42 protein-coding genes and 2 pseudogenes (1 of these 44 cut by a window edge) are annotated in these 57671 nt (G+C 70.7%); 21 read left to right on the top strand and 23 right to left on the bottom strand.

Annotated features, from left to right (window positions below; translation table 11 throughout):
- Positions 1–244: 244 nt before the first annotated feature.
- Positions 245–670 carry a DUF6003 family protein gene (locus IE248_RS31955; protein WP_008734749.1) on the top strand — a complete coding sequence of 142 codons (426 nt, stop codon included), beginning with the start codon at positions 245–247 and terminating at the stop codon, positions 668–670.
- A 74-nt stretch (positions 671–744) separates the two neighbouring features.
- Here the strand turns inward: IE248_RS31955 and IE248_RS31950 are convergent, their stop codons facing one another.
- A complete protein-coding gene (locus IE248_RS31950) occupies positions 745–1932 on the bottom strand; it encodes a glycoside hydrolase family 64 protein (protein ID WP_190032495.1) in 1188 nt (395 codons plus the stop codon).
- A 632-nt stretch (positions 1933–2564) separates the two neighbouring features.
- Here IE248_RS31950 and trxA point away from each other — a divergent pair.
- Both trxA and IE248_RS31940 read left to right on the top strand, forming a co-directional pair.
- Positions 2565–2888, top strand: a complete 324-nt coding sequence (trxA, locus tag IE248_RS31945) for a thioredoxin (RefSeq protein WP_190032523.1) — start codon at positions 2565–2567, stop codon at positions 2886–2888.
- A gap of 228 nt (positions 2889–3116) precedes the next feature.
- A complete protein-coding gene (locus IE248_RS31940) occupies positions 3117–3710 on the top strand; it encodes a DinB family protein (protein ID WP_190032494.1) in 594 nt (197 codons plus the stop codon).
- Positions 3711–3908: 198 nt separating this feature from the next.
- Here IE248_RS31940 and IE248_RS31935 read toward each other — a convergent pair whose 3' ends face one another.
- Complete coding sequence (locus IE248_RS31935) at positions 3909–4787, bottom strand: helix-turn-helix transcriptional regulator (protein ID WP_373301678.1); 879 nt, start codon at positions 4785–4787, stop codon at positions 3909–3911.
- Here IE248_RS31935 and IE248_RS31930 point away from each other — a divergent pair.
- On the top strand, positions 4786–5259 hold the full coding sequence (locus tag IE248_RS31930) for a DUF2000 domain-containing protein (RefSeq protein WP_190032492.1): 474 nt from the start codon (positions 4786–4788) through the stop codon (positions 5257–5259). The two genes, IE248_RS31935 and IE248_RS31930, sit on opposite strands and share 2 nt — an antisense overlap.
- A 176-nt stretch (positions 5260–5435) precedes the next feature.
- Here IE248_RS31930 and IE248_RS31925 read toward each other — a convergent pair whose 3' ends face one another.
- A complete protein-coding gene (locus tag IE248_RS31925; RefSeq protein ID WP_190032491.1) occupies positions 5436–6074 on the bottom strand; it encodes a hypothetical protein in 639 nt (212 codons plus the stop codon).
- A 483-nt stretch (positions 6075–6557) separates the two neighbouring features.
- On the bottom strand, positions 6558–7952 hold the full coding sequence (locus tag IE248_RS31920; RefSeq protein WP_190032490.1) for a S53 family peptidase: 1395 nt from the start codon (positions 7950–7952) through the stop codon (positions 6558–6560).
- A gap of 396 nt (positions 7953–8348) precedes the next feature.
- Here IE248_RS31920 and IE248_RS31915 point away from each other — a divergent pair, with 396 nt between their 5' ends.
- The gene (locus IE248_RS31915; RefSeq protein ID WP_008734766.1) at positions 8349–10385 is read left to right on the top strand and encodes a M4 family metallopeptidase; all 2037 of its coding nucleotides are present in this window, start codon (positions 8349–8351) and stop codon (positions 10383–10385) included.
- A gap of 79 nt (positions 10386–10464) precedes the next feature.
- On the opposite strand, the gene IE248_RS31910 is transcribed toward IE248_RS31915, so the two are convergent.
- Together IE248_RS31910 and IE248_RS31905 are read right to left on the bottom strand one after the other, a co-directional pair.
- Entirely contained in the window at positions 10465–12036 is a 1572-nt protein-coding gene (locus IE248_RS31910; RefSeq protein WP_190032489.1) for an FAD-dependent monooxygenase, read from the bottom strand.
- A 168-nt stretch (positions 12037–12204) separates the two neighbouring features.
- The gene (locus IE248_RS31905; protein ID WP_190032488.1) at positions 12205–12675 is read right to left on the bottom strand and encodes a MarR family winged helix-turn-helix transcriptional regulator; all 471 of its coding nucleotides are present in this window, start codon (positions 12673–12675) and stop codon (positions 12205–12207) included.
- Between the two features lie 111 nt (positions 12676–12786).
- On the opposite strand from IE248_RS31905, the gene IE248_RS31900 reads away from it, so the two are divergent.
- From IE248_RS31900 to IE248_RS38720, 5 genes and pseudogenes are all read left to right on the top strand, one after another.
- On the top strand, positions 12787–13209 hold the full coding sequence (locus tag IE248_RS31900) for a DUF1398 family protein (RefSeq protein ID WP_073795752.1): 423 nt from the start codon (positions 12787–12789) through the stop codon (positions 13207–13209).
- Between the two features lie 689 nt (positions 13210–13898).
- Complete coding sequence (locus tag IE248_RS31895) at positions 13899–14861, top strand: cyclase family protein (protein WP_190032487.1); 963 nt, start codon at positions 13899–13901, stop codon at positions 14859–14861.
- A gap of 365 nt (positions 14862–15226) precedes the next feature.
- Positions 15227–17968 (top strand): SpoIIE family protein phosphatase, encoded by a 2742-nt coding sequence (locus IE248_RS31890; RefSeq protein WP_190032522.1) that lies wholly within the window; start codon positions 15227–15229, stop codon positions 17966–17968.
- 446 nt (positions 17969–18414) lie between these two features.
- Entirely contained in the window at positions 18415–19548 is a 1134-nt protein-coding gene (locus IE248_RS31885) for a substrate-binding domain-containing protein (RefSeq protein WP_190032486.1), read from the top strand.
- 1 nt (position 19549) lies between these two features.
- Positions 19550–19818, top strand: a pseudogene (locus IE248_RS38720) (transposase); the annotation flags it as partial.
- Positions 19819–19977: 159 nt separating this feature from the next.
- Here the strand turns inward: IE248_RS38720 and IE248_RS31880 are convergent.
- Entirely contained in the window at positions 19978–20370 is a 393-nt protein-coding gene (locus IE248_RS31880; protein WP_037789594.1) for a nuclear transport factor 2 family protein, read from the bottom strand.
- A 52-nt stretch (positions 20371–20422) separates the two neighbouring features.
- A complete protein-coding gene (locus IE248_RS31875; RefSeq protein WP_190032485.1) occupies positions 20423–21649 on the bottom strand; it encodes an alpha/beta hydrolase family protein in 1227 nt (408 codons plus the stop codon).
- Between the two features lie 103 nt (positions 21650–21752).
- Here IE248_RS31875 and IE248_RS31870 point away from each other — a divergent pair, with 103 nt between their 5' ends.
- Complete coding sequence (locus IE248_RS31870; protein WP_079195997.1) at positions 21753–22358, top strand: TetR-like C-terminal domain-containing protein; 606 nt, start codon at positions 21753–21755, stop codon at positions 22356–22358.
- Between the two features lie 654 nt (positions 22359–23012).
- On the opposite strand, the gene IE248_RS31865 is transcribed toward IE248_RS31870, so the two are convergent.
- Positions 23013–23603, bottom strand: a complete 591-nt coding sequence (locus tag IE248_RS31865) for a TetR/AcrR family transcriptional regulator (RefSeq protein WP_190032484.1) — start codon at positions 23601–23603, stop codon at positions 23013–23015.
- 89 nt (positions 23604–23692) lie between these two features.
- Between IE248_RS31865 and IE248_RS31860 the strand changes: the two genes are divergently transcribed.
- Together IE248_RS31860 and IE248_RS31855 are read left to right on the top strand one after the other, a co-directional pair.
- The gene (locus tag IE248_RS31860) at positions 23693–24637 is read left to right on the top strand and encodes an alpha/beta fold hydrolase (protein ID WP_190032483.1); all 945 of its coding nucleotides are present in this window, start codon (positions 23693–23695) and stop codon (positions 24635–24637) included.
- A gap of 634 nt (positions 24638–25271) precedes the next feature.
- A complete protein-coding gene (locus IE248_RS31855) occupies positions 25272–25829 on the top strand; it encodes a hypothetical protein (protein WP_229895673.1) in 558 nt (185 codons plus the stop codon).
- A gap of 132 nt (positions 25830–25961) precedes the next feature.
- Here IE248_RS31855 and IE248_RS31850 read toward each other — a convergent pair whose 3' ends face one another.
- The 3 genes from IE248_RS31850 to IE248_RS31840 all read right to left on the bottom strand — a co-directional run bounded on the left by IE248_RS31850 (position 25962) and on the right by IE248_RS31840 (position 28535).
- The gene (locus IE248_RS31850) at positions 25962–26333 is read right to left on the bottom strand and encodes an IPT/TIG domain-containing protein (protein ID WP_190032482.1); all 372 of its coding nucleotides are present in this window, start codon (positions 26331–26333) and stop codon (positions 25962–25964) included.
- A gap of 224 nt (positions 26334–26557) precedes the next feature.
- Positions 26558–27808 (bottom strand): DUF6357 family protein, encoded by a 1251-nt coding sequence (locus IE248_RS31845; protein WP_190032481.1) that lies wholly within the window; start codon positions 27806–27808, stop codon positions 26558–26560.
- A gap of 73 nt (positions 27809–27881) precedes the next feature.
- Positions 27882–28535, bottom strand: coding sequence for a hypothetical protein (locus tag IE248_RS31840; protein ID WP_190032480.1), 654 nt, complete (start codon positions 28533–28535; stop codon positions 27882–27884).
- 651 nt (positions 28536–29186) lie between these two features.
- On the opposite strand from IE248_RS31840, the gene IE248_RS31835 reads away from it, so the two are divergent.
- Both IE248_RS31835 and IE248_RS31830 read left to right on the top strand, forming a co-directional pair.
- Positions 29187–30128 carry a DUF4344 domain-containing metallopeptidase gene (locus IE248_RS31835; protein ID WP_229895672.1) on the top strand — a complete coding sequence of 314 codons (942 nt, stop codon included), beginning with the start codon at positions 29187–29189 and terminating at the stop codon, positions 30126–30128.
- 455 nt (positions 30129–30583) lie between these two features.
- Positions 30584–31582 carry an AraC family transcriptional regulator gene (locus IE248_RS31830; RefSeq protein WP_190032478.1) on the top strand — a complete coding sequence of 333 codons (999 nt, stop codon included), beginning with the start codon at positions 30584–30586 and terminating at the stop codon, positions 31580–31582.
- Positions 31583–31610: 28 nt separating this feature from the next.
- On the opposite strand, the gene IE248_RS31825 is transcribed toward IE248_RS31830, so the two are convergent.
- A complete protein-coding gene (locus IE248_RS31825) occupies positions 31611–32501 on the bottom strand; it encodes an NmrA/HSCARG family protein (RefSeq protein WP_190032477.1) in 891 nt (296 codons plus the stop codon).
- Positions 32502–32648: 147 nt separating this feature from the next.
- Positions 32649–33116, bottom strand: coding sequence for a DUF2199 domain-containing protein (locus tag IE248_RS31820; protein ID WP_229895680.1), 468 nt, complete (start codon positions 33114–33116; stop codon positions 32649–32651).
- 524 nt (positions 33117–33640) lie between these two features.
- On the opposite strand from IE248_RS31820, the gene IE248_RS31815 reads away from it, so the two are divergent.
- Positions 33641–34084, top strand: coding sequence for a nuclear transport factor 2 family protein (locus tag IE248_RS31815; protein WP_190032475.1), 444 nt, complete (start codon positions 33641–33643; stop codon positions 34082–34084).
- A 90-nt stretch (positions 34085–34174) separates the two neighbouring features.
- Here the strand turns inward: IE248_RS31815 and IE248_RS31810 are convergent, their stop codons facing one another.
- Together IE248_RS31810 and IE248_RS31805 are read right to left on the bottom strand one after the other, a co-directional pair.
- Positions 34175–34447 (bottom strand): hypothetical protein, encoded by a 273-nt coding sequence (locus IE248_RS31810; protein ID WP_190032474.1) that lies wholly within the window; start codon positions 34445–34447, stop codon positions 34175–34177.
- Positions 34448–35004: 557 nt separating this feature from the next.
- A complete protein-coding gene (locus IE248_RS31805; protein ID WP_190032473.1) occupies positions 35005–36429 on the bottom strand; it encodes an FAD-binding oxidoreductase in 1425 nt (474 codons plus the stop codon).
- Between the two features lie 343 nt (positions 36430–36772).
- On the opposite strand from IE248_RS31805, the gene IE248_RS31800 reads away from it, so the two are divergent.
- Together IE248_RS31800 and IE248_RS31795 are read left to right on the top strand one after the other, a co-directional pair.
- On the top strand, positions 36773–37699 hold the full coding sequence (locus tag IE248_RS31800) for a hypothetical protein (protein WP_190032472.1): 927 nt from the start codon (positions 36773–36775) through the stop codon (positions 37697–37699).
- A 182-nt stretch (positions 37700–37881) separates the two neighbouring features.
- Positions 37882–41007, top strand: a complete 3126-nt coding sequence (locus tag IE248_RS31795; protein ID WP_190032471.1) for an AfsR/SARP family transcriptional regulator — start codon at positions 37882–37884, stop codon at positions 41005–41007.
- An 84-nt stretch (positions 41008–41091) separates the two neighbouring features.
- On the opposite strand, the pseudogene IE248_RS37835 reads toward IE248_RS31795, so the two are convergent.
- Positions 41092–41502, bottom strand: a pseudogene (locus IE248_RS37835) (sigma-70 family RNA polymerase sigma factor); the annotation flags it as partial.
- Positions 41503–41743: 241 nt separating this feature from the next.
- Positions 41744–42439 (bottom strand): SDR family oxidoreductase, encoded by a 696-nt coding sequence (locus IE248_RS31785; RefSeq protein WP_190032470.1) that lies wholly within the window; start codon positions 42437–42439, stop codon positions 41744–41746.
- A 206-nt stretch (positions 42440–42645) separates the two neighbouring features.
- Between IE248_RS31785 and IE248_RS31780 the strand changes: the two genes are divergently transcribed.
- Entirely contained in the window at positions 42646–44085 is a 1440-nt protein-coding gene (locus tag IE248_RS31780) for an amidohydrolase family protein (protein ID WP_190032469.1), read from the top strand.
- A gap of 191 nt (positions 44086–44276) precedes the next feature.
- Here the strand turns inward: IE248_RS31780 and IE248_RS31775 are convergent, their stop codons facing one another.
- The 4 genes from IE248_RS31775 to IE248_RS31760 form a co-directional block, all read right to left on the bottom strand.
- Positions 44277–44609: a ribosomal protein L7/L12 gene (locus tag IE248_RS31775; protein ID WP_268254112.1), complete on the bottom strand. Its 333-nt coding sequence runs from the start codon at positions 44607–44609 to the stop codon at positions 44277–44279.
- Between the two features lie 282 nt (positions 44610–44891).
- Entirely contained in the window at positions 44892–45440 is a 549-nt protein-coding gene (locus IE248_RS31770; protein WP_190032468.1) for a hypothetical protein, read from the bottom strand.
- Between the two features lie 2 nt (positions 45441–45442).
- Complete coding sequence (locus IE248_RS31765; protein ID WP_190032467.1) at positions 45443–45997, bottom strand: matrixin family metalloprotease; 555 nt, start codon at positions 45995–45997, stop codon at positions 45443–45445.
- A gap of 207 nt (positions 45998–46204) precedes the next feature.
- The gene (locus IE248_RS31760; RefSeq protein ID WP_229895671.1) at positions 46205–54643 is read right to left on the bottom strand and encodes a type I polyketide synthase; all 8439 of its coding nucleotides are present in this window, start codon (positions 54641–54643) and stop codon (positions 46205–46207) included.
- Positions 54644–54902: 259 nt separating this feature from the next.
- Here IE248_RS31760 and IE248_RS31755 point away from each other — a divergent pair, with 259 nt between their 5' ends.
- Positions 54903–55916 (top strand): SPFH domain-containing protein, encoded by a 1014-nt coding sequence (locus IE248_RS31755; protein WP_190032465.1) that lies wholly within the window; start codon positions 54903–54905, stop codon positions 55914–55916.
- Positions 55913–56812, top strand: a complete 900-nt coding sequence (locus IE248_RS31750; protein WP_190032464.1) for a hypothetical protein — start codon at positions 55913–55915, stop codon at positions 56810–56812. The genes IE248_RS31755 and IE248_RS31750 overlap by 4 nt, the downstream gene beginning before the upstream one ends.
- Positions 56813–57036: 224 nt before the next feature.
- Here IE248_RS31750 and IE248_RS31745 read toward each other — a convergent pair whose 3' ends face one another.
- Positions 57037–57671, bottom strand: the 3' portion of a protein-coding gene (locus IE248_RS31745) for an SDR family NAD(P)-dependent oxidoreductase (protein WP_008735025.1). It continues 361 nt past the right edge of the window; the window shows 635 of its 996 coding nt (coding positions 362–996); its start codon lies beyond the right edge, outside the window; it ends in the stop codon at positions 57037–57039.

The following is a 57671-nucleotide window of genomic DNA, read 5'->3' as shown; positions in this document are numbered from 1 at the left end:
GGCCGCATCGGCGCACCGCTGCACCTTCCCGGCCCACTGCCGAAGGCCACCCCGCACATATTTTCCCGCCGGAGGGCGGGTGCGAGGGCGGGCTCCAGGCCCTGTGGGCGGCCGTGCCGGTGGTCAGCGGCTCTCCCACGTCTCCCACCCGCACCGTCTGACCCGGTCATTGATCGGCTTGGGCCCGAAAAGAGGGGGTAAGAGTCCGGCGATCAACCACGGCGTACCAGGAGAGTGACCCACGATGACGGATGACGCGTACTTGTTCCTCGTGATGACCGAGGCCGGCTGGCAGGGGACCCCGCTGGCCCTCGTCGGAGAGCTGGAGTGCCTGGACACCCCCGCCGTACAGGCCTGGTTCACGGCCCACGGCGTGAACCCCGCGTCCCCGGCCGTCCGCGTGGCTCCTCCGGAGCAGACCGGAATGATTCCCAAGGAGGCCGAGCGGCTCCCGGTCCCTCTGAGCGAGGAGGAACTGGAAAGGATCCGCCGCGCCACGGCCACGGACAGCGTAGCGAGCGTCGAGGAGGATCTGCTCGCGTTCCGCGACAGCGAGGACAACCGTGACGACCTGCTGCGTCGAGCACTCGCCGCCGGTGTACCGGCACACCGGATCGTCGCGCTCTCCGGGGTCGACCCCACCACGTTGTCGTCGGCCTCCCAGGACTGAGCGCGACGGCTGCTCCGTTCGCCGGTGGTACGCAGACGCCCCGCGCCGCGCCGGACGGGTGACGCGGGCAAGACCTAGTTGAACGGTTCCAGCGTCATGTACGCCTCTTGCGGGTTGCCGTCGTGCACCAACGACTCGTGGGCACCGACGTCGTCGAAGGCGAAGCCGTACGCCTTACCGTCGGCCATCTGTTCGTGGATGATCCGCGAGTAGTGATTCGTGACGGAGTCACGGTAGAAGTTGGCGCCGTTCGCATCGGGCTGGTTCGGGTTGGTCAGGAGGGTCGATCTGTTGAAGCCGGCGCACAGGGTGCGGGAAATCGGGCCCCGGACCGCGTCGTTGGGTGCGTCCAGGAGCTTGTAGCAGCCGAAGACGCTGTCGGAATCCGGCTTCTGGAAGCTGGTGACCACCGCTCCCGAGCCGTTGGTGAAGTTCATGACGCTGCCCGAGACCCGGCCGTAGTACTTGGTGTTGGGCTGGTTCGCGAACGGTGTCACGGTGAGCGTGGAGGAGCTGTACTTGCTCCAGACCCGTTGGATGTAGTCGTTCATGACGCCGGACGGGATTCCGCCCGCTTCGATGCCGTGACCGGGCGAGAGCGCTCGCAGCGGCGTGCCGTCGGAGCGGTTCTGGATCAACCCGCCCCAGCCGGCCGAGCGCAGCCGGCTGAAGACGGCGCCGTAACCGCCGGGCCGCAGCCGACCGGTGTTCCTGACCGTGCCGTCCGCCGCCTTCACACCCACCGCATAGGGAGCCGAGAACATGTCGACCTGGGTGCTGTTGATCCACAGACCGGCGTCGTTGAGCGTGTACTCGGACCAGTTGAACAGGATGTTCCGGTTGGGGTCGGAGGGGTTCTGCACGGCGGGCTGCACCAAGCCGCCCGGGGTGAGCTTGAAGGTGATCTTCTGACCGATGGAGAAGTAGACGCGTCCGGAGAACTTGGGCATCCGGATCGTCTTGGTCTGCCCGGTGGCCGGACCCGCGATCGACGCGTCGGGGGCGGGAACGGGAGGATTGCCTCCCACCGGCCAGGGGTGGAAGCCGCCGTTGGCGTCGGCCCAGCCCTGCTGGCCCGTGGCGAGCAGGGTGCCCAAGTTGTAGACGTAGACCGGCTCGGCGCGTCCCGAGCTGTTCTTGATCGTGAGCGGGATGGTCGCCGGTACGGCCTCGGCGGATGGTGTCGGACCGAGGGCGATCAGGCAGGCGGCGACAGCCGACGCCGAGAGTCCGAACGCAAGCGCATTCGATAATCGAGACACACTCTTCCTCCTTGTGGGGGCCGGGCGGTGGGGGTGCGGCGGCGTTCCCACGCCCGGGGGCGAAGAAGGGGCGGACGCCCCGGGTTGCATGCATGCATGGGCGAATGAGAGCGCTCTCAGCGTTGCGCCGCGTTCAGTTCCTGTCAATGAATCTGACGCGGCCAAGGGCAGGGGGAAGGACTCGGAACGCTCGCGGAGGCGTTCGGGCACGAGGCGCGCAACTGCAGCGCACGGAGGCTGGATCGGCACGAGCGGCGCACCACCGTCCGCGAACCCCTGCGGCCTTCCGTCGCCCGGCTCGCGGAACGTGGACGCCCTGGCATACGTCCGTCGGGGGCTCCCCTTGGCGTCGCGCGCGGCGTCCCCGGCTTCTGCGCGCCGAGGCCGCGGTCGACGGCTCGCCGGGGCTCTGGCGCATGCCCGGTCGGGTCGAGGACGTGAACCGTCGGAAGTATGCTCGAAAGGCGACGGGAAAAGAGCGTCCAGGCGGAAGGGCGATCATCATGGGCCGACGCGTTGCCAAAGCCCTGGCCGTGGTCGCCGTAGTGGCAGCGACGGCACTGCCCACGACGCCGGCGGGCGCGGCAACGGTCTCCGCCCGCGTCCCGGCCACGGCTCATCACGCGGTCGGCCTGAGTTCCGTGACCGACGCGAACTTCCAACGGGCCGTTCTGAAGAGCAAGAAGCCGGTAGTGGTGCTCTTCACCGCGGACTGGTGTGGACCGTGCCGGCAGGTGGCGCCCCGTCTCGAAGGCATTGCGCAGCAGCATCCTGAGCTGCTCGGCGCGAAGCTCAACGTCGACGAGAACCCTGCGACCGCCGCCAAGTACGGCATCCGGTCCCTTCCGACGATGGTGGTCTTCCAGAACGGCAAGGTCGCGAAGACGATCACCGGCGTGAAATCGACGACCGCGCTGGAGAAGGAACTGGTCAAGTTCATGACGCAGGCGTGGTAGCCGGGGCGACCGTGTCCCCCGTGGTGGCCCCGGCCGAAGTCGCCGGGGAGCACTGCGGCGACGGTACGGTCAGGCTCCGGCTGGAGTACGCGTAGCCGGCCGGTCGCCTTCGGGAAGGTGCAGGCCCTCCGTGCGGATGGGGCAGGTCACCGAACGCCGCACGCTCCGAAGGGCGACGGGGGTCAAATCCGCGCGACGGCTGTCGGCTGGTGATGCGAGACTCGGCTCATGAAGCCCAATGACCCCAAAGACGACCTGCACCGTTACCTCAAAGCAGCGCGCGCAGCCGTCGTCTGGAAGCTGGACGGATTGTCCGAGTACGACATCCGCCGCCCCCTGACGCGGACCGGAACCAACCTGCTCGGCCTCGTCAAGCACCTCGCCGGCGTCGAGCTCGGGTACTTCGGACCGACCTTCGGCCGTCCGCACGGCGAATCGCTGCCCTGGGAGGAGGAGGGCGCCGAACCCAACGCGGACATGTGGGCACCCACCGACGAGTCGCGCGAGGACATTCTCAACCTCTATCGCCGCGCCTGGGCGCACACGGACGCGACGATCGAGGCGCTGCCGCTCGACGCGATGGGCCACGTCCCGTGGTGGGGCGACATCGGGGAGGTGACGCTTCAGCGGATCATGCTGCACATGACGGCCGAGACGCACCGGCACGCCGGCCACGCCGACATCGTCCGCGAGCTGATCGACGGCGCGGTCGGCATGCGGGAGGACAACAGCAACATGGAGGGCGGTGACGAGGCTTGGTATGGGGAGTACTGGAGCCGGCTGGAGGCGTCCGCGAAGAAGGCTCAGGCCGGGCAGAGCTGATGAGGTTCGGGGAGGCATTCACCCTGGTGGCTCGTTGATGCCGGCGTCCCCGCTCCCCCGCGCAAGGGCCGTCGGTTCCGGACACATCCCCATGAGCGGGCCGCCGCCGCCGCGTGTCAGCCGAGGGAGGGCGCGAGCACCATCGTGGCGCCCATGCCCGCCCCGCAGACGGCGAGCGCGAGGCCGGCGGTTGCCTCCTCAGCAGCAGGGTCTCCCGGAACGGGCGTAGCGCGCGGGGGTGGTGCCGACAACTCGCTTGAAGTGCCGTGTGAAATGGGGCTGGTCGTGGAATCCCGCCTCGACCGCAACCTCGGCGGCCGGGCGGCCATCGAGGAGCAGCCGGCGGGCCAGGGCGACCCGGCGCGAGATGAGGTACTGGTGCGGGGCGATGCCGAAGGCGGCGCTGAACGTGCGCACCAGATGGGCCGGGTGGGCTTGGAGCAGACCGGCCGCTTCCGACAGGGAGAGGCCTGCGGCCACCCGCTCGTCGAGGAGTTCCCGCAGGCTTCCCGCGGTGCCGTGGGGGACGCTGACACGGTGCGACGCGGTGTGGTCGCCGGGGAGTTCGAGGCGCGGCTGGAGCAGCGCGTGCAGCCGTTCGCCGATCAGTGCGAGCCGGCTCTCCGCCTCGAATTCGTCACCGGGAGAGGTCAGGGCCCTGTGGAGCTGCCCGACGCGCCGCCGTAGGACCGGGTCGGCGAGGTCCGGACCGTCTACGGCGGCGCCGATGAAGCGCTCGTCCAGCAGGGTCGTGTCGAGGTAGACGACGCGCTTGCGGAACCCGTGCGAGGTGGCGGCGGAGCCGTTGTGCGGGACCTGGGGCGGGAGCAGGCTCACGGTGCCGTCCGGCGTGCCGCGCCGGTGGCGGTCCAGGTCGTAGCGGACCGCGCCGTCGTCGACGATCAGCAGGGTCCACTCGTCGTGGACGTGCATGGGGTACGCGTGAGCGGTGAAGCGGGCGTGGAAGACCTCGACGACCCCCGCGACCCGCGGGCGCCAGGCCGAGACTTCTTGCTGGAGGTGCACGCAAAGAACGTACAAGACCGCGCGTGGGCGTGCCCGGCAGTCTCGGTCCATGAGCGACGAGACGAAGAACGAGAACGACGAGCAGGTCGAAGCGGGTGGCGCGGACGTGCCCGTGCGCTTCGACACCAAGATCGCGGTGCTGCTGCGCGACGACCTGGAGACGTGGCAGCGGCTGAATGTCACCGCGTTCCTCGTCAGCGGGCTCGGAACGGTCCTCCCCGAGCTGGTCGGCGAGCCGTACGAGGACGCGGACGGCACGCCCTACCTGCCGATGTTCCGCCAGCCCGTCCTGGTGTTCGAGGGCGGGAAAGAAGCGGTGACGGCGGCGCACGAGCGGGCGTCGCGCCGCGGACTGCCGACCGCGGTGTTCACGTCGGACCTGTTCGACACCGGCCACGACCGGGCGAACCGGGCAGCGGTGGCGGCGGTGGGCAAGGACCAGCTCGACCTGGTTGGGATCGCCGTTCACGGACCTCGCAACTCCGTGGACAAGGTCCTCAAGGGCGCCCGCATGCACAGGTGAGCCGCGCACCGCTCCACGACGTCGGAGTCGCATCACTCCTGGTGCGCGACGAACCGTACTCGACCACGTGCACGGGCCGTCCCACCGTACGGGTCGCGGGTCTACCCGGGGCCGCCGACCGCTGCAAGAGATTCCGGCCCAGGGGGAGCATGGTCCGCGCTGCCCGTGTGCCGGTGCTACTCGCCGGGTGCTTCCGCGACCAGTGCGGCGTCGATCGCGGCGAGCGCCCGGGCCTGGAGATCACCGGCCAGGAGGTCGGTGACGGCCGTGCGGACGTGGTCGGCGGTGATGGTGGTGGCGTCGCTCTTCGCAGCCGCCTCGCCCGCCGTGTCGGCGACCTGGTTGACGGCCTCAAGGACGAAAGCCGACAGGGCAACGACCAAGGGCGCGGTGAGCGCCACGTTGCCGTGGGCGCGGGCGGTGCGCTTCACCAGCGACCTGAACGGGTTGACCTTCACATGGCCGTCCAGGCGTGCGGCCCGGGCCGCACGCCGTGCCTCCTTGGCCGTACCGCCCGAACTTCCGTCCGCCGCCCTGGCCGTGGTCTTCGTGAAGAAGGGGGAAGAACGGAACTCGGCGGACTGGACGGCCCGGCCGATGTGCCACGGCAGGATCCGCGCCGCGCCACCGCGCCGCGCTTCCTCCGCCGCGCGGCTGACCAGGGCCACCAACAGCGTCTGTGCCGCCTCGGCGATCGCGATGCACGCAGCCTTGTCCGCCCTGCGCCGTGTGCGCTCTTGCACCACCTGCTTGACCTGGGACACCGCGGGCCGGACCCGTGCTTGCGAGGTTGATGCGAGCGCACTGTTTGCCACCGGAATTCCTCATCCCCTCAGCGGCGCCCCGGTACAACCACGACACCAAGACCAACAGCAGGGAGAGGACCTACCCCACCCACGACCGGTCCATGCCCCACCACCCCACCCCCGCAGGAGAAGCGGAGCACAGGTTCAGGCGCCGACAGCGCCCAGGGCAGCAGCGGCCCCGAGGAACCCATGGGCCGGGGACGCCTCTTCGCCCCCTGGGCCGAAGCGTGGTGGGAGGGCCGCCGGGAGCCCGCCGGGGGTGCGCGGGGTGTCGACGACGCGCCGGCGCGTACCGTGCCGTCCGGCCCGGCGGTGATCAGGCCGCCGGGCCGGACGGCACTCGTACATACGCGCTGCCGGTCAGGTCGCCCCGCCGGTCCGCGGACCGTTCTCGTGGCCGCGGCCGCGCCGGCCCTCGGAGGTGGTGGTGACGGTGTCGGCCGGGCCGAGGCTGTCAGCGGCGGGCGCGTTGGCCTTCACCCGGTGGGCGAGTCAGCCGCGGCGGCCTTCGCGGGCGAGGGCGGTCACGAAGCGGGTCGCGTCGAGGGTGCCGACGCCGGTGGCCATGTCGTAGCCGTTCACCGCGGTGTAGCCGGTGACCCCCTGGTAGCTGTTGTTCGTGCCGTCCTTGACGTCGACGATGCCGGTGGAGCGGTCGTACGCGGAACGCCCGTACAGGCGGTACAGCGCCTCGTGGATGTCGCCCAGGCGCTTGCCCGCGGCCTGGTCGGCCAGCGCCACGATGCCGGAGAACAGCGGGCTGGACTCGCTGGTGCCGCCCGAGACCTCCCAGCCCGTGGCCGCCGGGTCGTAGCTGGAGTACAGCCACGCGCCGCCGTCGACCGCCGCGGCCATCGAGATGTCCGGGGTGCCTCGCCGCCCGCCGACGACGTTCTTGACGCCGTCCTGGAAGGCCGGGCGGGCGAAGACGTGGGACTGGCCCCCGCCGCCCGCGCCGTTGTCGTTGTAGACGCTCTCGGGGGCGGTCCGCCTGCCCGCTTCGTCCAGGTGGAGCTGGGTGCCGCCGACGGAGGTCACCAGCGGATCGGAGGAGGGCCAGGAGTTGACGCGCTCGTGGTAGTAGCCCGTGCCGTCGGCCGTGTTGTCGGTGGCGCCGCCGTCGCCGGACGAGGCGAGCACGGTGACGTGGTTGCGGGCGGCGGCCTCGAAGGCGTAGCGCAGTTTCCGGATGCTGGAGAAGTCGCCCTTGTCGAAGCCGGGGAAGGTGTTCTCGGTCGCGCCGAAGCTCTGCGTGATCACATCGCCGATGCCCCGGTCGATCAGGGCCTTCTCTGCGTCCATCATCTCCGGCAGCCCGGTGGTGCCTTCGGTCTCCGCGACCCCGGTCTCCACGAGGACGATCTTCGCGTCCGGTGCCACCGCGTGTGCCATCTCCACGTCAAGGGTGGTCTCGCCGGCCCAGCCCAGCATGTCGTCGTTCTTCGGGTCCCACTTCGGGACGTTCCCCCACTTGACCACCTGCACCTTGGTGCTGGGTATCCCGAACTGCCTGCTGTAGACGTCCAGGTCGTGCTGGACGGTCGGCGAGCCGAAGGAGTCCACGATGACGATCGTGCGGCCCTTGCCGGTGATGCCCGCCTTGTACAGCGGGTTGAGGTCGTACGCCTGGCGGTACTGCAGCGGGGTGTAGCACGCGATCTTCCACTTGGTCCGGCATTCCTCGGTGGAGAGCGGGCTTCCCACGGCGCGGATCAGCTGGTGCCCGGCGATGGCCGGACGGGCCGCGGTGCGCGGGAGCGCGGAGGTGTGCGCGGAGGCGCTCACGGTCGCGGTCACCGGCGCGGCCGCCACCGCGGTGAGCGCGAGGCCTGCGGCGGCGGCCGAAGTGGCCGCGGCGCGCGGCCACGTACGACGAACTGAATGCATTGCGGACTCCCTTGGGGGGTGGCGCCGCTCGAAGCGGCTTCCGTGATCTCACCCGCCAAGGCATGTGCAGGACAAGGCTGTTTGACGCTTGATGCCGAACGCTTTACCTGAATGCGCAAGACGCCCGGAAGCATCGCGTCCGGAGCAAGTTACATCCTAAATCAGCTGTGTTGGGTGCATGTGAACCGATCGGCTCCACCCCGGACGTCCGCTGACCGGACGCCATGCGGTGAAAACCGGACACCTTTTGGCCAATTGTTGGCGTGTCCATGGCGATCATGGAGATCGCTGGCAACCTCTCCCCCATCCCCACTGGCACCACCCGCACCACACGCTCCACCCGGCCGCCCCCATCACGGCTGCCGGTTCCATCCCCCACACCCAGATGGAGTCCGCGTGAAGTCCACGCACCGGCGGAACGCCACCGCCACGAGCGCCCTGCTGACCGCAGCCGCCCTGCTCACCGTAGGAGTCCAGGCCGGCAGCGCCAGCGCGCAGCCCGAGGAGTCGAACACGACCGCCTCCCAGGGCCGGTCCGTCCCCAACCCGGGCGCGCTGCCCGCCCAGCTCTCCCCCTCCCAGCGCGCCGAGCTCATAGCCAAGGCGCAGGGCACCACGGCCGCCACGGCCCAGGAGCTCGGCCTCAGCCCCCAGGAGAAGCTCCTCGTCCACGACGTGGTCAAGGACCAGGACGGTACCACCCACACCCGGTACGAGCGTACGTACGAGGGACTCCCCGTCCTCGGCGGCGACCTGGTCGTCAACCGCACGGCCGCCGACCGGACGCAGAGCGTCGCCAAGGCATCCGCCGCCGAGCTGCAGGGCGTCTCCGTCTCCGCCCCGGCCGACGCTCCGGCGGCCGCCTCCGCGAAGGCCCTCGACGCCGCGAAGGCGATCGGCTCCAAGGCCGACAAGGCCGAGGCCGCGCCCCGCAAGATCGTGTGGATGGCGAAGGGCGTGCCGACCCTGGCCTACGAGACCGTCATCGGCGGTCTCCAGGACGACGGCACCCCCAACCAGCTCCACGTGATCACCGACGCCAAGACGGGCGCCAAGCTCCACCAGTGGCAGGGCATCGAGACCGGTGTCGGCAACACCCACTACAGCGGCCAGGTCACCCTCGGCACGTCGACGTCCGGTTCGAACTTCACGCTAAACGACGCGGGCCGCGGCGGGCACAAGACGTACAACCTGAACCGCGGTACGTCCGGCACGGGTTCGCTCTTCAGCCAGTCCAACGACACCTGGGGCAACGGCGCCAACTCCAACGCCGCCACCGCGGGCGCCGACGCCGCCTACGGCGCCGGGGTCACCTGGGACTTCTACAAGAACGTCCTCGGCCGCTCCGGGATCCGCGGCGACGGCGTCGCCGCCTACTCCCGGGTCCACTACGGCAACGCGTACGTCAACGCGTTCTGGGACGACGGCTGCTTCTGCATGACCTACGGCGACGGAACGGGCAACAACGACCCGCTGACCTCGCTGGACGTCGCCGGTCACGAGATGACCCACGGCGTCACCGCCGCCACCGCCGGGCTTGAGTACAGCGACGAGTCGGGCGGCCTGAACGAGGCGACCTCGGACATCATGGGCACGTCCGTCGAGTTCTACGCGAACAACCCCAGCGCGCGCGGCAACTACCTCATCGGCGAGCAGATCGACATCAACGGCGACGGCACCCCGCTGCGCTACATGGACAAGCCGAGCAAGGACGGCGGCTCCAAGGACGCGTGGTACGCCGGGATCGGCAACCTCGACGTCCACTACTCCTCGGGCCCGGCCAACCACTGGTTCTACCTGGCCTCCGAGGGCTCGGGCGCCAAGACGGTGAACGGGGTCAGCTACGACTCGCCGACCTCCGACGGCCTGCCCGTCACCGGTATCGGCCGGGACAAGGCGCAGCTCATCTGGTACAAGGCGCTCACGACCAAGTTCAACTCCAGCACGGACTACGCGGGTGCGCGTGCCGGCACGATCGCCGCGGCGACCGAGCTGTACGGGGCCGGCAGCGCCGAGGTCAAGACCGTCACCGACGCCTGGGCCGCCGTGAACGTGGGCACCCGCTCGACCGGCACCACCACCCCGGGGAAGGTCTTCGAGAGCACGTCCCGGGTGGCCATCCCGGACTCCCCGGGCCCCGCGGTCACTTCGTCGGTCACCGTCAGCGGTGTCACCGGTAACGCGCCGAGCGCCCTCAAGGTCGGTGTGAAGATCACCCACACCTACATCGGCGACCTCCAGATCGACCTCGTGGCCCCCAACGGGACCTCGTTCCGCCTGCAGAACTCCTCGTCCGACTCCAAGGCGAACCTGGACAAGACGTACACGGTGAACGCCGCGGCCGCCGCGGCCAACGGCACCTGGAAGCTGAAGGTCCAGGACAAGGGAGCCGGCGACGTCGGCACGATCACCGACTTCAAGCTCACGTTCTGACCGGCCGACCGGCCGATCGGCCATGACCTGAAGCGCGGTGCCCGGAGCCTCGAAGGCTCCGGGCACCGCCCGCTCACCGTCAGGGATGCGGCAAGCACACGGGTTCGGGCCGGGCAGAGTCCGTGGATCCGGATGCGGCCGGAGCGCCGAACCAACGGCTCGCGGCCCGCGCGAACTCCTCCCGGTCAGGGTGCTGGTCCCCCGCCCAGGCGACCACCCCGTCGGGCCGCACCAGCACGGCACCCGACCCGAGGTCATCCCTCGCCGCGCCGGCCGCGTAGCGTATCCGGCCCTCCCAGCCCGCCGCCGAAGCGTGCAGGCGTCGGTCGATGCTGAAATCGAGCAGCACCCCCCGTCCGTCCTCCATGAGTTCACCGAGGCGGGCGCCGTCCTCCAGACAGAAGTCGGGGGCGCTGCGGCCCACCAGTGGATGCTCGCTGCCGAGGTCGTACCGGATCCACGATCCCGACAGCTTCCCGACCACGTAGGTCGCTCCGTCACGGGTCCCGATGAGATCGCGGACCACTGCCTGGATCGCCTGGGCGTACGGGTCCGGCCGCATGGTCGCCACCTGGGCGCGCGACCAGTCCAGCACCGCCGCACCGATCGGATGGCGCTCGCCGGCATAGGTGTCGAGGAGCCCGTCCGGCGCGTGCCCGCGCACGGTCGCCGCGAGCTTCCACCCCAGGTTCACCGCGTCGCCGAGGCCGGTGTTCAGCCCCTGGCCCCCCAGGGGGGAGTGGATGTGGGCGGCGTCGCCCGCGAGCAGGACGCGCCCGCGCCGGTAGGCCGTCGTCTGCATCGCCCGATCGGTGAAACTGGAGACGATGTGGACCTCGCGGATGGTCACGTCGGTGCCGGACACGCGGCGCAGCACCGCCTGGAGGTGGTCGCGGGTCGGCGGCCGCGAGCGATCGAACGCGCCGCCGTCGAAGTCCATCATGGCGACGTGCCCGTCGGCGGGCATCCTGATGTACATGCCCGTCGGCGTCAGGTTGAACCCGAGGCTCAGCTTCTCGGGATCCGCGAGGGTGACTCGCATGGTGTAGCCGGTGAACTGCGGCTCAGTGCCTGTGAATTCGAAGCCCGCGAGCCTTCGCACCGTACTGCGGCCGCCGTCGCAGCCGACGAGCCAGCGCGCCTCGTACGCGTCCGCGCCGGCCCGGGCGACGACGCTCTCCCCGTTCTGGGAGACGGCCGAGACCTGGACGCCGCGCCTGACGTCCACGCCGAGCTTGGACGCCTGCTCGGACAGCACCGTCTCGACCGCTTCGAGGTCCGTCATCACGGATTCGAGCGCCGGGCTGGGAAGCCGGAACGGCATGGCGGCTACATCGACCCGGGACCCGTCGAGCATCATGCCGGCGAAGTGGCCGGCGAGCCGGGGACGTGACGGCGCGCCCGCTTCGGGGACAGCGCCGAACACGTCTTGGGCGCCGGACGCCGACAGCAGCGGTTCCAGCATTCCGCGCCGGTAGAACGCCTCGACCGAGGCGGCGGACAGCCCCCGCCTCCCGAGCGGGGCAGCCCGTAACGGGGAGCCGGGCCCCGGCTCCTGTTCGAGCACCAGCACGGAACAGCCCGCGAGGCCGAGCTCGCAGGCGAGGGCCAGACCGACCGGACCGGCTCCCACGATCATTACGTCATGCACGAGAGATCCCCTCCTGGAAGTCCACGCCGGATGGGTACCGGCAGGACCTCTCGAACGGTGTCAACTCCCACCGACATCTCACCGACAGCACCGATGAGCCACCGACGAGGCGCCGACAGATCTACTCCGGCTGGCGGTCGGTCGCGGCGCGGGAACGGGTGCCGCGCTTCACTCCCCCGCCTCGGCGCCGGTCCCGGCTTCGGCTTCGGCTTCGGCCCACTGATCCGTCTGTTCCGTCAACCGCCGCAGCAGCGCCCGCAGGGTCGCGAGATCGGCCTGCGCAATCCCCTCCCCCATCACCCGGTGCGCCGCCTCGGCGCGGGTAGTGATCGCCTCCAGAGCCCGTCGGCCGCTGGGGGTCAGGGCGAGCAGGGAGGAGGTCCGGTGGTCGGGATTGTCCCGGAATTCCGCCAGGCCGTCGCGGACGAGTTCGTTGGCGATGCGCTGCACGCCCTGGCGTGCGACTCCGAGCCGACGCGCGGCCCGCGCCACCGGGAGGGATTCCTCGCTCACCACGCTCATCAGCTGCCAGCGGGCCTGTGTCTGGCCTTCCGCCCCCGCCAGCGCCTCCCCCGCGCGGCGCAGCGCGCCCGCGGCCTCGAAAACGTCGGCCACAAGAAGGGCCAGTTCCTCCGCCATGTGTGACTCCTCCCTCGCATGCATTCGACAACATGTTGTCGCTATGTCACCATCATGTCATATCGAAGCGAACCCCATCGAGAAGCCCCACCGGGGCATCAGGGAGACACCATGACCACCATCGACGCGATCGGTCAGCTGCGGGCCGCCTTGGAGCGCGGCGCCGCCGTCCGCCCCCAGGTCGGCGGCTTCCCCTACCTGGCCGAGAGCCTGCGCCAGGCCGGCGTGACCCGTTGCCGGATGGCCGTCCCGGCCAACGCGTTCCTCTACCTGACCGAGCACGGCGACGTCGTCGTGCAGGGCGAACCGCTGGTCACCGGCTTCGCAACGGCTCCGCCGTTCGACCGGGCGGCCCTGGTCGAGGCCCTGCGCGCGGACCAGGCCGGGCGGACGACGTTCCCCGAGTTCGTCCGCGGCTGCTGGGACGCCGGCATCGCCTGGTACGACGTCGACACCACAGCGCGTACCTGCACCTACTACGGCACCGCCGGCGACTCCTACACCGAGGACTACCCTGCCGTCACCCTGCCCTGAGCACCGGGCCGCCGGGCCGGTGTGGTCAGTGCGGGACGGGCCAGGACCTGAGGAGTCCGCGAGCGGCTCCGCTGTGGCCGAGTGGGTAGACGGCGACGGCGGCCGGGCGGATGTGGAAGGCGCCGAACGGCTCGGCCTCAAGGGACGCGAGGTCGTCGAGGGTGGCGAATCCGAGGGTGACGTAGGCCGTGCACCTTTCCCGGGCCGATCTGGGCGGGGACGTACCCCTCGACCCAATGGCGAGTGCTCTGGCCGATGCCCTCACCCGGGTCGGTGACGTACGCCGCGGCCGTGCCACCGGATTCGGTGAAGGGGGTGACGGCGAGTCCCTGGCCGGGCACCCCGAAGTCGGCGTGCTTGATCGCCGCCGCCCGGTAGGCGAACAGAGGTATGCGCGTGCAAGCGGTACGCCTGCGGCCCGCTCGCCGCGATCATGAACCCTCGTCGGTGACGCATTCCTCCAAGGGTTCTCGCTCCACCACTCCAACGACGTCGCAATCGACACCGTGTCCATCCGCCGCTACAGCCGCTCACGCATGCAGATCAACGCAGATCAGCGGCGTCCGCGACTGCGGCCAGATCGAATGGATGGGCTCACGCTCGATCTAGGGGGAGCCTTCCGGCACCATTGCTGGTGAGGGTGCTGAGGCAGCCAGAAGCTTTTGCCGATCTTGGAGGGCTGAAAGCAGATGACTCAGAATCCCGCCCATGTGGCGCCGCCGAATAGCCCCATGAATGGGCCTGCTCTCTCCCGCCAGGAGTTCGAGGTGCTCTTTGACAGGGTCCGCGCGTGGGGGCGCTGGACCCCGGCTGACCGTGGCGCCTGGGCCAGGGTGACTCCGGATCATGTATTGCGGGCCAAGGCCCTGGTCCGGGTTGGAACTGTCGTTCCGATGGCGCTGCCCTGGAATACCGTGCCCGCCGCGGACAATGGCAAGCCCGCACTGCATTACATGTCCGGCCTGGGAGATGGAGAGGCCGGCGAACCTTCCGCCTACACGGACTTCATCGCCGCTGACTTCCACGGCAAGGCGGTCAGCCATCTGGATGCTCTGTCCCACATCGCGTACCGGGGGAAGCTGTACGGCGGTCGCAGTGCGAGTGAGGTCGTGGACAGCAGGGGCGCCTGGTTCGGGGCGGTCTCGGCTCTCGGTGCCCTCGTCACCAAAGGCGTGCTCCTTGACCTTCCCACCAGTCTGGGGATCGACTGGCTAGAACCCGGGCAGGCTGTGCACGCCGGGGACGTCATCTGTGCCGAGGAGACACTCGGAGTGACGATCGACGAGGGCGATGCGGTATTGCTGCGTACCGGACATGTCCGTCGACGCCGCGAACTCGGCGCGTGGAATCCGGACACTGCGAGCGCGGGCTTCCATGTGAGCGCCGTGCCGTTGCTGGCCGAACGCGGCATCGCCCTGCTCGGCGGCGACGGCGACAGCGATGTGCGGCCCTCGCCGGTCGAAGGTCTGCACTCTCCTGTCCATGCACTGGCCGTCAACGCCATGGGGGTCCCCCTGCTGGACAACCTCGACCTCGAAGCGCTCTCCGCCGCCTGCGCCGAGGAAGGCCGCTACGAGTTCCTTTTGGTCGTGGCACCGCTCAACATTCCCGGCGGTACTGGCTCACCCGTCACGCCTGTCGCCATCCTCTGACAGTGGCCACCGAAGTCACCCGGAGCGAGACTGCGCACCCTTTTTACTTCGATGCGCGCCAGGCGCTCTCGCATCAGATGAGCGGCGGGCATTGAGCATGGTCTAACGAAGGGTGCCATAGCTATTCGCAAGGCGGGGGCGCAAGCCGCACCGAGCCGAGATCCAGCACGGACTCGATGCTGGCTTTCACCTTCCGTGACAGTCTGCGTAATTGCGGCTTACAAGCATTCCCGATCGACGGATCTTCTGGAGTTGCTCTTCGAGACGGCTCACATCATTCCCGTCCATGGGCAGTGGTCCTAGTATGGGGAGAGGTGCTTCCAAAGGATCATCGAGGTAGTGTCGTGGCACGTTCCGTGAAAGAAATGGTCGAGCGGGGGGTGGACGGGGACAATTGCGGCCCCACGGGTGCCCGTGAACGGTTCCTCGTGGGTGAGCGTGTCGATGACGGCGTGCGTGGCCCGATTTTGAACTCGTGGGAGCGCTGTCACCTGATGGGGGTTTCGCCGGACAGCTCCGACCCCCCGTTCTGGGAAGACCTGGACTTGACGATCCCTCTCGTCGGTGCTGCTGAGCCGGTGCTCGACGAGTTGGAAGCGGTGTTCTCGGGGAGTCACATGAATGTGGGACTCGCCGACCGACGCGGCGCGGTGTTGTTGCGCCGTTTTGGTGACTCGTCGCTCATGCATCATCTGCCTGCGTCCCACAGCAGGCCCGGTTTCGTCTTCTCCGAGCAGTTTGCCGGGACCAACGGCATCGCCCTTGCGCTCGCGGAAAGGCGGTTCTGCCAGGTCTACGGTGCTGAGCACTTCTCCGAGCGCTCCCAGGCGAACGCTTGCTGGGGTATGCCAATCCGCGATCCGCTCAGCGGCCATATCGAGGGCGTTCTGGCTTTTGGCTGTCCACGTCTTGAGGCGGACCTGGCGATGGGGACGGTGATGCGCAATGCCGCTCGAGCCATCGAGCATCGGCTGCTGGAGCGCAGCACCGAACGCGAGCGGTCTCTTCTGCAAGCCTACTTCGATGCCCGGCGCAGGGTGGGTCTCGACGGGCCGTTCGGGGGCCGGTACCTGATCGGTGGGGATGATCTGGCCCAGAGCGGGCTGGGCTGGCGTGACCAGGTGATCCTGCAGGCGAAGGCTGCCGAACTGATCTCTTCGGCCCAGCGGGCCGCCGCTGTGGTGCTCCTGTCCCACGGCCGACGAGCGACCCTCCTGAGCCGTCCGCTGACGAGCTCCACGGGCGTGGCAGGTTCTGTCGTCGAGGTCGTCCTGCCGCTCGATTCGCCATGGCGGCGTCACATCCTCCCGCCCCGCTTCCGTGCATCCATCGCTTCCCTGCCTGCGCACACGCCTGCACTGCTTTCCTTCGCGCGGCCTGGGTCTCATCCTGTACCGGGGCTACTGCCCGGCCAGGCTGACCGCCTGCTGGGAGGCGAGCCGACTGTGGGGCGGCTGGCCGTCGCGGCGCGACGCCGTCTGGAGCTGCTGGCCGAGGCCAGCAGCCGCATCGGCACCACACTGGATGTGAACCGCACCGCGTGGGAGCTGGCCGAGGTGGCGGTTCCCCGTCTGGCGGACTTCGTCACCATTGACCTCTCCGAGGCCGTACTGCGCGGGGAAGAGTCGCTCACTCCACGTGCCAACCTGTACCGCGCGGTGGTCCACGGCATCCGTGAGGACTGTTCCTTCTACCCGGTCGGCGAGCGGGTGGACCTTCAGCCGAGCACACCCCATCTGCGATGTCTGGACAGCATGCAGGCGGTTCTGGAGCCCGATCTGAAGACCGCCGCCGGTTGGCGCGCTCAGGACTTCGAGCACACCAACACGCTGCTCGCCCAGAATGTGCACTCCCTCATCAGTACCCCGCTGCTCGCCCGCGGCGTGGTCCTGGGCGTTGCCACCTTCTACCGCTCCGAGGCCTCTCCCTTCGGCGACGACGACCTCTCCATGGCTCAGGAACTCACCGCGCGTGCGGCGCTTTGTATCGACAACGCCTGCCGCTACACCCGCGAACACGCCACAGTCCTGGCGCTTCAGCGCAGTCTGCTTCCTCACTCCTTGCCCGAGCACAGCTGTGTCGAGCTTGCCCACCGCTATCTGCCCGCTGAATCCAGCGTGGGGGGCGACTGGTTCGACGTCATCCCGCTCACCGGCACCCGTGTCGCCCTGCTCGTCGGCGACGTCGTCGGGCACGGGCTGCACGCCGCCGCCACCATGGGGCAGCTGCGCACCGCCGCCCGCAACTTCGCCGAGCTCGATCTTCCCCCCGACGAAGTCCTCACTCACCTCGACAACCTCGTGGGACGCCTTGACGGGGCGGACTGCGACCGCGAGCCCCTCATCGGGGCGACCTGCCTGTACGCCATATACGACCCCACCACACAGTTGTGCACCATGGCACGCGCCGGCCACCCCCCACCGGCAGTGGTGGGCCCGGACGGCAACGTGACCTTCCCGGACCTCCCCGCAGGTCAGCCGCTCGGCCTGGGCGGTCTCCCCTTCGAAACAGCGGAGATCCATCTCCCGAAGAACAGCAGCCTGGTCCTCTACACCGACGGGCTCCTTGAGGACCGTCATCGCGACATCGACGAGGCCCTCGAACTGCTGCGAAGCACGCTGGCCCACCCCGGTCGCGCGCCGGAGGACACCTGCGCAGCCGTCATGGACACCGTGGCACCCCAGCACCCGGGCGACGACATAGCCCTGCTGGTCGCCCGGACACGAGCCCTACCAGCCGACCGGGTCGCCAGCTGGGACGTGCCGGCAGACCCATCCCGCGTCTCCGACGTCCGTGCCGCCGCCATGCGCCAGCTAGCCGACTGGAACCTGGAGGGAACCGCGTTCGCAGCCGAACTACTGCTGAGCGAGCTGGTCACCAACGCCATCCGCTACGGCCGGGAACCCATCCGAGTACGCCTCATCTTCGACAAGTCCCTGATTTGCGAGGTCTACGACGGCAGCAGCACCGCGCCACGCCTGCGGCAGGCGGCCTCCACCGACGAGGGCGGCCGCGGTCTCTTCCTCGTCGCGCAACTCGCACAAGCCTGGGGCACCCGCTACACCACTGAGGGAAAAGTCATCTGGGCCGAGTTCACCTTCGAGTAACCCGTCGGCGAACACGCCACAGGCCGCAGGGCACTGTCTACACCGCGTGGCCCATCTGCCGCGCCGAACCGCACGCTGAGGTAGGCGAAGGTGACACTGACAAGAGCGCTCTGAACAACCCGTGACAGAGGAATGCAATTGGTAACTGATCGGTACGTGGAAAGGCTCGGCCCGCGCCTCACCTCCGTTCCCCGTCGCTCCGGCGCGTCGCACTGTGTCGATCACAACGAGCTGTGGCCAGCCATGGCCGGGCAGGAGCCCATCGCCCCGCCGTGCGATAGTGACCGAACGGGCAGCACCGCCAGTGAATGTGCATCAACCTGTACGGCATACACGCGGTCCTCGCATGACGGACGATCTGCCGCAACTGTAATTTGCGGTGGTGTCGAGAGTAGCCGCCTTGAGCCCCCGGGACTGATCTCGCGCCCTCATCAAGGACATCGCCCATGCACACCCTCTGTAAAAGACCCCTCACGGCGGCCGCAGCCCTCCTCGCTCTCGCCACCGTCACGACCGGCTGCGATCAAGGCTCCAACGCCACAGGACCGTCGAACGCCGGCTGCCCAGCCACCCTCACAAGGGCCAAGGGCAACGTCGAACAGGCCATGAACACTCCCAGTTCCTGGAACGGCCCTACAACCGGTCCTAAAGCCGCCTCACGCAGAACCATCGTCTTCGTCGCCCAGGCCATGATCAACCCCGGGGTAGCGGGCGTCGCACGGGGCGTGAGAGAAGCTGCGAAGGTCATCGGCTGGGACGTCAAGGTCATCGACGGTCAGGGCACGCCGGCCGGGATCCAGGCCGCATTCAGCCAGGCGATCAACCTCAAGCCCGCGGGCATCGTCATCAGCGGCTTCGACCCCGCAGTAACCTCACGGCAGATTGCGCAGGCCCATGCTCAGCACATTTCGCTCATCGGATGGCACTCAGTTCGTTCTCCAGGGCCAAGCGAGCATCCCAGACTCTTCACCAACATCACGACCAGGGTCGAGGATGTCGCGACAATCAGCGCTGACTGGATCATCGCGCACTCCGGAGGCAAGGCCGGAGCCGTCATCTTCACCGACGCCTCGGCGCCCTTCGCCAGGAACAAATCCGAACTAATCCGGAGGGAACTCTCCACCTGCTCCGGCGTGAGTCTCCTGGCCTACGAGAACATCCCCATCACGGACTCGGCCATCCGCGTCCCCCAGACGGTCTCCTCCCTCCTGGCCCGCTTCCGGAACAACTGGACCCACTCCGCCGCCATCAACGACCTTTACTTCGCGGACGCCGCCCCCGCTCTGCAAGCCGGGGGAAGGCAAGGCGACGGTCCGCCCTTCAACGTCGGCGCGGGCGACGGCGACCCCTCTGCCTTCCAGCGCATCAATCATCAGCACTATCAAGCAGCCACCGTGCCAGAGCCGCTCTCCCAACAGGGCTGGCAGATCATCGACGAATTCAATCGCGCCTTTGCCGACAAACCCGCCAGCGGATACGTCGCGCCCGTCCACCTGTCCACCGCCCTGAACAGCAAGAACGCCACATCCTGGGATCCAGCGGGCTACCGGGAGGCATACCGAAAGATCTGGGGCAGGTGACATCGTCCCGCTCCCATCCCCCAGCGGCACAGGGCCCGTCGAGCGGCTGCTCAGCAGCGCCGACGCCTCAGGAGCTGTTCTGGAGCGGGCCCTGGAAGCCGAGATGAGTGAACACCTCGGCTACGAGGTGGAGGTTCCGCAGGTCACAGGTCGGGGAACTCCCGCAGCGGGACGTCACCCAAGACCGTCCTGACCGACGACGGCGCGGTCACGCGATCACCGGGCGTCGAGCCGTTCGCGGTCACGCGGCGCCTTCGGTCCCAAGCCGGCCACGCACTGCTGCCGGCCGGCAGGCAGCGGGTGGGATCCGCCCGCCGGACCCTCGGGGCGCGATGGGCCCGGGCGGGGCCGGAGGGCGGGTCCGGCCCCTGGCGGGTTGGTCGCCGGGGAGTTGTTGCCGGTGGTGGGGGAAGTTCCCGGCGTCGGGGGTCAGCGGGCGCTGCCGAGGGTGCGGTCGGCGTCGGACCCCTTGAGCATCAGGGTGGTCTCCTCGATGCGCCGGAAGCGGCCGTCGGGGGCCATGTCGGCGAACACGTAGACCTCCATGCTCACGGTCGTGCCGTCCTTCTTGACGATGTGGCAGGTGTGCCGATCGGCGTACTTGTCACCGTCGTGGAGCTCTTCGTGGACCTCGACCTCGCCCGTGGCGACGAGCGTGCGCAGGTGGGCGATGTGGTCGAGGAACTGGGATCGGTCGGCCCACTCGCCGTCGGTGCGCTGGCGGTAGTCGGGGGTGAAGTGGCGGTCGGCGGCTTCGGCCAGGGTGAGCTCCTCGTTCAGGAGCAGGTCGGTGAGGGCGGCCTTGATGCCAGTGCGGGTCATGTGCGGTCCTTCGGGCGGGTTCGGGCTGACGGGGTGCTGTGCGGGCCGGGGCTCAGGGGCGGGGGGCGGCGAGGGTCTCGTCGAGCCAGTCGTAGATGCGGGCGTTGGCGTGGCGCGTGGCGCCGGGGTGGCAGTGGGCGCCGGCGCCTTCCTCGGCGGTGAAGAGCATGAGGGTCTTGGGGCAGGTGAGGTGTGCGTAGAGCTGCTCGGGCTGCCCCTTGAAGAACTCGTCCTCCTCCGCGTCGCAGACGAGGGTGGGGCACTGGATCTTTTCGGCGATCCCGCCGGCGAGGGTGTAGTCGAGGTAGGAGGCGTTGAAGGCGCGGGGCGAGTCGCCCCCCATGACGTACATGCCGTGGTTGAGCGCCCAGCGGGCGATCGGGTCCTGGGTCATGATCCGTTCGAGAGCAGCGTCGAGTTCCGGGGCGGACTCGGCCCTCAGGAGGCGTTCGGCTTCCTGCCGGTCGCCGGGGATGTTGCGGACGGACGTCTCACCGAGGTCGTACAGGCCGTCGAGGGCTATCAGCGCGGCCAGCCGGTGCTCGAACGCGGCCGCCCGGGGGGCGAGCAGTCCGCCCATGCTCAGGCCGAGCAGTGCGATGCGGCTGTTGTCGACCTCCGGGATCGACTCGGCGAAGTCGATCACCGGGGTGATGACGTTCTCCCAGTCGGGGCGGAAGACCAGGCCCTGGTGGTGCCGCGGCCCGGGCATTCCGGGACCGTCGAACACCAGCACGGTGTAGCCCCGCTCGACTCCGGCGAGCGCGCCGAAGAAGTGCATCTCCTCCGCGGTGCCGTCGAAGCCGTTGTGCATGATCAGCGTCGGCCGGGGGGTGCCCGAGTCGTCGGCCCGGTAGAGGTAGCCGGGGAGCGTGGTGTCCTCGTAGGGGATCCGGACCGGCTCGATGCGCGGGGTGGTGTAGAGGGAGGCGGCGCTCTGGAAGCACTCCACCGAGCGGTCGTAGGCGTGGTCGTGGCGCGGGTCGCAGTCCTTGCCGTGCAGGAAGAACTCCGCGGAACGGTAGTAGTTCGAGGCCCGCAGGAAGCCGTCGCGGGCGCTGATCCGGTGACCGGCCGCCAGAGCCTTCTCGGCCTCCGACGACACTCGGCCGGCGGTGGCGTACCACTCGGTGTACCAGCTGTCGTAGTCGCCCTCGGTGATCCGCGCGGCGGTGGAGACGACCTCGCCGAAGTCGGCGCCGCCGTAGGCGATGTGGCTCATCGAGCGCAGGGTCTCGTACCAGAACTGGGTGTTGTTCGGGAACAGCAGCTGCTTCATAGCGATCTCCTTCTGCGGCGCTGCAAGCACACATTTGTGCTTGCTGGGTCGACTGTAGACCTTCATTCGCTCGGAAGCAAATATCCGTGCTTATGATGGAGGCGTGACTCAGAAACAGCCCGCCCCGCGCATCCGCAGGAGCCCTGAACAGGTCCGCGCGGCCGTCCACCAAGCAGTCGTCGACCTTCTCTCGGAGCCGGATGGCGAGGACCTGAACATCCCCGCGATCGCGCAACGCGCCGGCGTCAACCACACCAGCGTCTACCGGCGCTGGGGCACCCTGGACACCCTGCTGGCCGACACGGTCACCACCCGCCTTGAGCGGGACTCGCCCCTGAACGACACCGGCAGCCTGCGCGGTGACCTCACCGCCTGGGCCGAAGCCAGCGTCGCGAGCCTGCGCACGCCCGAGGGGCGCGCCCTCGTACGCGCCGTCGTCCTGTCCATCCCGAGCAGCGCCCAGCCACCGGCCGAGCGCGCCCGGCAATTCCAGCGCCGCATGCGCTCCATCGAGCAGATCCGCGAGCGGGCCACCGCCCGGGGCGAGGACCCGCCACCACTGGAGCAGATCCTCGACCAGCTGGTCGCGCCCTTCTACATCCGGACGATCTTCGGCATCGGCCTGCCGGACACCGGCTACCCGCAACTCCTCGTGGACAGACTCCTCGGCAGCGCGGGCGAGCCGCCCTCGGCCACGGCCTCGGCCTGAGGAACGCGCTCCGGAACCGCCGCCATGGCCAGGGCGGCGGGGACGCGGGCGTCAGCCCCGACGGGAGCAGGGCCACCGCCACAAGAGCGGGGGCGGGCGGCCGCGGGCAACGAGGGCTCCAGCGGGCCGGCGCCCGGCAGATCGCCTGGGCGCACTCCGCGGAACCGACAGCCGTACCGCCCCGGCGGGGGCGAGCGAGCGTCAGCTGGACGAGGTCCTTCGCTCCAGTGCCGGTGATCATGGCGGAGGATGTCTGGACCGAGGTCTGTCCGGACTTCGGGTCGGTGGCGAGAACCTTGTCGCCGACCTTGACCTCGGAGATGAGCCTCTTCCACCTGCCAGCCATGAGGACCGTCGCCCCGGGACGAAGCTGGACCCGCCCGATGTCCTCACCCGAGTAATCGAAGTCGCCGACCACGAGAGGAACGCCGCCGCGCGGGCCGGCGGGGACGCGGTGGTGGACGGCGCCTGCGTACGACTGGGAGCTGCGGCCGCGGACCACGATCGCCGGAATGCCCGCGTCGACGGCCCGGCCGGTCAGCTGCCGACGCAGGGTCTACAGGTGCAGGTGAAAGCGGTGTTCATCGTCCCGGTCGAGGAAGGCACTTTCACACTGCGCCCCAGCAGCCACCGCACCCAGGCGAAACGGCGAGGTTAGCTCCGGGCACGCAAGGCGTGCGAAAGCGCACTCATGCTGATGTCGATGACGGTGCGGAGCTGCTTCTGGCTCGCCCCGGTCTTGCTCATCACGGCCAGCGACTGATTGACCGCCGTCATGTGAACGGCGAAGTCGTCGGCATCACCTTCAGCCAACTGCGCGGCGGTCAAGGCGTTCCGCAGCCGCGCACGCTGGAGGTCCAGCGCTTCGATCGCGCGCGCGGCGATGGTGGGGCTGAGCGTCGGCGCCGCCATCGCGGTCTGGGCGATCAGGCATCCCTCAGGTACGTCAGGGTCGGCGATGCGCTGCAGGGTGACCTCGAAGAACGCCCGTACCGCCTGGAGCGGTTCCTCGGAGGCACATGAGAGCGCCTGGTCGTACCTGTTTCCGTACCGCGCGGCGTAGCGGTCCAGGCAGCGCAGGTAGAGCGAGTCTTTGTCGCCGAACGAGGAGTAGATGGAACTGCGGTTCAATCCGGTCGTCCTGGAGAGGTCGTCGAGAGAGGTGTCGGCGTATCCGGCCCGCCAGAACTGGATCATCGCCGCGTCGAGCGCGATGCCCACGTCGAACTGCTTCTTCCCGGCCATCACGCATGCACCTCGTTCTTGTACCAGCCGTTGTGGCCCTGCCCATCTTATCTTGAACTGACCAGTTCAAGATGCAGTAGGCTTCAAACATGACCGACGACGCCATGGCCCCGAACCGCTCCTGCGACCAGAACCCGGTCCCCGGGTTGCCGCTGTACGACCTTGCGGGTTTCACTCACCGCTGGGTCGACGCGGAAGGAATCCGACTTCACGCCGTGGAGGGCGGCCGGCCGGCCGGTCCCACCGTCGTCCTGCTCGCCGGATTCCCGCAGACCTGGTGGGCCTGGCGAAAGGTGATGCCAGGTCTTTCCGAGCGATTCCGCGTGATCGCGATCGACCTGCCGGGGCAGGGCCACTCCGACCGCCCTCAAGGGGGCTACGACACGCACACGGTCGCTTCGCGTGTCCAGGCCGCGCTGACCGCGCTCAATGTGCCGAAGTACTGGCTCGTCGCCCACGACATCGGGGCCTGGGTTGCCTTCTCGCTGGCCCTGAAGTACGAAGAGCGCCTGCATGGTGTCGCCCTGCTTGACGCCGGCATTCCCGGAATCACCCTCCCGGGCTCCATCCCGACGGACCCCGACCGGGCCTGGAAGACCTGGCACTTCGCCTTCCACTTGGTGCCCGAACTGCCCGAGACACTGCTCATCGGCCGCGAGCGTGACTACGTCGAGTGGTTCTTGAAGGTCAAAGCCCTCTCCCCGAACACCTTCGACGGCGCCGAGGTCGACCACTACGCCGCTGCCATCGCGGCCGAGGGAGGGCTTTCAGCGTCTCTCGCCTACTACCGCGACGCCGCGGAATCAGCGCGTAGGAATCATGAGGCTCTCGAACGGGGGCACTTGACCATCCCGGTCCTGGGAATCTCCAGCTCCCATGGCTCGATCCCAGACATGGCCGCCTCGGTCAGTCCGTGGGCAGAGAACGTGACCGGCGTCGTCATCCCGCAAGCCGGACACTTCATTCCCGACGAGCAGCCCGACGCAACTGTGGACGCGTTGACCGCGTTCATCGATCACCAGCGTGTCGAGTAGTTCGCGACACACTGGTCGGTCCGGTGACGTCGGCGAGATCAGCCAGCAGGCGCGCCCAGGTCAACTGAATCGGGTGGGTTAGACCACCACCCTTGGAGGTTGCAGGAGAGCTGCGGGGTGACGGATGAGGCGAGGAGATGTTCGCGCCTGTCTCATCCCAGGATGCCCGGCTATCGCTACTGGGCGCGCCCACCAAGCGGACCGTCACGGCAGCCTGAGACGGTAAGCCTGGTGGGGCAGCCGAGGCGCCAGGATTCTTGATGAGCCAACGTGGCCACCGAAAGCGACGAATCGTTTTACCAGCCCCTGATGGAACGGATTCTTGCAGGCGAAACGTTTCCAACGGGGCTTTTCTCGTCCGGCAGGACAACTGCCCAACCTCACAGACAGGCTGGAAAGGCTCACCGAAGACACAAGGGTGGACAGGCCGTGTTCACGCGAATACAGTGAGTTCGGGGCCTGCGAGAGCAGAAAATGGGGCGGGGTGACATGAATGGCGGCCGCAGTCTGCCTTGCCTAGAATTCGGCAGGCTTCCTTTCTGCGGGAAGCTACCCATGGTCCCGATGAGGCCTCGACTCATCCCGATGCAATCCTCCATCTCGGCATCCAGCGCCGCAAAGACTGCCGCCATCGATGCTGAATTCGACTCACCCAAGAGACACTCAAACCGAAGGAGAGGCGATCATGCCTTTATCGGCAGCTGATCTCGGAAAGCTGGGGAACACGCCCATCACAATCCAGTCGACGTTCTTCCCGAATATCTACCTGCGCATGGACGGGACCGGCGTGACCTCCTTCACCGGCTCCGGCGGCGGGACGGTCAACTGCCAGTACGGTACCGGTCCCTGGACGGGATTCAAGGTCTGGGCGCAGGCAGATGGGTCGTACGCCTTCGAGTCGGCGGCCTTCCCGAACGTGTTCCTGCGCATGGACGGCACCGAAGTCCCTGCCACCATGGCTGGCGGAGGGCAGGCCAACTGTCAATACGGCGCCCACCCCTACGAAAAATACCGCCTTCGCGCCCAGGCGGATGGTTCGTTCTCCTTCGAGTCGGCGGCCTTCCCGGGTATTTACCTGCGCATGGTGACCGGCAGTGGGGTGACCACCGCCACCGGCCCCGGCGGAACGGTGAACTGCCAGGTGAACGCCAACGGTGGCGAGCACGAGAAGTTCTATCTCGACAGGGCCTAATGGCCGGGTCGTCCGAGAATTCCACGCCTGATTCTCGCGCGGTTTCTCGCGAAATCGTACGTGTCATGGGGTAGACGACCCCTGAAACGCGAAAGCGCCTTCTCCACCGGGAAGCGGAGAAGGCGCTTTCTGTCAGTTCCTTTCCCCGCGGCCCTTCGCACGGGCCGTGGAGGTGCTGGCCTTCTCGCCGGTGGCCTTGGGGCCGAAGGTGATCGAGGTCGCGCCGGTCAGGTCCCTGCCGGTGATGGTGACCTGACTGCCGCCGGCGGCCGTTCCCGACACCGGGCTGATGCCGGTTGCCTGCGGGATGCGGTAGTGGGTGTAGGTGACGTTCTCCTCCCAGGAGTTGCCCGTGTCGTTCACCGCGATCATCGGCTGTGGCTGGCAGGCGTACTTGCCTGCGGGCGTCGTGCCGGTACAGGAGGTCGCCGTGCACACCACATTGGTGGCGTAGTTCTCGAATTCGAAGAGGATCTTCGCGCCGAGCAGGTTGGTGCTGGCCACGGGGAACTGCTGCCCGTCGGCAGCCGGACGACCGTCAGCCGCTCTGCGGCGGCACCCGCAGCGCCGGCGGACACAGGTGCGGCGGCCAGCACAGCGAAGGCCGTGACACCAGCGGCGGCCGGGGCCGTGGCCCTGACACGCCACCAGCCCCGCGGAGTAAGGACGAGGGCTGTGGAGGTCATGCGGCCGTTGGGCAACGCTCAGTGCGCAGGCTCCCGCTGGGACTACCGGGCCTCGCGCCGCCGACGCGCGCGCTCGAACTCGGCGACATCCGACATCCAGGGGCCGTGCTGTTCGAGTGCGGCGTAGCCGCCGCGGACGAAGGCGCTCACCAGGTTCCGGTACCCGCCGATCCCGTCGACCAGGCTGTACTCGACCCGGTACTCCGGATCAGACCCGCCTTCCCCCTCGCGCAGCGTCATGATCCGGGCGATGGAGTCCGCGTAGAAGTGGAGCTGGATCCCTTCGCCCCTCTCCTCGTCCTCAATGGTGAACACTTCGTTGTCCGCGGCAGAGCGATCGCCGACGAACTCCCAGAACTCCGCGGCGGCGGTGCGGGGACTGTCCCGTAGCCACTTCTTCTCGACGCCTTTGTCGTCGGTGAACGACAGGGCCGTCTTCCTCGCACTCCCGCCGAAGTCGGCGCGGTGGCCGGCAGCCTCCATGGGTGTGCGCCTGGAGCGGTCCGCGGCCTCCGAGCACATCAGGAAGCTCACGGTACGCACCGCCTCATCGACGCGCTCAGGGTGTGAACGGCGCACGGCCGCTTCGACCGTCGTCGCCATCCGATCCCAGTCGCGCCTGTCCGTGGCGCGGTTTCCCCGCCGCGGATCGCGGCCGATCCGCATCCCAGCGCACGCCTGCTCCGCAGTGGCGATCACCCGCATGACCTCGGGCAGCAGCTCGGGGGCGACTGCGTCGGGCGTCCGCCTCGGAACCGTCGCGCCGTGCAGGTACTGGCCCGTGTACCTCAGAATCGCGGCGTCGAGTGGACCGAGTACTGCTCCACGCTCGGCGCGACGGCGGCCCGCGTGGTATTCCTGAGCGCGTTTCCCGTTTGAGGTCTCTGTCGCCGCGCGCATCGCCGCGCATACCTGACCGCGCTCAAGGAGACCGATGTCGGCCCCGTGGGAGACGAGCCGACTCCTGTCCCATCGGATGCGCTGGAAGAGTGCGTCGGCGTCGGCGGGCGTGGCAAGGAGGATCGGGTCCAGGAGCGCGACGGCAGCATTCTCGTCGAGCCGGCCCCGGGTTCCGGCGTCGTCGCACAAAGGAAGGACCGCACTCCACAGCAGCAGGTGTCTGGCCAGGTCCTCGCGGATCACCGCAAGATGGGCTTCGCTGATCGAGAACGTGAACGTGCGAGGTTCGTGGTTGGCGTCAGCCCCGGCACCGAGCATCAGCTTCAGCTCGCCGTCCTCGCGGATCACGTTCGGGATCCAGCCGCTGTTGCGAGTAAAAACTATCTCTCTCATGGACTCAGTCTTCCCCCGGAACGGCACCGCCCGGCATCACGGAAATATTGCAGCCCTACACCGCACCATCTGCTCACGACCACCGTGCACATTCGACGTCGAGGCGTGTGTCGGTGCGCACCCAGACTTCGCCCCCGGCGGCATTGACCGGGGCGTCGACTCGTTCGATACCGAGGAACTCGATCAACTTGAGCAGTTCGGCTCGTTCGGCTCGGTCATCGTCGACACCATGCGAGTCGAAGAAGACGTAGTACTGGTCGCTCGGGTCCACGCAGCCCGAAGTCGCCCAGATCCGGGCGACTTCTTCGATCGCCTCTGCTTCCGTCGTGAACGTGGCGGCACGGGCGGCACCGCGAGTCTCCGGTGATGCGTCGAGGTCGGTGAGGCCGGAGAACCACTGGCCGAAGCGGTCGAGGCCGGAATATCCGTTCTCGAAGAACAGCATCGCGCTCGGAAGGTAGCGATTGCCCCGGTCGACCCGAAGGTGTTCCGACCGGAGTTGGTCCGCATCTTTGATACGGGAAATAACACCCTGACCGGGCATGAGTACCAAACTCTGCTCCGACGATTCATCCTTGATGGTGTAGATGTCGGATTCTCGATCACGGAAGAACGCGGAGAACGCTACATAGGCTTCCTGAGGGTCACCGACGGAGACCTGTTGGTCGTTGCCATCACCCACAGCGAAGACGAACTGTTTCGGTCCGGGGCTGTAGGGGCGAGCCATATGCGTCCTTCGTTCACGTGCGATAGCTCCACCAGCGTAGCCGAATCAGAGGGGACGGGACCTGCCGCCGACGACCAGCCAGGAGAACTGGCAGATCGACCAGCCCCCGCACCCCGTCAGCCGTCGCGCCCCGTTAGACCCGCCTCGTAGCCGCGCCCCGATCTCCTTCGAGGTAGAGCTGGTTCACAGGCTGCACTAGAGGGGGGCGGCCTTAAATTCCGGACCAAAGTTACTGAAAGGGGCTGTTGCCGGCGGTTCAGGCCAGTTGGCTAAGCGGAGCGAGGCTTAGGAGGGGCGCCGCCCTCTTCCGCCAACTCGGCCCTCTGCTAACGGCAGGGCCTTCGCCCTGTGTGTCGCCGCCTACTACGGCATCTGTAGACCGTGATCGGATCGAGGGTCCGGCCGCAACTGTTCCGACAGCAATCCACCGCCCTGGCGCCCGACGATGTGGAAGCCGTCCGGGCGGCCGGCCCGCATGTTCGGGTCCTCGTGTTCGTCGGCACCGTGCCGGACGGTCCCCCGTACGGGCGGCTCGACGTGCGCCCGACGCCGGACGGCCGGAGGATCAGTGCGGGAACACGCGACGGGAGCCGACCAAGGATGCCGAACACCGCCGGTCGCCCGAAGAGGGCGCGCATCGTCCTGTCAGGCGTGCTGGTACTCGCCGGTGTCGTCGTAACCGGGTGCGGCGGCGGCGTCCGCGACGCCGGGCAGGGGCCCGGAGCAGGACCTCGCCCCCAGACGGCGCGTTCCGGCAGGGTCACCGTCGTCTACGAGGCCCAGACGGTCAAACCGGAGGACCGGCAGGCCGTGGCGCTGATCCGGAAGTCCCGTGTGCTGGAGCGGACGGCCGAATGGGTGAACAGATCTCTGACCCTCCCGCACGACATGGTCGTGAAGGTCACCGCCGCCGTGCCGCCCGGCGTCACCGACGCCGTCACCCAACCCGACGGCAGGACGATTTTCGTCCCGCCGTCGTTCCTGACGGCCATCGAAAAGGCCCTCGCCGACGTCGTGAAGACCGTCGAACGGCCTGCCCCCCTCCCCGCGTCCGAGTACAACACCGACGATCTCACCGTGCTGTCGACCGAGTTCATCTTCGGCCACGAGATGGGCCACGCCCTGCAACGCCAGCTCCTCCTGGCCAACCTCGGCCTCGAAGAGGACGCGGCTGACGGCTTCGCGTCCTTCTACACCGTCAACGAGGTCGGGCCGGGCCCCTCCCTGGCCGCCGCGGTCCTCTTCGACGAGCTCGCCCGCAAGGAAGGCCATCCGACCCTGGAAGGCCTGGCGAGCGACCACCCCGTCACCCAGCAACGAGCCTTCAACTTCCTGTGCTACCTGGAGGGCAGCGACCCGAAGAACTACCAGAAATCCCTGGTCGACAGCGGCTACCTCCCCAAAACCCGCGCCCCCCTCTGCCCACAGGCGTGGGCGATGCTGGACTACGGCTGGTGGACCCAGCTCCAACCCCACTTCAGCGCGGCGTTCAGGGACCAGGGCGATGCGGAGCAGAAGAAGGCGCATGCGCGGCTGATCGCGGAGACGGAGGCCCTGGCGCGGCGCATCGACGAGATCCGCGGCAGTCAATGAGCCCGTCCCGCGCGGGCCGGGCTGCCGGCGGTCAAGCCCCCCACGAACCGTAAGCGGCTCGGCCGCCGTGGCGGCAGGCCCCACCCGCCTTCGACCGCGCGGTCGACAAGGGGCGGAACACCGTCGAACGCTGCATCAACCGGCCATCTTCATCTGGGTGATCCGATGGAAACGGCCCAGGCGGACTGTTCCCGGCACTGGGCTGACGCCGCCCGAAACCCCCGTCCTCGGGCGGCGTCAGCTCAGTGCCGGGACAGCGAGAGGCCCCGGTCGTCGGCGGGGGCTCCGGTTTCCCGTCCCCTCACCGACCCTCTGGCGCCTACTCTGCCAAGCCCTGGAGCACCGCGCATTGGCCTCGCGTGCACAGTGTCTTGACGGAGAGTCGCCCCGCCGCCCGCACCCCGGGGCCCGGCTCTTGTTGCGCGGGCCGCCACGGCCGGTGTAAACCCGTGATCATGCTGCCCGAGAGAGCGTTCCGCAGCGCGGAACTAGCGCCCGCCGACCGTTTCGAGAGCTGGCGGGCCCTGATGTCGGAAACGCATGCGCCCATGGAGATGCGCAGTGAGCACGCCGCCGACTTCTGGGTGAACCAGCGCGTCATCTCGCTCGGCGGGATCGCGGTCTATCCGATGGAATGCCGTCCCCTGACCTTCCAGCGCACACCGAAGCTGATAGCGAGGTCGGACCCCGAGGCGTTCCACCTCTCGCTGATCAAACGCGGGGCGGGAGCGGTGACGCTGGGCAAGGACACCGTGGTGCACGGTGTGTCCGACATCCACACCAGTGACACGTCACGGCCGTTCGAGATCAGTTCCGGCCCGCATTGCGTCGAGATCATCGGGGTCGAGGTACCCAAGGCGCTGCTGCCGCTGCCCCCGCACATCGCCGGCCGGGTCATCGGCAAGCGCATCTCGGCTCGGGAGGGAATGGGGGCCCTGGTGGCCACCTTCCTCGACCAGGTGACCAAGGACAGCCGGTCCTATCGGGAAGCGGAGGGCCCGCGCCTGAGCGGCGTACTGGCCGATCTCGTAGCCTCGCTCTTCGCCGGCGTCCTCGAAGCGGACCGGTCCTTGACCCCGGAGACGCACCGTCGCGCACTGGCGCTCCGCGTGATGGCCTTCATCCGGGACAACGCCGACGATCCGCTGCTGGACGTCCCCGCGATCGCCGCCGCCCACCACATCTCCGTCAGCTACCTCCACCGGGTGTTCCAGCAGGAGGGGGACGGGGTGACGGTCGCGGCCTTCCTTCAGGGCCAGCGGCTCGCGCGGGCACGCCAGGACCTGGCGGACCCGCTGCACCAGGAGGTGCCCGTGCACGTCATCGGCGCCCGGCGGGGCTTCCGGCACGCGTCCGCGTTCAGCCGGGCGTTCCGCGAGGCTTACGGCGTGCCGCCCGCGGCCTTCCGCGGGCAGGCCCGGGCGGAAGACCTGGCCGGGGCGGACGCCTTCTAGAGCGTCTCCAGCCTCGGTTGCGCGTGCCTCAGGCCACGAGGGCTGGTGCGGCAGGTGCGGCAGGCGCTGACCAGTATGCGTCCACCCACGCTTCCAGGGACGTCAGCCCGGGGTGCTGTGCACGCAGCGTCGCCAGGTCGGCCTTGAAGCCGACCGTGTTGAACCAGTCGAACATGGCGGCCAGCTCCTCGCTGTGGGCGCGTACCTGCTCGATCGGCTGGGAGGTGAAGTGCACCGGACGGGCGGCGGCGCGAGCGAAGGCTTCGGCCAGCTGTGGGCCGGTCAGCTCGTCCGCGGCGATCTCGACGGTGCGCCCCAGGTAGTCGCCCGGGGTGTCGAATGCATCGGCGGCGATGCTTCCGATGTCGCCCGGAGTGATCATCTGTAGCTTCGTGTCCGGGGCCAGCGCCATCGTCAGCGTGAGCTCGCCGTCCACCCACTGGGGGCCCAAGTGCTCGAAGTTGGTGATGAAGAAGGTTGGCCGCAGGATCGTCGCGGGCAGACCGAGCGTCATGATGTGCCGCTCGACTTCACCTTTGCTGGCGAAGTGCCGCACCTGGCCGGGGCGGTCGGCGCCATCGACCGAGCTGTAGACGAAGTGCGCGACACCCGCGCGGGCGGCCGCCTCCGCAACGGCCTTGCCCTGCCGGATCTCGCCGGCGAAGCCGTCCGGTCCAGCGAAGGTCTGCACGCTGAACACCCCGTACGCGCCGCGCAGGGCTGTGTCCAGTGATGCCACGTCGTCCAGGTTGCCGCGGACCAGGACGGCGCCGGCCTCCTTCAGCGCCAGCGCCTCGGGCTTGTTCGGGTCACGGACCAGTGCGTGCACGGTCCAGCCGCGAGAGAGCAGTGCGCGTGCGGTGGCACCGCCCTGCCGTCCGGTCGCACCAGTCACCACAATGACACGGCTGTCAGACATCAAAGGCTCCTTGATAGGCAGGTCCTGGGCCACCCTGCGGGGCGCCCCTGCTGCACAGAACCCTGCTCCCTCAACCAAGGCTGAGGTCCAGCCCCTGTGATCCACATCACGGTCGCCCCCGCCCGTGCGGCAGCCGCCTTGCCCCCGTCACTTCCGCCTCTCGCCGCGGGAGGGGTGCAGCACTGCCGCGGCGATATCCCGCACGCGGTCCTGGGTGATCCCCGTGCGCTGTTCAACGGCGAGAGGGTGGTCGGTGGGTTCGAGCTCGATGAGGGGACGCTGGCCGATCGGGCGGGTGTGGACGTGGGTCTTGAGGTTGAGGGTCGTGGGCGAGTAGACGAGCAGGTCGGTTGTGAGCCAGCCGAAGTACGGCTCTTCGGACTCCCGGCCTGGCGTGTCCCACAGGTCCGCCGCGCGGGAGAAGTTCTCGCGACTGAGAGACACCCACGCACCCCAGGAGAACACCTCGTCGCTACCGATCACCGGTATCTCGATCAGGCCTTTGACGAAGTAGTGCTCCGCCTGGATCACGCACTGGTCTGACGAGAGCAGGCAGTCGTCGGCGTCGGCGAAGGCCGGATCCCAGACGAATGGGGCCTCGGCCGTGTAGTTCATGGGCAGCTCAGGGTGGTGCGCGCCGCAGCACGAGCAGCTGAATCCGAGATCACTGGTCATGGCGGGAGCCTAGTGATCGGCTTCGGTGCAACCGGTCGGCACCCACCTGCTGGTCTGCCTTGCTGTGCAGCGCCTGGAGCTCAGGCGACCCCACTGAGGCGCTCAGCTCGATGCCGAGCGGAGCGGGCGTTGCCGTCGTCGGCTTGACGGGTGGGGTCCACGTCGTCCCTGGTCAGGAAGCGAGGAGCCATCTCAACGATCACCGCGCAAGCCTGCCAGGTCCACCCGGTGCCCCAAAGTGGTTTTCCCCGCTCAGGAGCGCGACGGCGCCCTTGCCGCGACCACTGACGCAAGGCCTCCCCCGCCATCTCAAGCGCTCGTCCGCCAATTGGGGCGCGTATCGAAAGTGGATCTTCGTGATCCGCTCGCCTTACGTTCGAGGTAATGGTCTCGGCGTGCCCGTGCTGGCAGGGTTGGTGATCTCTCCGCGTCGGAGGACGCGGACCAGGACGGAGGAGCCAGCCATGTCCATAGCCACACCATCGAACACGCGCACTGTGGTGGAGGAGTTGCTGCGCAGGATTGGCGAGGGCAACCCCGAGCGCATCGCCGAGCTGTACGCCGAGCAGGGTGACTGGAAGCTCGACTGGCCGGAGGCCGAGCACGGCCGTACTGCCACACCGTGGATCCGTCACCGGTCCACCCGGGCTGACGCGGCCGCCCACTATCGCGAGCTTGCCGAGTACCACGTGCCGGAGCACGTGGCGACCGAGGTCGAGCGCATCCTTGTCGACGGAAGCGACGCGGTCGTGCTGGGCGAGATTCGTCAGACCGCCCGGCCCACCGGACGTGCCTACAAGGCGCGGTTCGCTCTGCATCTCACCGTCACAGACGGCCTTGTCACCCGGCACCATGTCTACGAGGACAGCCTGGCCGTCGCCCAGGCATTCGAAGCGAAGGATCAGTGAAAGACCACCGGCCGAAATGGGCTTCTGGCCCTGCTCGACGGCCAGGTGCAGTCTGGTCTCAGTAGGTGCAGGAGGTCAGCGACAGGGCACTCACCGCGGACCGGACGGGTCGCCGTGGTCCTGGGCCGTGAGCCTGAGGACGAGCCGCTGGACGAGTTCTTGGACGGGTTCCCGATCGGTCAAGAGCAGTTCGTGGACCAGATCCTCTCCAGGTGTCCGTGGAGCATCGCGGCGGCGCATGCGGACCGTCACGCGTGGGGGATCCGTGCGCTCGGGTGTGATGGAGAGCACCGCGTGCTCTCCGGCCTCCGGGCCCGTGTGGTCGGCGAGTTCCTGGGCCAGCAGCCGGGCCGCGGTGTCCACGGGTCCCTCCCAGCTGACATCCGAGCCTGCCCTGGCCAGTTCGGCGTCGTACTGGGCCGCGTCGAAGTGCAGGTCAGCGGGAAGGGGATCCCGGTTGTCCTCCGTGTTCTCCCAGACGTCCAGAGCACGCGGTCGCCCTGGCGTCGGATGGTGACGAAGATGCCCCCGCAACAGCTGGTGACGCAGTCGTTGTTGGACAGCTCGACCCGGCGCGGTTCGTCCAAGGCCGCGAAGGGCCATCCCCTGACAGGGCCGATCAAATGCCGGCTTGAGCAGCTTGACGTGCCGTCCGGGTGGATCTCCGCCAGCAGGTCCCGGCCGTCGGCGAGCGGACGCACCTCCGCCCACTGCTCCATCGCGTGAGGGCGCTGCGGTACGGCGAACCGCAGTCCGAAACTGCTGAGAGGCACGGGATGGTCCATGAAGTCAATGATCGCCCTTCGGATCTCCCCTCATGCGGCTGTTCGGTCTGAGCGGCGGCGCCGCCATGCGCTGCGTCACCGCCGCACAGCCTGAGTCCACCACCAGGCTGTCCCGGTGAGCCGCAGTGTCGAAGGTCAGCGCGCGGCGGGGCCCGGTGTCGGCGCGATGTTGTGGTTGTGGGCACGGAAGACGTTCCGCGGGTCGTACTGCTGCTTGATGCGCTGCAGGCGGGCCAGGACGTCCGGGGCGAACACGTCGGAAGCGACGGCCTCCCGGGACGTGAAGTTCTGGTACAGGCGCCCGGTGGACCAGGGAGTGAGGTCCTTGAGCAGCGTGTTCATGTCCCCGGTTCCGGCTTCGACCACCTCCGGCGGACCCACCGTCGCACCCCACACCATGAAGGCGGCGTCCCGTGCGCCCGCGGCGCTGGGCAGGCCTGCTTCCCGGCTCAGGGCGCCGGCCAGGTGCCGGATCTCCAGCACGGTGACCACACTGCCGGAGGCCGGTCCGACCCGTTCCAGCACCGCCGCGACCACCTCGGGGGTCAGCTCCGTCAGCAGCACGCTGCGGTCCTCGTACGGAGCCGGGTCCGTCGGGTCCTGGTGCACCTCGGCGAACGTGTCGTAGCCGCGCCGGCCGACCGTGTCCGCCAGCGGGGCGCCGACCGCGCGCAACGGTGCGATGAGCGCCTCCGCCTCGGTGTCCGAGCCGAGGTAGGCCACCCGGACGTGAACGGTGAACCGGCCGCGCAGCAGCTCCGGGACCTCTGGGATCGGCGGGAAGTTCAGCAGGGCGACCGAGACCGTCAGCTCGTCGGGAGCGTTCTCCACGACCTGCCGGTAGGCGTGCAGCACGGCCTCGGCGTGCTCCGCCGGGTGGAAGATGCCGCCGCCGTAGAAGGTGGTGACCGGGAACAGGTCGAACTCCAGGGACGTCACGATGCCCAGGTTGCTGCCGCCTCCGCGAAGTCCCCAGAACAAGGCGGGGTCCGACTGCTCGGTGACGTGGCGCAGTTCGCCGTCGGCCGTGACGACGTCGATGGCGCGGACGTGATCGGCGGCCCAGCCGTAGGCACGGCCCAGGACCGGGCTGAGGCCGCCGCCGAGCGTGTATCCGACGACACCCACACCGGCGCTGGAGCCGTTCAGCGGGGCCAGTCCGTAGCGCTGGGCCGGCCCGACCACGTCACTCCACAGCGCCCCGGCCCCGACGCGGGCGCTCGCCGTTGCCGCGTCGATCCGTACGGTCCGCATGGTGCGGGTGGTGATCAGGACGGCTCCGTGGCTCGTCTGCGGCGGGAAGGCGTGGTGCCCGGTCGACAGGACGCCCACCGCGAGCCCGTGGGCGGCGGCGAACCGGACCGCGATCTGCACGTCTTCGGGCGTCTCGGCGGCGACCACGAACGCGGGGCGGATCTGCGAGCGCAGGTTGAACGCGGACACTTCCCGCGCGTAGTGGGGGTCGCCGGGGGTGCAGACCCTCCCCGAGACATTCGCTTTGAGCTGCTCCAGCTCTTCGACGGCCTGCTGGATCAGGGTGTGCGTGGATTCCTGGCTCATGTGCTGTGCCGTCCTTCGTTGGCGAGGTGACCGGTGGGGGTGGGCGGGTCCGCGATGACGGTGTCGTCGCGCTGCGGCCTGCCCTGGGAGCATCGAAAGGCCGGTTGCTGTCCCGGCGCTTTCCCGGCACTGTCCGCACGCTGACGGACACCCGTGGTGGCTCGCCTCCCCGGGCAGCTCCGCGGTCCGCTCCTTCCGGGCCGGTGCTCCCCGGGCTACAAGGCGTCAGAACCTTTCCGGGGTGAGGTCCGTAGCAGGGGTGGTGCCACCGCCCCGGACGGGTGGTGTCATCGCCCCGGAGGAGCCGGGGCCGCCAACCAGGCCACCGTCACCAGGAGTTCTGATGTTCCGTACCGCTCGTGCCACTTCGCTCGCTGCCCTCTCGACCGCCGCAATCCTCCTGCTCTCCGCCTGCGAGGGGACGGACGGCAGCGGCGGGGCCGCCGCCCGTGCAAGCGGGGACGCCGGGGCGGCGGCCTCCCCGAGCGCCGCCGCAGCCGGCGCTGCGGGCCTGTCCCTCCTGAGCGGCACCGCCCGCCAGAACGGCGCCGACCCGAACAGCGGCGACCTCGCGGAGGCCGCGGCCCCCGCCGTGGCCGCGGCCGCGAAGAAGCCGGTGGCCCGCGCGTGGGTGCAGCTGTCCTCCGGCAAGGCCGGTGCGCTCGACCCCGTGGTGCTCAACGGGGCCGGGTTCACGCTGTACCGCTTCGACAAGGACACGGCGAACCCTTCGAAGTCCAACTGCTCCGGTGCGTGCGCCGACACCTGGCCGCCGTACCTGGTCGCCAACGGCGGCAAGGTCTTCATCGACGGGATCCAGCCCTCGGCCATCGGTTTTATCCCGCGCGACGGCGCCTTGCAGGTGACGATCGGCGGCTGGCCCGTCTACCTGTTCAGCAAGGACACCAAGCCCGGCGACACCAACGGGCAGGGCGTGGGCGGCACCTGGTTCGGGGTGACGCCGGACGGAAAGAAGGCCGGGCAGCCCGGTGGCACCGGCACCCCTCCTGTCACCTCCACGACTGCGCCGGCGGCGCCCGCGCGGAACGCCACGTTCTTCGACTCGGCGGACTTCGCCGACCCGGCCGAGGGGATCACCGGACCTGACTGCAAGCCGGTCCGCTTCTCCGGCTCGCTCCGGATAGGCGGCGCGGCCAAGATCTGGGACGGCCCGAACTGCACGGGCAAGTCCCTCCTCGTCCAGGGTGATGTGCGGGACCTGGCCGCCGTCGGGTTCCCGGCCGTGAAGTCCATCCGCTTCCTCGGCTGACGCAACCTCCGGGGCGGACGGGCGCCAACCCGCCCGGCGGGCGGCAGCGCGCCCGTCCGCCCCGACCGGCAGACCGTTTGAGACCGCAGGGCCGGTGCTCCGCGCACCGGTCCCGCCCACCACCACGCAAGAGCCGGTGCGGGTACGGCCGGCTCACCCCTCCTGGCACGGGATACTCACGTATGCACTTTCGCCTGCTCGGACGCCTCGACGTGACTGCCTCCGACGGATCCCCGATCGCCCTCTCGGGTTCCCTCGCCAGGGCGATCGTCGCCCGCCTGACGCTGGCCGGCGGACGGCCCGTCCCACGCGATGCCCTCATCGACGAGCTGTGGAGCGAGCGCGGGGCCAGGAACCCCGTCAACGCGCTCCAGGTGCAGATGACCAAGCTGCGCACCGCGTTCGCCGAACGGGGCGAGGCGGGCCGTCTGGCGATGCTGGCCGGCGGCTACCGGCTCGCCCTGGACGACGAGGACCACGTCGATGTCACCGTCTTCGAAACCAGCGTCCGCCGGGGCCGGGAACGCCTGCGGGCCGGAGCCCACGAGGAGGCAGAGGAGCTTCTGCGAAGCGGCCTGGACCTGTGGCGGGGGCGGGCGCTGGAGGATCTGACCGGCATGGTGTTCGAGGGCGAGCGCCGCCGGCTGGACGAACTGCGGCTCACCGCCCTGGAGGACGCGGCCCATGTGGGACTCGAACGGGGCCGGGCCCAGGAGCTGATATCCGAACTCACCACCCTGCTGGCGGATCATCCCTTCCGGGAGAAGCTGCGTGGCCAGCTGATGCTGGCCCTCTACCGCAGCGGCCGGCATGCCGAAGCACTCGACCTGTTCCACCACGGGCGCGTGCTGCTGGACGCCGAGCTCGGCCTGGCGCCCTCACCCGAGTTGCGCGCCCTGCAGAGCGCGATCCTCGAACACGACCCTGCCCTGATGACTTCCAACGTCGTCCGAAGCGAGGCGGCGGAGCGCCCGCCGGCCTCCGCGCGCTCCGGCTCCGGGAAGACGGAGGGCAACCTGAGCCGGTCCCCGGGGCCGTACGTCGGCCGGCGCGGCGCCCTGCGGGCCCTGCGGGAGACGATCATCCGGGAGCGCCTGGTGACGCTGCTGGGTCCCGGCGGGGTCGGCAAGACCCGGCTCGCGCTGGAGGCACTCTCCCGGCCGGACTCCCCCGTGGAGGCCCTCTGGTGGATCGACCTGGCCGTCACCGGTGAGGACGGCGTCCTCGCGGCGCTGGCCACCACGCTCGGGCTGTCGGACGCGTCGGTGGCCACCGACCAGCGCCCCCTGGACTTCCTGCGGCGCGTCGTCTCCTCGTTGGAGAACCGCACGACGATCGTGGCGTTCGACAACTGCGAGCACGTCCTGGACGCGGTCGCGCCCCTGGTCAAGACGCTTCTCGACGCCTGCCCGCAACTCACCGTGGTGGCCACCAGCAGGGAGCCGCTGGGCATCGCGTACGAGGCCCACTTCACGGTGGAGCCGATGACCGCCGAGGAGGCCGGGGAACTGTTCACCCTGCGCGCCGCCAAGATCAACCCTTCGTTCGCGGCGGGGCCGGACGCGCGCCAGGACGTGCTGACCCTGTGCCGTCGTCTCGACGGACTCCCGCTCGCCGTCGAGCTCGCCGCCGCCCACGTCCGGATGCTCTCCGTGGCGGAGATCGACCGCAGGCTGGATGACCGCTTCGCCCTCCTGGTGAAGGGAGAGCGCACGGCGCCCGCCCGGCACCGCACGCTGCGGGCGGTCCTCGATTGGAGTTACGCGCTGCTCGGCGGCGCCGAGCAGGAGGTCCTGAGCGAACTCGCCCTGCGGGTGGGCGGAACCGCGCTCGACGACGCCGAGCGGACCGGCCCGCCCGGCCCGGAGACGACCGGGACCCCCACCGCCGGCCACGGCGGCGGCCTGCTGCCGATCCTCACCCAACTGGTCGACAAATCAATGCTGTTCACCGTACCCGGCGCGCAGGGCACCCGTTTCCAGATGCTGGAGACGGTGCGCGAGTACGCCCTTGCCCGCCTGCGGACCGAAGGCCGTCTGCAGCAGGCCGAGGAGCGCTTCGTCTCCTGGGCACTCGACTTCGCCGCCGAACACTCGGCGGCCCTCCACTCACGCGAACAGAGCGCCCACTGCCTGCACATCGCCGAGGAGACGGCCAATCTCAGGGCCGGCTCCGAACTGCTGGTCCGGCAGGGCCGCGCAGCCGAAGCCCTGTTCCTCGAATCCTCCCTCGGCTACTTCTGGTACGTCTCGGGCCGTGAGGAGGAGGGCATCGACCGGCTCGCCCGGACCCTGGACGCCTACGACAGCGAACCGGGCACCTCGGACCCCGAACGCCCGCCCGGCCCGCGGGAGGAGTGGGCGCTCACTTACACGTTCGCGTGGCTCGCCTGGCTCAACCACGTCGCCGGGCGGCACGAGAGCGCGCTCGGCTACGAGGAGCGCTACCGGGCCGCCTGGCGGCAGGCCCGCAACCCCGACGTGGCGGTGATCGGCCCGGTCTACGAGGCGTTGTACGCGCGGCTCACTGCCGACGAGGACCGCGGCGACCTGTTCGCGCGGGCCGAGGCCGGCATCGCCGGCACCGCGTTCCAGTGGGACCGGGCCGTGCTGCAGTACAACTGGTCGACCTACTGCCTGCACAACGGGGACCCGGACGCGGCGGGCGAGCACGCGCTGTACGGCATCGAGGCGGCCCGCGCCGCCGACGACCCCTTCGCCCTCGCGATCTGCCTCACCGCCCGCGGCGACGCGCAGGAGAGCGCCGGCCGGCGGGAGGAGGCCCGCAGCCTGTGGAGCGAGGCGAGCGAGATCCTGCGGACCATGGACGCCCGATCGCGCTGGGCCTACCGCGCGCTGCGGCTGGCCTACCTGGACATCGGGGAGGGGGACCACGACCGCGCCGACCGCCGCATCGCCGAGGTGGAGCGGATCGCCGCCGAAGTCATCTCCTACGACCTCGCCTACGCGGGGGCGAACCTGCGCGCGGTGGTCCTCGCCGCCCGCTCCCGGTTCACCGAGGCGGCGGCGGCCCTCAGGGAGGTGGCGAGCGCGGAAGCCGCCCCGCGCCACCGCCGGGCCGTCGCCTCCCTCGCCCTCACGGTCTGCGGCGACGGCGGGCCGGCTGACGGTGAGCGGCTCGCCGATGGGCGCCGCGAGGCCGCCGCGATCATCGAGCCGCTGGCCCGGGACGCGGTCGGCCTGCTGCTGACCGAGGCCACCGAGCGGGGCAGCACCGAACCGGGACGGCGCTACGCACTGCACGAGCGTCTCGCCCGCTCGCCGTCGGTGCGGGCGGCCTTCTGCTGACGGGCTCCGGCGCCCGGTGGGCGCCCGGCGGCCGGCGGCCGGCACGTATCCGCGTCTGAGCAGGGCCCCTTCGAGGGCGCGCAGAGCGGCATGGGTGCGGGACTTCACGGTGCCGGGGGCTATGCCCAGGGCCAGGGCGGTCTCGGCGACCGACTTGTCGAGGTAGCGCGTGTACAGCAGGATCTGGCGGTGCGGTTCACTGAGCTCCCCCAGGGCCTCGCGGACCACGAGGCGGTCGGTCGCGCGGTCCTCGTGGCCCGGTGAGGCAGGCTCCACCACGTCGAGGTCGCCACTTTCGTACGGGCGGGCCCGGCGGGCGCGGTGGCTGTCGATGGCCAGGTTGCGGACAACGGTGACGAGCCAGCCGCGGATGCCCTCTCCGGCCCGGTCCAGGAGCGGGGCGTGGTGCCAGGCGCGGAGGATCGCCTCCTGGACGATGTCCTCGGCGCGGTGCACGTCGCCGCCCAGCGAGCGGGCGGCGACGTGCCGGAGCATGGCGCCGTGCTTGTCGTACACGGCGCGGACGAAACACTCGTCGTCGGCTTCGGTGCGTCGAGCTGCGGCGGGTGACACGGCTGGTGTGGGTGAGGCTGCCTGTGTGGGCGAAGTGGTCATCACCCGGCCAGCGTTCGCCGCGGCGCTTGCCGGCCGCTTACAGCACGCTTTCCCTGCCTGTCCGGAGACTGTCGCAGCCTCCGGACAGGCAGGATCCGACGGGGCCGGCGGGGCCGGCCGGTTACACCATGCCGCCGTCCACGGTCAGGTTCACTCGGTTCACGGCCGGGTTGTGCATCAGGAAGACCGTGGCGCCGACGATGTCGGCCATGGTGGCGAGCCGGCCGGTGGGCGTACGTAAGCGGACCGACTCCAGAACGTCCGCCTGCCCGCTCCACGACGGCGTGTCGCTGACGATCCCGGGGTGTACGGCATTGACCCTCACCGGTGCGAGCTCCGTAGACAGGGTCCGCACCATGGAGACCACGGCGCCGTTGACCGCCGTGACGGTCGTGGAGCCTGGGTAGGGCGCGTCCTTCGCGACGCCCCCGAACAGGACGACCGACGCGGTCGGCGCCAGCACCTCTCGCAGGGCCGCGACGGCGGCGGTGTATCCGACCACCTTGAGCGTGGCCAGGCGCACCGCCCGGTCCACCGAGTAGTCCCGCACGCTGTTCACGTCTCGTTCCACGGCCGTGATCACCAGGTGGTCGACCGGGCCGGTCCCCGACAGTGCCCGGGCGATCTCGTGCGGCTCAGCGAGGTCCAGGGCGATGCCCCGCACGTGGTGGCGCCCCTTCCCCACCTCCCGCGCCACCTGTCGCGCGCGCTCCGCGTCCCGGCCGGTCAGCACCACGCTGTCGCCCTGCCCCGCGAGGTGCCCGGCCAGCTCCCTTCCAATGCCGCTGGTCCCGCCGATGATCACGATGTTCGCCATGCGCGTCTCTCCTCATCCGTGTGGTGAATCCGGGGCACCCCACCGGCGGTGCCCGATCCGCTCTACGGGGCGGGGGCACCACCGGTTCCGGGACCGGGCCTACGACCGGGCCGGGCGGTGATGTGCCGGTGCTGCGCGAACCGATCCCGCCCGGTGTCCGTAGGGCGGGCACAGATTCGACGACTTCAAGAAGATGAGGTGACGACATGTCCGACACGGACACGTTCGGCAACGGGCGCCCGGTACTCCTGCGGGGCGGCACGGTGCTGCCGATGGACGACCCCCGCCGGGTACTCACCAACACGGACGTCCTGGTCCAGGGAGACCGCATCACCGCGATCGGACCCGACCTCGCCGTGCCTCCGGGCAGCGCCGTCATCGACGCCAGCAGCGGAATCGTCATACCCGGCATGATCGACACACACCGCCACATGTGGCAGACCGCGCTGCGCGGCTACGGCGCGGACTGGACCCTGAGCCAGTACTTCGTGTGGTTCTTCATCGACCACGGCAAGCACTTCCGGCCCCAGGACATCCACGCCGGCAACCTGCTCGCCGCCGCCGAGGCCCTGGACGCCGGGGTGACCACGACCGTCGACTGGTCACACGGGCTGGCCACCACCGACCACGCCCACGCCGCGGTCGACGCGCTCCAGGCGGTGCCGGGGCGCTTCGTCCTCGCCTACGGCAACCTCCACCGGCCCGCCGCCGAGTGGGCCACCGACCCCGCCTTCCGTGCCTTCCTCGACCAGCGCGTCCCCCGTGACGGCATGCTGGACCTGCAACTGGCCATCGACCTGGGCGGCGACCCCTCGTTCCCCGAGAAGCCGGCCTTCGAAGCCGCCCGCGACCTGGGCGTCGCCGTGACCACCCACGCCGGGGTCTGGGGCACCGCTCTGGACCGGAGCATGACCATGCTCCACCAGCACGGATGCATGCGCCCGGGCACCGTCTACGTCCACGGCTCGTCCCTGGGCGACGACTCCTACCGCCGCATCGCGGACACCGGCGGGTACCTGTCGATCTCTGCCGAGAGCGAGCAGCACGCCGGGCAGGGATACCCTCCCACCCACGCCGCCCGTGCCCACGGCATCCCCGTGTCCCTGTCGATGGACACCAGCGTGTGGTGGAGCGCCGACCTCTTCTCCGCGATGCGCGCCACTCTGGCCGCCGACCGCTCCCGCGAACACGCTGAAGGCCATGCCCGGGGCGAGAGCGTCACCCACACGACACTGCGCGCCCACGACGTGCTGAGCTGGGCGACCCGCGGCGGCGCGGCCGCCCTCGGCCGCTCCCACGACCTGGGCACCATCGAGGTCGGCAAGAAGGCCGACCTGGTCCTGCTCAAGAACGACGACTCCCCCGTCTCCTTCCCGCTCCTGAACCCGCACGGGCACGTCGTGCTCCAGGCGCAGCGATCCGACGTCCACACCGTCCTGGTCAACGGCCACGTCGCCAAGTACCGCCACCGGCTCCGGGGAATCGACCTCCGGGCGCTGCGCGACCACGTCGAGAACACCGTCGAGCACCTGCGCGGCCGGCTCGGCGAGAGCGAATGGCACAAGGGGATGAACCCGGAGGTTCCCCGCGCGAAGACCATCGAACAGAGCCGGTTCGGCACCGAGCAGCCGCCGACCGGCCAGTGACCGGCGGACGGTCTCCCGCGCGGGAAGGCCAGCGGACGACAGTCGCGGCCATCAGCCGGCCGCTGCACCCCTGCGGGAAGCGGCACTGATCTACGGGCGTTCCTGTGGACGGACGGCTGATGCGATTGGCCGGCGCGTCGGCCCAGCCGGGGCATGTGGCCGGAGAAGTTCTGGGCTGTGCCCGCCGATGCTCAGGGCGAGGCCGGTGGGCAACTCGCCCGGCAGGCCTCGGCCGGCCAGGGCCCCTTGCACGGGGCCGGGTCCATAGGGTCGGCCCCTCGCGTGATGGTGCGGTCGCACCAGTCGCACAGCACTGCCGCACGGGCGCCCGCGTCCTCAAGGAGCCGGGCCGCCTCATCTGCGACTTCGAGCCAGTTGGGGCCTGTGACCACTACGGGCGCGCTGTCGAGCAGAAGTTTGCTGTTCCAGAGACTGAGGCCGGTGACCGTCCGGACCGCACGGACCGCCTCCATCTTCCGGTCACCTGCCTCCCTCAGCAGTACACGGAACCCCGGCTCTTCCACACGCCCTCCCCGGCCACCCCGAACTGTCTGGCAAGTGAACCATCACCGCAACTGCTGATTGTCATGAGGGGCGCTGTCACAGCTAGTTGGAGGGTGTCTCACGTGGCATGTTTCGCGAGCTTCCAGTAGCAGGTCAGGGTGGCGGCCAGGCCGAGGAAGGCCAGGAAGTGCGAGCCCTTTCGTTCGTATCCCACGACGAGGGATGGGTCCTGGCGTGCTCCGAGACCTAACCGGGGCCGGCCTCATCACAACCGCCGGTCGCGCGCCTGCTGTCCTCCTCCGTTAGCCGGCGGTGTCGTCGCAGATGGGCTTTGGGGGCGCCGTAGCGATCACGTTCCGCCAGTAGTCGGCCTCCCCGGCCGGGCCGCGGCGGGCGGGCTGGATGAAGGTGGCGAATGTCGTCGTTCCCGGCCGGGCCTTCAGGTCGCCGGGGCCGATCGCGACCACGTAGCGCTCCCCCGGCTTCATGATCACTTCTCGGTTCGAGGTGGCCAGCTCGAAGGAGCCGGGGGCCCCGCCGGGTTCAACCCGCTGCGACACCCCGATACTCGGGGCGAAGTCTCCCTTCATCGTCGCCACGACCCGTACCGGAGTGGTGACGAGCTCGGGGTTCTCGGCGCCGACGGCCCGCGGGTCGTGTGCCGCCGCGCCGACGGCCTCCACCACGGCAATGCCCTGCGCGCTGGTCGCCACCTCGGCGTCCGTGCCACCCGACGGCGTCCCGCACAGGCTCTCCGTATGCGGGGCGCTGCCGCGCTCCCAGGAGTACCAGCCACCGCCTAGGAGCACCGCGGCCGCGGTCCCGGCCGCCGCCCACGTCTTCACGTTCATGATCAGCCCCACAGCTTGGAGTAGTTGGCCCGGTCGACGTCCTGAGGGAGATCGAAGTATTCGTGGGCGGTCGGCCACATCAGCGACCGCACATAGCCCGGCCCGCCGGCGTCCGACTTGTGGCACAGCCCCAGGGCGTGGCCCAGCTCGTGTGCCGCGATCTGCCGGCGCTTGGTCCGGCTCGCGTTCTTCATCGCCGCGGTGTTGAAGCGGATGTAGTCGGTCTGGCCGGGGCCACTCCGGTAGTTCCACTTCGCGGCGGCGTGGTCCTGCGGGTCGTTGTAGTCCGTGAACTCCAGGTCGTTGACCGTGGTCGCCGAATCCGGCGCCAATCTGATCTTGTGGCCGCCGTACTGCCATGCCTTGAGCGCGTGCTTGTACGCGTCCGCGTAGGCCGTGTTCGCGGTCCATCTGATCTCGCCGTCATCCACCGAGCTGCGCAGCCTCGACTCCGACTCGCCCCTGACACACGGCGCGGCCGCAGCGACTGCCGCCGGCGGCGGAGCGGTCAGGAGCAGGGCTGCGGCCGCCGATAAGCCGGCTGACAGGCGCTTCATCCACTCCACGGTAGGGCGCCCCGTGCCGGGGACGATCGTTTCCTCTCCCCCGGGCGGTGAAGTTCCCCGGACTCGGCAGATCCGACGCCCGAACACGTTCGACACCGTGCCGGTGGGCGCGCACGGTCGTACGACTCCGAGAGGAGTCCGGGAGCCGCTCGGGCGGAGGTTCCGAGCGGGCCGGGGGCGTGGGTGGTCAGGGCGAGGTCACTGGTGGGGCAGTTCGGCCAGCCAGTCGTGGACGGTGCGGGCGGTGGAGCGGGCGTGTCCCTCCAGAAGGGTGAAGTGGTCGCCTGGGACGGTGATTTCGGTGTGGGGAAGGGGCCAGGCGGGGGCCGGTGCGGTGCCGGGCAGCGGTTCCCCGGCCCGGACGAAGAGGGTCGGGGCCGCCGGCCGTTCGGGCCGCCAGCCGGAGTACAGGGAGAAGTAGCCGGCCATGGCGGTCAGCCGGTCGGGGTCGTGGGAGGCGAACCGGGCCGCTTGGCGCAGCATGTCGGCCGTCATCGGGGCGAGGGCTTCGTCGCGGTCTGCGCGGGCGGCGGGATAGGTGTCCAGGAGGACGACGGCGACCGGGGCGGCGTCCTCGTCCGCCAGCCGCTGTGCCACGGCCTGGGCCGCCCACCCGCCCGCCGAGCGCCCGAGGAGGGCGAACGGTTCACCGTCCGCGGCTGCGAGGACGGCGGCTGCCTGGGCGGTGACGAAGGCGTCCAGAGTGGCCGGAAGCCGTTCCGCGCGCTGGAACCCGGGATGCGGCAGGGCCGTGACCGGCCGCAGGCCGGCCAGTCCCCGGGCGAGGCGGGCGTACTCCTGCGGTCCGGAGAGCGCGCTGAGCGCCGGGAAACAGAGCAGGTGCGGTCCCGTTCCGCCGGAGGCGAGCGGGACGGCCGCCGGCACCGCGCCCGGCGCTTCGGCGCGGTCGAAGACCGGGCGCAGGCGCGCGGTGATGGTGAGCAGCCCCATCGCCTCCATGGTCCGCCCTCGCTCACAGGCGGTACGGAAGAGGCCGGCCAGTGAATCGGGCAGTTCTTCGGCGGCCGCCGACGCGGCGGCGACCGGGGCCGGGTGCGTCGGGTGGGGTACGTACTGCTGCGCCAGGTGAGTGGCGACCGCGCGCGGGGTCGGGAAGTCGAACAACAGGGTGGGCGGGAGCACGGTGTCCGTCGCGGTCGCGAGGCGGTTGCGCAGCTCGACCGCGGCCAGGGAGTCGAGTCCCCAGTCCGCCAGCAGGTCGTCCGGGTCGATCGTCTCGTCGTGCTCGGTGTGGCCGAGGACCTCGGCAGCCAGCGCGCCCACCTCGGCGAGCAGCAGGGCGCCGCGCTCGCCCGGGGTCGCGGCGGCAAGCCGCCGGACGAGCGGGTCCGCGGCCGGCGCACCGGACGGCCCGCTCGCGGCGGCCGGTCCGGTCCCGGCCGGTGGGGTGACGGCCCTACGGGAGGACCCGCCCGGCGCGAGGGACGGATCGAGGCGGGCCGCCACCGGGGCCGGGTCGGCGCCACGGACAGCCGCGTCGAACAGCGCGAGGCCCTCGTCCGGTGTGAGCGGGGCGAATCCGGCGCGGGCCATCCGCCGCAGGTCCAGCTCCGTGAGGTGCGCCATCATGCCGCCGCTCTGCCGCCAAGGCCCCCAGGCGATCGATGTGCCCGGCAGGGCGAGCCGTCGGCGCTCTCGGGCCAGGGCGTCCAGGACGCAGTTGGCAGCCGCGTAGCCCGCCTGACCGGCGGAGCCGAACACCCCGGCCACCGAGGAGAAGAGGACGAACAGCGCAAGTTCACGGTCCGCGGTCAGCTCGTGCAGGGCGAGGGCGGCGTCCGCCTTGGGGCGCAGCACACGGTCGAGCCGTGCATCGTCGAGCGCGGCGACGATGCCGTCGTCGAGAACCCCCGCGGTGTGCACCACGCCGGTCAGCGGGTGCTCCGCCGGTACCTCGCCGAGCAGGGCGGCGAGTGCCCGCCGGTCGGCGACGTCGCACGCCCGCACCGTGACCCGGGCGCCCAAGTCCGCCAGTTCGGAGCACAGTTCGGTCATCCCGGGCGCATCGGAGCCGCGTCGGGCGGCGAGCAGCAGATGGCGGACGCCGTACGCGGTGACGAGGTGGCGGGCCGCCATCATGCCCAGCGAGCCGGTCGCACCAGTGACCAGGACGGTGCCCTCCGGGTCGAGCCGGCGTACGGGAAGCGGCGCGTTCGCCGCGGGCCCGGGTACGCGGACGATTTCCGGTACGTGAGCCACTCCCCGCCGTACCGCCGTCTCGGGTCGCGCGCCCGACAGGAGCGCGGGCAGCGCGGCCGCGGAATCGGGGCCGCCGTCCAGGTCGATCAGGGCGAAGCGGCCCGGGTTCTCGCGCTGCGCCGAGCGGATCAGTCCCCACACGGCCGCCTGGGCGGTGCTGATACCGGCACCGGTGTCGGCGGTGCCGGAGTCGGCGGTGCCGGAGTCGACGGCGTGGGTGGTGACGACGACGAGGCGTGAGCCGGCCAGCCGGGGCTCCGCGAGCCACGCCTGCACCAGGGCGAGGGCCCATCGCGCCGTCCGGTGCACCTGCCCGGCCGGCTCCACGTCGCCGTCGGCCGCCGGGAGCCCCGGGCAGGGGGCGACGACGACCTCCGGTGCGGCGGCGGCCGCCGCCGCGAGGTCGGTGTACACCGGGATGTCCTGGCTCGCGGGCGCCAGGACATCCTGTGGCCCGGCGTCGGCTCCGGCCAGCACGCCCCACGTCGGCACCGGAGAGGCCGCGAGCGGCTGCGGCGAACGCGTCCAGTCCACCCGGAAGAGCGAGGCGGCGGGGGTTCGCACCGCGCCGGAGCCGGTACGCGGCAAGGGGCGCAGGAACAGCCGGCGGATCGTGGCCACGGGCGCGCCCGTCTCGTCGGCCAGTTCCAGGCCGATCCCACCCTCGGTGCCGGAAACCGCTCGGCCGGGCTGCGCGTCCGCCGTCTCGCCGCGCCCGGCCGCGGCGGCCGGCGTCATGCGTACCCGCAGCCGCCGCGCACCGCAGGAGTACAGACGTACCCCGGCGAAGGAGAACGGCAGGGCCGCGGCTCCCCCGTCCAGTGCGTCCTCGGGCGGAGCCTTGTCCTCTCCCGGCGGCTGGTCCTGTGCCGGCGGGAGCCCGGCGAGCGCCACCGTGTGCAGCGCCGCGTCGAACAGCGCCGGGTGCAGGGCGAAGCCCGCCGCACCCTCCCCCGGCGCGGGGGCCTCGGCGGCCTCGGGGAGGGTCACCTCGGCGTACACCTCGTCACCGAGGCGCCAGGCGGCGCGCAGCCCCCGGAAGGCGGGCCCGTAGTGGAGTCCGGCGCGGGCCAGGCGTGCGTACGCGCCGCCCGGCGGCCGCGCCTCCGGGGGCCCGTCGAGGTCGAGCGGGACCGCGCCCGGCGGGGGCCAGGGGTGGTCCGCCGCCGGGGTGACGGACGGCTCCTGGGCCGGTTGGTCTCCTGCCGCTACGAGGGTCGCCGTGGCGTGCCGGCGCCAGGGGCCGGGAGCCGCCTCGGCGTCGTGGAGGCGGGCGTGGACGGTGAGGGCACGCCGGCCCACGCCGTCCGCTCCCGCCACCTTCATCTGGAGCTCGACGCTCCCGTCCGGGGGCAGCGGCAGGGGTGCGGTCAGGGTGAGTTCGTCGACGACCGGCGTCCCCGCCTGCTCGCCCGCGTACAGGGCCATCTCCACGAACGCGGTCCCGGGCAGCAGGACGTCCCCCGCGACGGTGTGGTCGGCCAGCCAGGGATGGTCGCGCGGCGAGAGGAGGCCGCCGAGCAACAGGCCGTCGTCGTCGGCCGTGACCGTCCGGGAGCGCAGGAACGAGTGGGGCGGACCGGCCGGCGCGGGCCCGGACGCAGATGCGGGTACGGGTACGAGCGCGGGCTGCTGCGGCGGGTCGGCGTCCAGCCAGTACCGGCGGCGCTGGAAGGCGTACGTGGGCAGCGCGGTGCGGCGCGCGCCGCGCCCGGTGAAGACGGCTCGCCAGTCGACCGGGACGCCGTGCGCGTGCAGCGCGGCCACGGTGTCGAGCAACGCGCCCGCCTCCGGCCGCGCGCCGCGCAGCGTCGGGAGGATCAGCGGCGCGGGCGCGTCGGCGGCAGGCGCGCCGGCCTCGGGTGCGTCGGCGGTTGCGGGCGGCGCCGGGGGCGGGGTCGTCCGGGGTGCCGGGGCCGTCGCAGGCAGCGGCTCCGGTGTGGTGAGGCAGGTGCGCGCCAGGCCGGTGAGTACGCCGTCCGGGCCCACTTCCACGAAGTGGGCCGCCCCCCGCGCGCGGAGGTGGGCCAGCGAGTCGGCGAACCGGACCGGTCGGCGCACGTGGTCCACCCAGAACTCCGGGGCGCGCAGCTCCTCATCGGTGGCCGCACGCCCCGCCACGGCGGTGACCAGCGCAATCGCGGGGTCGGTGAAGGACAGGCCCCTCACCACCTCGGCGAACTCGGCCAGCATGGGCTCCATGTGAACCGAGTGGAAGGCGTGGCTCACGCGCAACGGCGCCGTGGCCCGGCCCCGATCGCGGAAGTACGCGACGGTCTCGCGCACCGCGGCTTCGTCACCGGAGACGACCACCGCGGCGGGCCCGTTGACGGCGGCGATCTCCACTGCCCCTCGCGCCTGCGCCAGATGGGCGGCGACCTCGTCCTCACCGGCCGCCACGGCAGCCATCGCGCCGCCCGGCAGCGCGTCCATCAGCCGCCCCCGGGCCGCCACCAGGGTGCATGCGTCCGCGAGGGACAGCACTCCGGCGGCATGGGCCGCGGCCACCTCTCCGATCGAGTGCCCGGCCACCAGATCGGGGCGCACATCCCAGGACTCCAGCAGCCGGAACAGGGCCGTTTCCAGGGCGAAGAGCGCCGGTTGCGCGAACCGGGTCGTCCACAGGAGGGCGCCGGCCTCGCTGTCCTCGTGGGCGAACACCACGTCCCGCAAGGGCCTCGGCAGCAGTGGGTCGAACAGTGCGCAGGACTCGTCGAAGGAACGGGCGAAGGCGGGATGCAGCGACCGCTGTCCGTACAACTGCGCCCCCATCCCGAGGCGCTGACTCCCCTGCCCGGTGAAGAGGAAGGCCAGGGGGCCGGGCCGGCGGGCCGCGCCGGTGTGTGTGCCCGGTCGGCGCCCTCCGCCGCCGGCCAGTGCCCGCAGCGAAGCGAGCAGTTCCGCGCGGTCCCGGGCCACGGCCACGGCCCGGTGTTCGAAGGCCGAGCGGGTGGTGGCGAGGGAGTAGCCGATGTCGACCGGCTCCACGTCCGGGGCGGCGGACACGTGCTCGTACAGCCGCCGGGCCTGGTCCCGGAGTCCGGCCCGGGTCCGGGCCGACAGGACGAACGGCACCGGGACCGGGGTTGCCGGAGGTGTGGGGCCGGGGGCCTGGGCGCGGTCCTGGGGCGGGGGTTCTTCCAGGACCACGTGCGCGTTGGTGCCGCTGATGCCGAACGAGGAGACCCCGGCCCGGCGCGGGCGGTCCGCCTCGGGCCACGGCTCCGGCCGGGTCAGCAGCGCCACCTGCCCGGACGGCCAGTCCACGGCCGGATTCGGCTCGTCCGCGTGCAGTGTGCGCGGGAGCACGCCGTGCGCCATCGCCTGCACCGTCTTGATCACGCCGGCCACCCCGGAGGCGGCCTGCGTGTGGCCGATGTTCGACTTGACCGAGCCCAGCCAGAGCGGGCGTTGCCGCGACTCCCGCCCGTAGACGGCCAGGAACGCCTCCGCCTCGATGACGTCCCCGAGCCGGGTGCCGGTGCCGTGCGCCTCGACCGCGTCGACGTCGGCGGGCGCCAGCCCGGCGTCGGCCAGGGCCTGGCGGATCACCCGCTGCTGCGCCGGGCCGTGCGGGGCGGTCAGCCCGTTGCTCGCGCCGTCCTGGTTCACCGCCGAGCCGCGAACCACGGCCAGGACCTCAAGTCCCGTACGGCGCGCGTGCGACAGCCGGCTCAGCAGCAGCATCCCGGCGCCCTCGGCCCAGCCCGTGCCGTCGGCGCCCGCCCCGAACGCCTTGCAGCGGCCGTCCGGCGACAGCGCCCGCTGCCGGCTGAACTCCACGAACGACGCGGGCGAGGACATCACCGTGACCCCGCCGGCCAGCGCGAGGGCGCACTCGCCGCGGCGCAGCGCCTGGGCCGCGAGGTGCAGGGCCACCAGGGACGAGGAGCAGGCCGTGTCCACGGTGATCGCCGGCCCCTCCAGGCCGAAGGTGTACGCGATGCGGCCGGAGGCGACGCTGCCGGCGTTGCCGATGCCGAGGTAGCCCTCCACCTGCGCGGGTGTCACCGCGAAGCGGGCGGCGTAGTCGCTGTACATCAGCCCGGCGTACACCCCGGTCGTCGAGCCGCGCAGGGCCCGGGGGTCGACTCCGGCCCGTTCGAAGGCCTCCCAGGCCACTTCCAGCAGCAGCCGGTGCTGCGGGTCCATCGCCAGCGCCTCGCGGGGTGAGATGCCGAAGAAGCCCGGATCGAAGCGGTCCGCGCCCCGGAGGAAGCCGCCCTCGCGCACGTACGTCCGGCCGGGGCGGCCGGGGTCGGGGTCGTAGAGCCCTTCGGTGTCCCACCCCCGGTCGGCGGGGAACGGGCCGATGGCGTCCGTGCCGTCGGCCACCAGCCGCCACAGCTCCTCCGGGGTGCTCACCCCGCCGGGGTAACGGCAGGCCATCCCGACGATGACCACCGGGTCATCGTCATGGTGGCCATCGTCGCCGTCGGAGCGGGCCTTGGCCGGGTCCGGGCCAGGTTCCAGTGGCGCCGGCCCGGCGGCGCCCAGCGTGCCGAGGTGGGCGGCGAGCGCGGCGACCGTCGGGAAGTCGAAGGCGACGGCCTCGGAGAGCGGGAGGCCGGTCGCCGCGGACAGCCGCTCGCGCAGCACCGTAGCCGTCAGCGAGTCCATGCCCAGGTCCCGCAGCGCGGTCCCGGACTCCACTTCCCCGGGCGCGCAGCCCAGTACGTCCGCCACGGCGCGCCGTACCAGGGCCAGTACGTCCGCCCCCGCTTCCGCGGCCGGCGCCGTGCCGTCCAGCAGCCGTCCGGGCAGGTCGGCGAGCGCGTGCCGCCGTACCTTTCCGGAGGCGGTACGGGGGATGCCCTCCACCTCGTACAGGGCGGCGGGCACCTTGAAGAGGGAGAGTTCCCGGCGGCAGGCGGCGAGGAGGGCGGCGCGGTCGAGTACCCGGCCGCGCTCGGGGACCAGATAGCCGACCGGTACTTCGCCGAAGGCGGGGTGCGGGCGGCCGGCCACGGCGGCGTCCGCCACCCCGGGCAGGTGCCGCAGCACCGCCTCCACTTCCGAGGGGTGGATGTTCGCCCCGCCGCGGATGATCAGATCACTGGCCCGGCCTGTGATCACGAGTTCCCCGCCGGCGTCGACCCGGGCCAGGTCGCCGGTGCGGAACCAGCCGTCGCGCAGCACCTCGGCGGTGGCCTGCGCGCTGCCGTGGTACCCGGGCGTCACGCCGGGCCCGCTCACCCACAACTCGCCCTCGCCCACGTCCTGTCCATCCGCTCCGCCGCCGACCCGGACCCGGGTGCCGGGCAGGACCCGGCCGCACGACTCGGCCGCCGTGGTGTCGCCCGGCGCGGCCATGGTGACCGGGCCCGCCTCAGTGCTGCCGTAGTGCTCCAGGTAGGGGACGCCGCAGACCTCCTCGAACGACCGGCGGAACGCGGGCCCGGCCGAGGCGCCGCCGCTGACGCACCCGTGCAGGGCCGGCGCGCCCAGACCCGGGCCAGCGCCCGGGCCCATGTCGCCGTCGCCTTGGCCAGGGTGGCGAGCCGCTTCGGCGCGTACCTCGTCGAGCAGGGCGGAGTACGTGGTCGGCACCCCGCCGAGGAGGGTGTACGGGGCGTCCGTACGGCGCAGTTGGGCGAGCACCTCCGCCACCGTGAAGCGGGGCGGGATCATGGCGCTCGCCCCGGTGGCGGCCACCCCCACCACGCAGACCACGTGGCTCATGGCGTGGTGCAGCGGCAGCGGCCACAGCAGCCGGTCCTGCCGGGACATCCCGAGGACGCCGACGAGACCGGCGGCCACCGGCGCGAGGCGGTTGCGCTGGGTGAGCAGCACGCCCTTGGGGGTGCCGGAGGAGCCGGAGGTGTAGAGCAGCCAGGCCACCTCGTCCAGCCCGAGGTCGTCCGGGGCGGGCGTGCGCGGTTCCGTGCCCACCAGGTCCTCGTAGCGCAGCTGGACGGTTTCCGCGCTCCCCGGCTGCGGGTGCCCGTCCGGCTCCCCGTCCGGGTCGGCGCCCGGCGGTTCCTCCACCTCCTCGATCTCCTCGGCCTCCTCGACCACCAGCACCGTCAGCCCGGGGCGCGCCGCCAAGAGCGGGCGCAGCCGGGACAGCCGGGCGGGATCGGTGACGATCACACGGGCTCCGCTGTCGTCCAGCAGGTGGGCCAGCTCCGGCCCGGAGCCGCCGGGATCCAGCGGCACGCCCACCGCGCTCGCCCGGGTGACGGCCAGCAGGCTCTCGACGGCCTCGACGCGGTTGCCGAGCAGGATCGCCACCCGCTCCCCGCGCGCCGGGCTCAGCCCCGCGAGATGACCCGCCAGGCGCCGAGTTCTGCGTTCCAGGTCCCGGTAGGTCAGCCGGGTACGGCGGTCCTCGAAGGCGACCTGCTCCCCGATGCTCCGGGCATGCTCCCGCAGCAGCACCGGGAGTGGCCTGACGATGTCCGCGTCTGTACCCACCTGAACACTCACCTGTGCGAAACCTCCTGTGTGGACTCGTGGTTGAGGATGTCCGCACGGCCCGAAGGGTTGCGTCAGCGGCCCGGCTCCTCGGCAGGCCGGGCAGACGGCGAGGGGCTTGAGGCCGTGCCGCCGCGCGCGGCCGGAGCGCGCGACAGCCGGATCTGCCGGGCAGAGCCCCGACAGCCGTCTTTTCGTCCTCTTGACGATATGAACACTTCTCGTTATCGTCGCGCTGACGAAATGAAGGGGGTTCGCCATGGCCGACATCACCCGGCGCTTCGGCTGGCGCCATCTGCGATCCGCGCCCACCGCGCACATCCGCCACCACAAGCGCGGCCAGCTCGTCCACGACGGGCCGGGGCTCAGTTTCTGGTACCGGTCGCTCTCGGCGGCACTGTCCGAAGTACCGGTCGAAGACCGGGAGCTGGCCATGGCGTTCCACGCGCGCACGTCCGACTTCCAGGACGTCTCCGTGCAGGCCTCCGTCACCTACCGGATCAGCGACCCGGCCGAAGCCGCGGCCCGGCTCGACTTCTCCGTAGACCCGGACACCGGGAGCTGGCGCGGAGCCCCCTTGGAGCAGATCGCCACTCTCCTCACCGAGACCGCGCAGCAGCACACGCTGGACGTACTGGCCCGGACCCCGCTGGCCGTCGCCCTGGTTGACGGCGTCGCATCCGTACGGGGGAGCGTCACCGCCGGTCTCGCCGCCGAGCCCAGGCTCCCGGCCACCGGCATAGACGTGGTGGCCGTACGGGTCGTGGCGATCCGCCCCGAGGCCGAAGTGGAGCGCGCCCTGCGCACCCCGGCCCGCGAGCAGATCCAGCAGGAGGCGGACCGGGCCACCTACGAACGGCGGGCCGTCGCCGTCGAGCGCGAGCGCGCCATCGCCGAGAACGAGCTGGCCAGCCAGATCGAACTCGCCCGGCGCGAGGAGCAGTTGATCGACCAGCGCGGCACCAACGCCCGCCGCGAGGCCGAGGAGAAGGCGGCGGCGGACGGCATCCGGACCGAGACCGAAGCGGCCCGCAAGGTCCGCCTGGCCCGCGCGGACGCCGAGGCGGCGCGCGAGACGGGCGCGGCGCGCGCAGAGGCTCAGGCCGCCTGGCTGCGGGTGCACGACGAGGCCGGCCCGAGGACGCTGCACGCCCTGGCGGCGACCCGGCTGGCGGAGAACCTGCCGCGGATCGACAGCATCACTCTGTCTCCTGACGTCCTCACCGGGCTCCTCGCCCGGCTCGGACGTCCGGAAGGCGGCGCGGACGCGTGAGCCTGGCCCCGCGGGCGGTGCTCGTGCACCGCAGGACCGAGTACGAGGAACTGCTCGCCCGGTACGGCACGCACGGGCAGGCCGCGTTCCTCCTGTCCCGCCGGGGCCGGTCGATCGACGAGGTGGTCCACCGCCACGAACGCACGCGGCAGGCACTGCGCGAGGTGGCGGCGGCGGTGCCGCTCACCTGGCGCAGCTCCAGCGTGGAGCGGGCGGACCTGGACCGCTTCCCGTTCGCCCCGGAGGACGTGGTGGTCGTGGTCGGCCAGGACGGCCTGGTCGCCAACACCGCCAAGTACCTGCGCGGACAGCCGGTCGTGGGCATCGACACCGACCCGGGACGGAACCCGGGGGTCCTGGTCCGTCACCGCTGCGCCGACACGGCCGCGTTGCTGCGTGCCGCCATCGCCGCCGGGAGCCGGGCGGAGGAGCTGACCATGGTCGAGGCCGTCGCCGACGACACCCAGCGCCTTCTCGCCCTGAACGAGATCTACCTGGGCTCGCCCGGTCACCAGACGGCCCGCTACCGCCTGGGCGGCGAGGGCGACCAGGGCCCGGAGGAGGCCCAGGCGTCCTCCGGGGTGCTGGTGGGCACCGGTACGGGCGCCACCGGCTGGCTGCGTTCCCTGTGGCTGGAGCGCGGCAGCTCCGCGGGGCTGCCCTCACCCTGCGAGCGGCGGCTCCTGTGGTTCGTGCGGGAGGCCTGGCCCTCTCCGGCGACCGGAACGACAAGGGTCGCCGGTGAGCTGGGGCAGGGCCAGGGGCTTCGGCTGACCGTGGAGTCGGACCGGATCGTAGTGTTCGGCGACGGGATGGAGGGCGACGCCCTGGAGCTGACCTGGGGTCAGAGCGTACGGCTGGGCATCGCCGGAACGTCGCTGCGCCTGGTGACCTGAGCGGGCTGCCGGACGGCTCGACCCCGCGGACCACCCCGAGCGGCCCTGGGGAAGCGCCCGCGTCCCGCTGACCACCGCCACCGAGGAACCGCAGGCGGCGCCGCCCCGGCCTGGAGGTCCGGCCTACCCGCCGCGGGACCGGCCGGGCTCCCCGCTGCGGTGCTCGCACGGGACCAGCCGGTGCAGGCCGCGGGGGTCTGCCACCCGGGCGGGGCGTCGCCTCGCTAGACCGCGTACCGGTCCGGCGCGAAGAGGGACTGGTTCGCCGCGATCCAGGCCGAGGTGTGGCGCAACCCCTCCTCCAGGCCGACCCGGGGGCGCCAGCCGGCCCACTCCCGGGCCCGCGAGTTGTCCGACAGCAGGCGCTGGACCTCGCTGCCCGAGGGGCGCAGCCGGGTCGGGTCCACGACCACCTTCGCTTCACGGCCGGAGGCCGCGATCAGGGCCTCGGCCAGGGCGCCGACGGAGATCTCCTCACCGGTGCCGAGGTTGACCACCTCCCCCAGCGCCCGGTCGCACTCCGCCACCGCGAGGAAGCCCTCCGCCGTGTCGGTGACGTACGTGAAGTCCCGGGTCGGCGTGAGCGAGCCGAGGCGGATCTCCCGCGAGCCGGCGTGCAGTTGGGCCAGGATGGTCGGGATGACCGCGCGCGCCGACTGGCGCGGCCCGTAGGTGTTGAAGGGGCGTACCACCGTCACCGGGAGTTCGAAGGCGTGGTGGAAGGAGAGTGCCATCATGTCCGCGCCGATCTTCGACGCGGAGTACGGGGACTGCGGCTGCAGCGGGTGACTCTCGGAGATCGGGGCGGTCAGCGCCGTCCCGTAGACCTCGCTGGTCGAGGTGTGCACCAGGCGCCGAA

It is taken from the genome of Streptomyces goshikiensis (assembly GCF_014650555.1).
GTDB classification, from domain to species: Bacteria; Actinomycetota; Actinomycetes; order Streptomycetales; family Streptomycetaceae; genus Streptomyces; species Streptomyces goshikiensis.
The sequence above is the reverse complement of the archived record's forward strand: the minus strand, read 5'-3'. Positions and strand labels throughout refer to the sequence as shown.

Excerpts from the sequence above, each read along its gene's own strand:
- IE248_RS31955 (WP_008734749.1), top strand. The coding sequence starts at position 245 with ATGACGGATGACGCGTACTTGTTCCTCGTGATGACCGAGGCCGGCTGG.
- IE248_RS31940 (WP_190032494.1), top strand. The coding sequence starts at position 3,117 with ATGAAGCCCAATGACCCCAAAGACGACCTGCACCGTTACCTCAAAGCA.
- IE248_RS31930 (WP_190032492.1), top strand. The coding sequence starts at position 4,786 with ATGAGCGACGAGACGAAGAACGAGAACGACGAGCAGGTCGAAGCGGGT.
- IE248_RS31935 (WP_373301678.1), bottom strand. The coding sequence starts at position 4,787 with ATGGACCGAGACTGCCGGGCACGCCCACGCGCGGTCTTGTACGTTCTT.
- IE248_RS31920 (WP_190032490.1), bottom strand. The coding sequence starts at position 7,952 with ATGCATTCAGTTCGTCGTACGTGGCCGCGCGCCGCGGCCACTTCGGCC.
- IE248_RS31905 (WP_190032488.1), bottom strand. The coding sequence starts at position 12,675 with ATGGCGGAGGAACTGGCCCTTCTTGTGGCCGACGTTTTCGAGGCCGCG.
- IE248_RS31900 (WP_073795752.1), top strand. The coding sequence starts at position 12,787 with ATGACCACCATCGACGCGATCGGTCAGCTGCGGGCCGCCTTGGAGCGC.
- IE248_RS31895 (WP_190032487.1), top strand. The coding sequence starts at position 13,899 with ATGACTCAGAATCCCGCCCATGTGGCGCCGCCGAATAGCCCCATGAAT.
- IE248_RS31890 (WP_190032522.1), top strand. The coding sequence starts at position 15,227 with ATGGTCGAGCGGGGGGTGGACGGGGACAATTGCGGCCCCACGGGTGCC.
- IE248_RS31885 (WP_190032486.1), top strand. The coding sequence starts at position 18,415 with ATGCACACCCTCTGTAAAAGACCCCTCACGGCGGCCGCAGCCCTCCTC.
- IE248_RS31880 (WP_037789594.1), bottom strand. The coding sequence starts at position 20,370 with ATGACCCGCACTGGCATCAAGGCCGCCCTCACCGACCTGCTCCTGAAC.
- IE248_RS31875 (WP_190032485.1), bottom strand. The coding sequence starts at position 21,649 with ATGAAGCAGCTGCTGTTCCCGAACAACACCCAGTTCTGGTACGAGACC.
- IE248_RS31865 (WP_190032484.1), bottom strand. The coding sequence starts at position 23,603 with ATGGCCGGGAAGAAGCAGTTCGACGTGGGCATCGCGCTCGACGCGGCG.
- IE248_RS31860 (WP_190032483.1), top strand. The coding sequence starts at position 23,693 with ATGACCGACGACGCCATGGCCCCGAACCGCTCCTGCGACCAGAACCCG.
- IE248_RS31855 (WP_229895673.1), top strand. The coding sequence starts at position 25,272 with ATGCTGAATTCGACTCACCCAAGAGACACTCAAACCGAAGGAGAGGCG.
- IE248_RS31845 (WP_190032481.1), bottom strand. The coding sequence starts at position 27,808 with ATGAGAGAGATAGTTTTTACTCGCAACAGCGGCTGGATCCCGAACGTG.
- IE248_RS31840 (WP_190032480.1), bottom strand. The coding sequence starts at position 28,535 with ATGGCTCGCCCCTACAGCCCCGGACCGAAACAGTTCGTCTTCGCTGTG.
- IE248_RS31830 (WP_190032478.1), top strand. The coding sequence starts at position 30,584 with ATGCTGCCCGAGAGAGCGTTCCGCAGCGCGGAACTAGCGCCCGCCGAC.
- IE248_RS31825 (WP_190032477.1), bottom strand. The coding sequence starts at position 32,501 with ATGTCTGACAGCCGTGTCATTGTGGTGACTGGTGCGACCGGACGGCAG.
- IE248_RS31820 (WP_229895680.1), bottom strand. The coding sequence starts at position 33,116 with ATGAACTACACGGCCGAGGCCCCATTCGTCTGGGATCCGGCCTTCGCC.
- IE248_RS31815 (WP_190032475.1), top strand. The coding sequence starts at position 33,641 with ATGTCCATAGCCACACCATCGAACACGCGCACTGTGGTGGAGGAGTTG.
- IE248_RS31805 (WP_190032473.1), bottom strand. The coding sequence starts at position 36,429 with ATGAGCCAGGAATCCACGCACACCCTGATCCAGCAGGCCGTCGAAGAG.
- IE248_RS31800 (WP_190032472.1), top strand. The coding sequence starts at position 36,773 with ATGTTCCGTACCGCTCGTGCCACTTCGCTCGCTGCCCTCTCGACCGCC.
- IE248_RS31795 (WP_190032471.1), top strand. The coding sequence starts at position 37,882 with ATGCACTTTCGCCTGCTCGGACGCCTCGACGTGACTGCCTCCGACGGA.
- IE248_RS31785 (WP_190032470.1), bottom strand. The coding sequence starts at position 42,439 with ATGGCGAACATCGTGATCATCGGCGGGACCAGCGGCATTGGAAGGGAG.
- IE248_RS31780 (WP_190032469.1), top strand. The coding sequence starts at position 42,646 with ATGTCCGACACGGACACGTTCGGCAACGGGCGCCCGGTACTCCTGCGG.
- IE248_RS31770 (WP_190032468.1), bottom strand. The coding sequence starts at position 45,440 with ATGAACGTGAAGACGTGGGCGGCGGCCGGGACCGCGGCCGCGGTGCTC.
- IE248_RS31765 (WP_190032467.1), bottom strand. The coding sequence starts at position 45,997 with ATGAAGCGCCTGTCAGCCGGCTTATCGGCGGCCGCAGCCCTGCTCCTG.
- IE248_RS31755 (WP_190032465.1), top strand. The coding sequence starts at position 54,903 with ATGGCCGACATCACCCGGCGCTTCGGCTGGCGCCATCTGCGATCCGCG.